The organism is Streptomyces sp. NPDC046303, from assembly GCF_055588085.1.
This window is the reverse complement of the sequence record NZ_JBVJFA010000010.1, coordinates 168,455-224,487: the sequence shown is the minus strand read 5'-3', so window position 1 is coordinate 224,487 and position 56,033 is coordinate 168,455. Positions and strand designations below refer to the sequence as shown.

Annotated in this window: 50 protein-coding genes (2 of these 50 running past the window's edge); 30 read left to right on the top strand and 20 right to left on the bottom strand. The window is 73.3% G+C overall.

Annotation, left to right across the window (positions count from 1 at the left end; translation table 11 throughout):
• Positions 1-307, bottom strand: partial view of a DUF5997 family protein gene (locus ACZ6I1_RS13695; protein ID WP_469286663.1) — the 5' portion only. 92 nt of this gene lie to the left of the window's left edge; the window shows 307 of its 399 coding nt (coding positions 1-307); the start codon lies at positions 305-307; its stop codon lies beyond the left edge, outside the window.
• A 58-nt stretch (positions 308-365) separates the two neighbouring features.
• Between ACZ6I1_RS13695 and ACZ6I1_RS13690 the strand changes: the two genes are divergently transcribed.
• From ACZ6I1_RS13690 to ACZ6I1_RS13675, 4 genes are all read left to right on the top strand, one after another.
• Positions 366-1,175 (top strand): LysR substrate-binding domain-containing protein, encoded by an 810-nt coding sequence (locus ACZ6I1_RS13690; protein ID WP_469286661.1) that lies wholly within the window; start codon positions 366-368, stop codon positions 1,173-1,175.
• A 99-nt stretch (positions 1,176-1,274) separates the two neighbouring features.
• Complete coding sequence (locus tag ACZ6I1_RS13685) at positions 1,275-2,375, top strand: PP2C family protein-serine/threonine phosphatase (protein WP_469286659.1); 1,101 nt, start codon at positions 1,275-1,277, stop codon at positions 2,373-2,375.
• Positions 2,376-2,400: 25 nt separating this feature from the next.
• A complete protein-coding gene (locus ACZ6I1_RS13680; protein ID WP_469286656.1) occupies positions 2,401-2,772 on the top strand; it encodes a VOC family protein in 372 nt (123 codons plus the stop codon).
• Positions 2,773-2,910: 138 nt separating this feature from the next.
• Complete coding sequence (locus ACZ6I1_RS13675; protein WP_469286654.1) at positions 2,911-4,443, top strand: glycoside hydrolase family 18 protein; 1,533 nt, start codon at positions 2,911-2,913, stop codon at positions 4,441-4,443.
• Here the strand turns inward: ACZ6I1_RS13675 and ACZ6I1_RS13670 are convergent.
• Positions 4,436-5,086 (bottom strand): hypothetical protein, encoded by a 651-nt coding sequence (locus ACZ6I1_RS13670; protein WP_469286652.1) that lies wholly within the window; start codon positions 5,084-5,086, stop codon positions 4,436-4,438. The genes ACZ6I1_RS13675 and ACZ6I1_RS13670 overlap by 8 nt on opposite strands.
• Positions 5,087-5,338: 252 nt before the next feature.
• On the opposite strand from ACZ6I1_RS13670, the gene ACZ6I1_RS13665 reads away from it, so the two are divergent.
• Positions 5,339-6,547, top strand: a complete 1,209-nt coding sequence (locus ACZ6I1_RS13665; RefSeq protein WP_469286650.1) for a serine hydrolase domain-containing protein — start codon at positions 5,339-5,341, stop codon at positions 6,545-6,547.
• Positions 6,548-6,646: 99 nt separating this feature from the next.
• Complete coding sequence (locus ACZ6I1_RS13660) at positions 6,647-8,296, top strand: AMP-binding protein (protein WP_469286738.1); 1,650 nt, start codon at positions 6,647-6,649, stop codon at positions 8,294-8,296.
• A 27-nt stretch (positions 8,297-8,323) separates the two neighbouring features.
• Here ACZ6I1_RS13660 and ACZ6I1_RS13655 read toward each other — a convergent pair whose 3' ends face one another.
• Together ACZ6I1_RS13655 and ACZ6I1_RS13650 are read right to left on the bottom strand one after the other, a co-directional pair.
• Positions 8,324-8,974 carry a DUF305 domain-containing protein gene (locus tag ACZ6I1_RS13655; protein ID WP_469286648.1) on the bottom strand — a complete coding sequence of 217 codons (651 nt, stop codon included), beginning with the start codon at positions 8,972-8,974 and terminating at the stop codon, positions 8,324-8,326.
• A 75-nt stretch (positions 8,975-9,049) separates the two neighbouring features.
• Positions 9,050-9,454 carry a DUF6153 family protein gene (locus ACZ6I1_RS13650; RefSeq protein WP_469286646.1) on the bottom strand — a complete coding sequence of 135 codons (405 nt, stop codon included), beginning with the start codon at positions 9,452-9,454 and terminating at the stop codon, positions 9,050-9,052.
• A 172-nt stretch (positions 9,455-9,626) separates the two neighbouring features.
• On the opposite strand from ACZ6I1_RS13650, the gene ACZ6I1_RS13645 reads away from it, so the two are divergent.
• The 4 genes from ACZ6I1_RS13645 (at position 9,627) to ACZ6I1_RS13630 (ending at position 13,513) form a co-directional block, all read left to right on the top strand.
• Positions 9,627-10,103, top strand: a complete 477-nt coding sequence (locus ACZ6I1_RS13645) for a hypothetical protein (RefSeq protein WP_469286644.1) — start codon at positions 9,627-9,629, stop codon at positions 10,101-10,103.
• A 57-nt stretch (positions 10,104-10,160) separates the two neighbouring features.
• Positions 10,161-11,264, top strand: a complete 1,104-nt coding sequence (locus ACZ6I1_RS13640; RefSeq protein ID WP_469286642.1) for a PLP-dependent cysteine synthase family protein — start codon at positions 10,161-10,163, stop codon at positions 11,262-11,264.
• Positions 11,261-12,565 carry an MDR family MFS transporter gene (locus ACZ6I1_RS13635; RefSeq protein WP_469286640.1) on the top strand — a complete coding sequence of 435 codons (1,305 nt, stop codon included), beginning with the start codon at positions 11,261-11,263 and terminating at the stop codon, positions 12,563-12,565. The genes ACZ6I1_RS13640 and ACZ6I1_RS13635 overlap by 4 nt, the downstream gene beginning before the upstream one ends.
• Before the next feature lie 204 nt (positions 12,566-12,769).
• Positions 12,770-13,513, top strand: a complete 744-nt coding sequence (locus ACZ6I1_RS13630) for a carbonic anhydrase (protein ID WP_469286638.1) — start codon at positions 12,770-12,772, stop codon at positions 13,511-13,513.
• A gap of 20 nt (positions 13,514-13,533) precedes the next feature.
• On the opposite strand, the gene ACZ6I1_RS13625 is transcribed toward ACZ6I1_RS13630, so the two are convergent.
• Positions 13,534-14,634 carry a carboxylate-amine ligase gene (locus ACZ6I1_RS13625; RefSeq protein ID WP_469286737.1) on the bottom strand — a complete coding sequence of 367 codons (1,101 nt, stop codon included), beginning with the start codon at positions 14,632-14,634 and terminating at the stop codon, positions 13,534-13,536.
• A gap of 507 nt (positions 14,635-15,141) precedes the next feature.
• Between ACZ6I1_RS13625 and ACZ6I1_RS13620 the strand changes: the two genes are divergently transcribed.
• Positions 15,142-15,324 carry a hypothetical protein gene (locus tag ACZ6I1_RS13620; RefSeq protein WP_469286636.1) on the top strand — a complete coding sequence of 61 codons (183 nt, stop codon included), beginning with the start codon at positions 15,142-15,144 and terminating at the stop codon, positions 15,322-15,324.
• A gap of 65 nt (positions 15,325-15,389) precedes the next feature.
• On the opposite strand, the gene ACZ6I1_RS13615 is transcribed toward ACZ6I1_RS13620, so the two are convergent.
• The 5 genes from ACZ6I1_RS13615 to ACZ6I1_RS13595 are packed head-to-tail and all read right to left on the bottom strand — an operon-like array spanning position 15,390 to position 22,540.
• The gene (locus tag ACZ6I1_RS13615; RefSeq protein WP_469286634.1) at positions 15,390-16,742 is read right to left on the bottom strand and encodes a lysine N(6)-hydroxylase/L-ornithine N(5)-oxygenase family protein; all 1,353 of its coding nucleotides are present in this window, start codon (positions 16,740-16,742) and stop codon (positions 15,390-15,392) included.
• Positions 16,739-17,347: a GNAT family N-acetyltransferase gene (locus ACZ6I1_RS13610; RefSeq protein WP_469286632.1), complete on the bottom strand. Its 609-nt coding sequence runs from the start codon at positions 17,345-17,347 to the stop codon at positions 16,739-16,741. The genes ACZ6I1_RS13615 and ACZ6I1_RS13610 overlap by 4 nt, the downstream gene beginning before the upstream one ends.
• Positions 17,344-19,179: an IucA/IucC family protein gene (locus ACZ6I1_RS13605; protein WP_469286630.1), complete on the bottom strand. Its 1,836-nt coding sequence runs from the start codon at positions 19,177-19,179 to the stop codon at positions 17,344-17,346. Before ACZ6I1_RS13605 ends, ACZ6I1_RS13610 begins: the two co-directional genes overlap by 4 nt.
• On the bottom strand, positions 19,176-20,717 hold the full coding sequence (locus ACZ6I1_RS13600; RefSeq protein ID WP_469286628.1) for a pyridoxal phosphate-dependent decarboxylase family protein: 1,542 nt from the start codon (positions 20,715-20,717) through the stop codon (positions 19,176-19,178). Before ACZ6I1_RS13600 ends, ACZ6I1_RS13605 begins: the two co-directional genes overlap by 4 nt.
• Positions 20,718-20,728: 11 nt before the next feature.
• Complete coding sequence (locus tag ACZ6I1_RS13595) at positions 20,729-22,540, bottom strand: IucA/IucC family protein (protein ID WP_469286626.1); 1,812 nt, start codon at positions 22,538-22,540, stop codon at positions 20,729-20,731.
• A gap of 196 nt (positions 22,541-22,736) precedes the next feature.
• Here ACZ6I1_RS13595 and ACZ6I1_RS13590 point away from each other — a divergent pair, with 196 nt between their 5' ends.
• Complete coding sequence (locus tag ACZ6I1_RS13590) at positions 22,737-24,299, top strand: MFS transporter (protein ID WP_469286624.1); 1,563 nt, start codon at positions 22,737-22,739, stop codon at positions 24,297-24,299.
• A gap of 40 nt (positions 24,300-24,339) precedes the next feature.
• Here ACZ6I1_RS13590 and ACZ6I1_RS13585 read toward each other — a convergent pair whose 3' ends face one another.
• The 3 genes from ACZ6I1_RS13585 to ACZ6I1_RS13575 are packed head-to-tail and all read right to left on the bottom strand — an operon-like array spanning position 24,340 to position 28,311.
• Positions 24,340-26,436 carry an iron ABC transporter permease gene (locus tag ACZ6I1_RS13585; RefSeq protein WP_469286622.1) on the bottom strand — a complete coding sequence of 699 codons (2,097 nt, stop codon included), beginning with the start codon at positions 26,434-26,436 and terminating at the stop codon, positions 24,340-24,342.
• Positions 26,436-27,446, bottom strand: a complete 1,011-nt coding sequence (locus tag ACZ6I1_RS13580) for an ABC transporter substrate-binding protein (protein WP_469286620.1) — start codon at positions 27,444-27,446, stop codon at positions 26,436-26,438. The genes ACZ6I1_RS13585 and ACZ6I1_RS13580 overlap by 1 nt, the downstream gene beginning before the upstream one ends.
• Positions 27,447-27,480: 34 nt before the next feature.
• The gene (locus ACZ6I1_RS13575; RefSeq protein ID WP_469286617.1) at positions 27,481-28,311 is read right to left on the bottom strand and encodes an ABC transporter ATP-binding protein; all 831 of its coding nucleotides are present in this window, start codon (positions 28,309-28,311) and stop codon (positions 27,481-27,483) included.
• A 468-nt stretch (positions 28,312-28,779) separates the two neighbouring features.
• Here ACZ6I1_RS13575 and ACZ6I1_RS13570 point away from each other — a divergent pair, with 468 nt between their 5' ends.
• The 6 genes from ACZ6I1_RS13570 to ACZ6I1_RS13545 all read left to right on the top strand — a co-directional run bounded on the left by ACZ6I1_RS13570 (position 28,780) and on the right by ACZ6I1_RS13545 (position 35,487).
• Positions 28,780-30,036, top strand: coding sequence for a Gfo/Idh/MocA family protein (locus tag ACZ6I1_RS13570; protein WP_469286615.1), 1,257 nt, complete (start codon positions 28,780-28,782; stop codon positions 30,034-30,036).
• A 241-nt stretch (positions 30,037-30,277) separates the two neighbouring features.
• Positions 30,278-32,710: a polysaccharide lyase 8 family protein gene (locus tag ACZ6I1_RS13565; protein WP_469286613.1), complete on the top strand. Its 2,433-nt coding sequence runs from the start codon at positions 30,278-30,280 to the stop codon at positions 32,708-32,710.
• Positions 32,711-32,803: 93 nt separating this feature from the next.
• Entirely contained in the window at positions 32,804-32,974 is a 171-nt protein-coding gene (gene rpmF / locus ACZ6I1_RS13560) for a 50S ribosomal protein L32 (protein WP_469286611.1), read from the top strand.
• A 5-nt stretch (positions 32,975-32,979) separates the two neighbouring features.
• On the top strand, positions 32,980-34,161 hold the full coding sequence (locus tag ACZ6I1_RS13555; protein ID WP_469286608.1) for a GTP-binding protein: 1,182 nt from the start codon (positions 32,980-32,982) through the stop codon (positions 34,159-34,161).
• A 109-nt stretch (positions 34,162-34,270) separates the two neighbouring features.
• Positions 34,271-35,005, top strand: coding sequence for an FAD-dependent oxidoreductase (locus tag ACZ6I1_RS13550; protein WP_469286606.1), 735 nt, complete (start codon positions 34,271-34,273; stop codon positions 35,003-35,005).
• A complete protein-coding gene (locus tag ACZ6I1_RS13545) occupies positions 34,909-35,487 on the top strand; it encodes a sigma-70 family RNA polymerase sigma factor family protein (protein WP_469286604.1) in 579 nt (192 codons plus the stop codon). Before ACZ6I1_RS13550 ends, ACZ6I1_RS13545 begins: the two co-directional genes overlap by 97 nt.
• Here the strand turns inward: ACZ6I1_RS13545 and ACZ6I1_RS13540 are convergent.
• A complete protein-coding gene (locus tag ACZ6I1_RS13540; RefSeq protein WP_469286601.1) occupies positions 35,429-37,414 on the bottom strand; it encodes a heavy metal translocating P-type ATPase in 1,986 nt (661 codons plus the stop codon). The two genes, ACZ6I1_RS13545 and ACZ6I1_RS13540, sit on opposite strands and share 59 nt — an antisense overlap.
• Positions 37,415-37,510: 96 nt before the next feature.
• Between ACZ6I1_RS13540 and ACZ6I1_RS13535 the strand changes: the two genes are divergently transcribed.
• Positions 37,511-37,882, top strand: a complete 372-nt coding sequence (locus ACZ6I1_RS13535; protein ID WP_469286600.1) for an ArsR/SmtB family transcription factor — start codon at positions 37,511-37,513, stop codon at positions 37,880-37,882.
• A 53-nt stretch (positions 37,883-37,935) separates the two neighbouring features.
• On the opposite strand, the gene rpsN is transcribed toward ACZ6I1_RS13535, so the two are convergent.
• Together rpsN and rpmB are read right to left on the bottom strand one after the other, a co-directional pair.
• On the bottom strand, positions 37,936-38,241 hold the full coding sequence (rpsN, locus tag ACZ6I1_RS13530; RefSeq protein WP_385670578.1) for a 30S ribosomal protein S14: 306 nt from the start codon (positions 38,239-38,241) through the stop codon (positions 37,936-37,938).
• On the bottom strand, positions 38,241-38,477 hold the full coding sequence (rpmB, locus tag ACZ6I1_RS13525) for a 50S ribosomal protein L28 (RefSeq protein ID WP_266613176.1): 237 nt from the start codon (positions 38,475-38,477) through the stop codon (positions 38,241-38,243). Before rpmB ends, rpsN begins: the two co-directional genes overlap by 1 nt.
• A 69-nt stretch (positions 38,478-38,546) precedes the next feature.
• On the opposite strand from rpmB, the gene rpmG reads away from it, so the two are divergent.
• The 8 genes from rpmG to ACZ6I1_RS13485 all read left to right on the top strand — a co-directional run bounded on the left by rpmG (position 38,547) and on the right by ACZ6I1_RS13485 (position 45,403).
• Complete coding sequence (rpmG, locus tag ACZ6I1_RS13520) at positions 38,547-38,711, top strand: 50S ribosomal protein L33 (protein ID WP_030162346.1); 165 nt, start codon at positions 38,547-38,549, stop codon at positions 38,709-38,711.
• Between the two features lie 49 nt (positions 38,712-38,760).
• Positions 38,761-39,009, top strand: coding sequence for a type B 50S ribosomal protein L31 (locus ACZ6I1_RS13515; RefSeq protein WP_362597790.1), 249 nt, complete (start codon positions 38,761-38,763; stop codon positions 39,007-39,009).
• Complete coding sequence (locus ACZ6I1_RS13510) at positions 39,006-40,148, top strand: CobW family GTP-binding protein (RefSeq protein ID WP_469286597.1); 1,143 nt, start codon at positions 39,006-39,008, stop codon at positions 40,146-40,148. The genes ACZ6I1_RS13515 and ACZ6I1_RS13510 overlap by 4 nt, the downstream gene beginning before the upstream one ends.
• A 48-nt stretch (positions 40,149-40,196) precedes the next feature.
• Positions 40,197-40,433, top strand: a complete 237-nt coding sequence (gene rpsR, locus ACZ6I1_RS13505) for a 30S ribosomal protein S18 (RefSeq protein WP_469286595.1) — start codon at positions 40,197-40,199, stop codon at positions 40,431-40,433.
• Positions 40,434-40,634: 201 nt separating this feature from the next.
• Positions 40,635-42,110 carry a type III PLP-dependent enzyme domain-containing protein gene (locus ACZ6I1_RS13500; protein WP_469286593.1) on the top strand — a complete coding sequence of 492 codons (1,476 nt, stop codon included), beginning with the start codon at positions 40,635-40,637 and terminating at the stop codon, positions 42,108-42,110.
• A complete protein-coding gene (locus tag ACZ6I1_RS13495) occupies positions 42,107-43,429 on the top strand; it encodes a pyridoxal-phosphate dependent enzyme (protein ID WP_469286592.1) in 1,323 nt (440 codons plus the stop codon). Before ACZ6I1_RS13500 ends, ACZ6I1_RS13495 begins: the two co-directional genes overlap by 4 nt.
• 1 nt (position 43,430) lies before the next feature.
• Positions 43,431-44,633 carry an aminotransferase class V-fold PLP-dependent enzyme gene (locus ACZ6I1_RS13490; RefSeq protein ID WP_469286734.1) on the top strand — a complete coding sequence of 401 codons (1,203 nt, stop codon included), beginning with the start codon at positions 43,431-43,433 and terminating at the stop codon, positions 44,631-44,633.
• A 14-nt stretch (positions 44,634-44,647) separates the two neighbouring features.
• A complete protein-coding gene (locus ACZ6I1_RS13485) occupies positions 44,648-45,403 on the top strand; it encodes a class I SAM-dependent methyltransferase (RefSeq protein WP_469286591.1) in 756 nt (251 codons plus the stop codon).
• Between the two features lie 75 nt (positions 45,404-45,478).
• On the opposite strand, the gene ACZ6I1_RS13480 is transcribed toward ACZ6I1_RS13485, so the two are convergent.
• Together ACZ6I1_RS13480 and ACZ6I1_RS13475 are read right to left on the bottom strand one after the other, a co-directional pair.
• Positions 45,479-46,993, bottom strand: coding sequence for an MFS transporter (locus ACZ6I1_RS13480; protein WP_469286589.1), 1,515 nt, complete (start codon positions 46,991-46,993; stop codon positions 45,479-45,481).
• A gap of 132 nt (positions 46,994-47,125) precedes the next feature.
• A complete protein-coding gene (locus ACZ6I1_RS13475) occupies positions 47,126-47,779 on the bottom strand; it encodes an RICIN domain-containing protein (protein ID WP_469286587.1) in 654 nt (217 codons plus the stop codon).
• Between the two features lie 263 nt (positions 47,780-48,042).
• Here ACZ6I1_RS13475 and ACZ6I1_RS13470 point away from each other — a divergent pair, with 263 nt between their 5' ends.
• A complete protein-coding gene (locus tag ACZ6I1_RS13470; RefSeq protein WP_469286585.1) occupies positions 48,043-49,728 on the top strand; it encodes an RICIN domain-containing protein in 1,686 nt (561 codons plus the stop codon).
• Positions 49,729-49,807: 79 nt separating this feature from the next.
• Here the strand turns inward: ACZ6I1_RS13470 and ACZ6I1_RS13465 are convergent, their stop codons facing one another.
• A complete protein-coding gene (locus ACZ6I1_RS13465) occupies positions 49,808-50,452 on the bottom strand; it encodes a TetR/AcrR family transcriptional regulator (RefSeq protein WP_469286583.1) in 645 nt (214 codons plus the stop codon).
• A 64-nt stretch (positions 50,453-50,516) separates the two neighbouring features.
• Here ACZ6I1_RS13465 and ACZ6I1_RS13460 point away from each other — a divergent pair, with 64 nt between their 5' ends.
• A complete protein-coding gene (locus ACZ6I1_RS13460) occupies positions 50,517-52,157 on the top strand; it encodes an FAD-binding oxidoreductase (RefSeq protein ID WP_469286581.1) in 1,641 nt (546 codons plus the stop codon).
• A 115-nt stretch (positions 52,158-52,272) separates the two neighbouring features.
• Entirely contained in the window at positions 52,273-53,913 is a 1,641-nt protein-coding gene (gene dacB / locus ACZ6I1_RS13455) for a D-alanyl-D-alanine carboxypeptidase/D-alanyl-D-alanine endopeptidase (protein WP_469286579.1), read from the top strand.
• A 40-nt stretch (positions 53,914-53,953) separates the two neighbouring features.
• Here the strand turns inward: dacB and ACZ6I1_RS13450 are convergent, their stop codons facing one another.
• On the bottom strand, positions 53,954-56,033 hold the 3' portion of the coding sequence (locus ACZ6I1_RS13450; protein ID WP_469286577.1) for a tetratricopeptide repeat protein. Its footprint extends 380 nt past the window's final position; the window shows 2,080 of its 2,460 coding nt (coding positions 381-2,460); its start codon lies off the right edge, out of view — the gene reads right to left on this strand; its stop codon occupies positions 53,954-53,956.

Sequence of the window (56,033 nt, the reverse complement as noted above, 5' to 3'; positions counted from 1 at the left end):
GCTGGAGCCACTCCGGAGATTCCTGCTTCAGCGCTTCGATCTGCTCGGTGGTCAGGGGCTCGGTGACCCCGCCGCGGGCGAGACCGGCGATGGAGACTCCGAGCTTCGCCGCGACCACGGGGCGGGGGTGCGGGCCGTTGCGCCGCAGTTCCACCAGCCACGCGGGCGGGTCGGACTGGAGGGCGTTCAGCTCGGTGCGCGAGACGACACCCTCCTGGAACTCTGCGGGGGTGGCCTCGAGGTACACACCCAGTTTCTTCGCCGCGGTCGCGGGCTTCATCGTCTGGGTGCTCTGGTGCGACGTCATGGTGTCAAGAGTATCGAGCGTGTGCGCTACCTCCGACCACGACCGGTAACCTTGCGGGGTGACAGGCTCGGAAGTACCCCATGCGTTCCGGCTCGCTTACGTCCCCGGGGTGACACCCACCAAGTGGATCCGGATCTGGAACGAGCGACTGCCCGACGTCCCGCTGACCCTGGTTCCGGTGTCTCCGGCCGAGGCGTTCGGCGTGCTGCGCGAAGGCGCCGCCGACGCCGGATTCGTACGGATGCCGGTGGACAGGGACGACCTCAGCGCGATCCCGCTCTACACCGAGACCACGGTGGTCGTGATCCCCAAGGACCACCTCGTGGCGGCGGTCGAGGAGGTCTCCGCGGCGGACCTGGCCGAGGAGATCGTGCTGCACCCGCTCGACGACACCCTCGCCTGGGAGCAGGTGCCGGGACGGCCCGCGATCGAGCGTCCCGCGACCACCGCGGACGCGATCGAGCTGGTGGCGGCCGGGGTGGGCGTCCTCGTCGTCCCGCAGTCGCTCGCGCGCCTGCACCACCGCAAGGACCTCACCTACCGGCCGGTCACCGACGCTCCCGAGTCGCGGGTGGCGCTGTCGTGGCCGCAGGAGGAGACCACCGATCTGGTGGAGCAGTTCATCGGCATCGTCCGCGGTCGGACCGTGAACAGCACCCGGGGCCGTCCGGCCGCCGCGCCTCAGCCGAAGGCCACCGCCAAGGCGAAGGCCAAGGCGAAGGCCAAGCGCCCGGAGGCGGGCGGCGGCACGCCGCGCAAGCCCGCGCCGGGCACGTCGGGCGGCCGCGGCACCAAGGGCGCGAAGGGCGGCACGGGCGGCAAAGGCGGCAAGGGCGGCACGGGCGGGAAGCCCCGCCGCCGCTCGTAGCCGCTCGCCCCGCGGCCGGAAGGATCCCGGCGCGAGAAGGGGAGCCGGTGACGGCCGGGGCTGAGGCACGGCGCTCCTTCCGCGGTGTATGCAGGGAGGATGGATCTCCAGCCGCCGCTCGCGTCCCGCCCACGGTCCCGGCAGGTGCGCCACGCACAGCTGGCGGTCCCGTTCGCGCTGATCGCCCTGGTCACGGTGGTGGACGTACTCGCCCCGCCCGATGTCCACCTCGGTCCCTTCCTGGTCGCCGCACCGGCTCTGACCGCCTCGTTCGCCGGGCCGAGGATGACGGGGTTCGTCGGGCTGGTGGCCGTGCTGGCCCAGGCAGTCGTGGCGGTGGTGCGCACGACCCTCACCGATCTGAACCACACGTTCCAGATCATCGCACTGATCATGATCTCGGTGTTCGTGACGCTCTTCGCCCACCTGCGGGAGGTGCGCGAGCGGGAGCTGGTACAGCTGCGGTCGGTGGCCGAGACCGCCCAGCAGGTGGTCCTGCGGCCGCTGCGGGACCGGATCGGTCCGCTGGGCGTGGCCTCGCTCTACCTGGCCGCCGCGGCGGAGGCCCGGATCGGCGGGGACCTGTACGCCGCCGCCCGGACGGCCACGGGGACCCGGCTGATCATCGGTGACGTCCGCGGCAAGGGGCTGGAGGCGGTCGGGGACGCCGCGCTCGTCCTCGGCGCCTTCCGGGCCGCCGCCCACCAGGAGGCCGGTCTGCCCGGCCTGGTCGCCTATCTGGAGGCGGCGGTCTCCCCCGACCTGGACGACTCCGCGGACGAGGGTGAAAGCTTCATCACCGCGGCCGTCCTGGAGATCCCGGACGACGAACCGGTCCTGCACCTCGTCAGCTGCGGCCATCCGCCGCCGCTGCTGCTGCGCGGTGGCCGGGCGGTCCCCCTCGACGCGGATCACCCCTCGCCGCCGCTGGGGCTGGCCGGGCTGGTGGCGTCCTCCGTGACGGCGCAGACGTTCGCCTTCGGAGCGGGCGACGTCCTGCTCCTGTACACGGACGGCGTCCTCGAGGCACGTAACGCGGCGGGCACCTTCTACCCCCTCGCGGAACACGCGGCCGCCTGGTCCGGCGCCCACCCGCGCGCCCTGCTGGACCGGCTGCGCGCGGACCTGCTGTCCCACGCGGCCGGCAGCACCCTCGGCGACGACGCCGCGATGGTGGCGATCGAAAGGCTCCCGCGGTGAGGAGCCGCCTTGGCAGAATCCGATCATGCTGAGCATCGGAACGATCGTGATGGGCGCCGCGGACGTGCGCAGGGCGGCGGAATTCTGGAGCCGGGCGCTGGGGTACGTCCCGCGCGACGGCGAGGTCGCGGACGGCTGGACCGTGCTGGTGCCGGCCGATGGCGCCGGGCCGGGCCTGGCCCTCGGCCGCAGCGACTCACCCGTACAGGAGCGGCCGCGGGTCCACCTCGACCTGTACGCCGCCGACGCGGCGGAGCAACGGGCGGAGGTGGCCCGCCTGGTGTCCCTGGGGGCCCGGCACGTCGACTGGGACTCCTACCCCGAGGACCCCGATTTCGTGGTGCTGGCCGACCCGGAGGGCAACCGTTTCTGCGTCATCGACACCAGCCACGGCTGAGACTTAACACCTGCCGATCGCTTCCTTAAGCGGAACCTAAGGCTCTCCACCGCCGCCCCGTAACGAACGAATGTCCGTTTCGGGGCGGCTAGCGTGCTGCCGCACCCCCAACTCCCCAGTAACAAAGGCAGGCACGCGATGAGCAGGACAGTCGGTCACCGGCGCAGGACGAGCCGTACGGCGAAGGTCACGGGCACGGTCGTCGCCGCGGCGGTGATCGGTGGCGCGGCCTTCGCGTTCACCGGAACCGCGCAGGCCGGCTCCGTCGGAGCCGTGTATACCAAGTCCAGTTCCTGGCAGGGCGGTTACACGGGCCAGTACGTCATCACGAACGACACCGGGCAGAGCCGCGCCGACTGGACGCTCCGGTTCGAGCTGCCGGCGGGCGTGCGGATCGACTCGCTGTGGAACGGGGTCCACACGGTCGACGGGCAGCGCGTGACGGTGAAGCCCGCGAGCTGGAACGGGCAGTTGGCGGCGGGTGCCTCCGTGACGGTCGGCTTCGTCACGAGCGGACCGGGCGGACCGGGCGGACCGGGCGGACCGGGCGGACCGGGCACCCTCGGCGACCCGACCGGATGCCGTATCGACGGGCTCAAGTGCTCGGTGGACCAAGGCGCCACGGCCGGCCCGAGCGGGCGCCCCACCGTCCGTCCCAGCTCCGCGCCGACGCCGGCGCCCACGTCCACGTCCACGGCCACCGCCTCCCCGACCGCGAGCTCCGGCCGGCCGACCCGGACCACCTCGCCCGCCCCCACCGGGACCGCCCCGGCCATCCCCGGCGCGCGGTTCGCCCCGTACGTGGACACCTCCCTGTACCCCGCGTACGACCTGCTCGACACGGCGGCGAAGACCGGGGTGAAGGAGTTCCACCTCGCCTTCATCACCTCCGGCGGCGGCTGCGCGCCGCGCTGGGGCGGTGTCACGGACCTCGCGAGCGACAAGGTCGCCGCCCAGATAGGCGCCCTGCGGGCCGAGGGCGGTGACGTCCGGGTGTCGTTCGGCGGGGCCGCCGGCCACGAACTGGCGCTGAACTGCGCCACCGTGGACGAGCTGGCCGCCGCCTACGGGAAGGTCGTCGACCAGTACCGGCTCACCAAGGTCGACTTCGACATCGAGGGCGCGGCCCTGCCGGACACCGCGGCCAACGCGCGCCGCGCCCAGGCCATCGCCCGGCTGCAGACGTCGCATCCGGACCTGGACGTGGCGTTCACCCTGCCCGTGATGCCGGAGGGCCTGACCCAGCCGGGCGTGGCCCTGCTGGCCGACGCGAAGAAGAACGGCGTGCGGATCGACGCCGTCAACATCATGGCGATGGACTACGGGCCCGCCTACAGCGGGGACATGGGCCGGTACGCCATCCAGGCCGCGACGGCCACGCAGGCCCAGCTCAAGGGGGTGCTCGGGCTCTCCGACGCGGCGGCGTGGAAGGCGGTCGCCGTCACCCCGATGATCGGCGTCAACGACGTCGTCAGCGAGGTCTTCACCGTCGCGGACGCCACCGAGCTGGTGGACTTCGCGGCGTCGAAGGGGATCGGCCGGCTGGCGATGTGGTCCTCGGCGCGCGACCGGCAGTGCGCGGCCGGAGCCGTCAACCACGCCGACGCCACCTGCAGTTCCATCCTCCAGCAGCCGCTGGCCTTCACCCAGGCGTTCGCCGCGTTCAGGTAGCGAGGATGCCCGCGCGCGCGGCGAGGCCGAGTGCCACATCGAGCCGCGGCGCGGGCCCGTCCACGCCACGGGCCGGTGCCAGCAGCGCCGCAACGGCGGCTTCGTCCGCCGTGCGTTCCCGCGCCGTCGCCACGAACCGCTCGACGGCTTCGGCCAGGGTCCGCCGCTGCCCGTACGGGACGTCGCGCGCGTCGACGGCCAGTTCGAGGAACTCCTCGTGCGAGCCGGCCCAGGGCGCGGCGCCGTCCAGTCCGTCCTCGCTCAGCTCGTCCGGGTACGGAATGCGGTGCCACGCGCCGTCCTGCCACCAGTAGACGAAGCCGAAGAGGTTGCCGGCGGCGTCCTCGCGCAGCAGGTCCCACGGCAGCCATGCGGGGCCGCCCGCGAGGAAGTCGATCTGCTGATCGTCGACATGGGTGTGGCTGCCGTCCGGGTCCTGGCCGCAGAACACCGCGCGTGCCCCGTCGAGCAGGGTCAGGCGCCACCATCCGCCGGCGCCGGTGGAGTGGCACCACACGCCGTCGTCGTCGATGGCGAATTCGGTGCGGTCGCCGCAGGCGGCGTCGAGCATGGCCAGGGTCGCTGCCCTGGCCCAGAGCAGATCGGGACGGTCCAGGTCTTCGGGCCGGCTCGGTGCGTGCATGGGTGGGGGTCTCCTCCCGTACGGCCGGGCCGTGCGCTGCTCCTGCGCTCCGGTCCGGCGCTGGTCCTGTGTGCCGGACAAGATTCGCACGGCTGTGCCTCCGGCTTCCCACCTGCGTCAATTCCCGCCCCACCCCGTCTCCCGGACCCGCTCGCGCCAGTTGATCGCTCGGGCGCGCACGCACGCCGACGGCCGCAGCCGCGCCGACGGCCGCGCGTCCGCCATCCACTGCCGACCGAGTCGAGGAACGACATGCTCCTGCCCCTGAACCGACGACTGGCCCTCGGTGCCGCCCTGCTGGCCGTGCTGGCCGGTGTGGCACCGGCCACCGCCGCCCACGCCGCCGAGTCGCCCGCCGACCTCCAGGCCCTGGTCCGGGCCCTGCGCCAGACGACCGACGCCGGAGCGCCCGGGGCGATGGCCCGGATCACGGGCCCCGGCGGGGTCCAGTCCAGGGCGGTGGGCGTACGCGACCGGGCCACGGGCGCGGCCATGGACACGCGCTCCCGCTTCCGCATCGGAAGCGTCACCAAGACGTTCTCCGCGGTGGTGCTGCTGCAGCTCGTGGCCGAGGGCAAGCTCCGGCTGGACACCCCGGTCAACCACTACCTGCCGGGGCTGCTGCCGGACGGCCGGATCACGGTGCGCCATCTGCTGAGCCACCGCAGCGGGCTGGCCGATTACACGGACGCCATGTTCGCCCGGACCGTGCCCGGTTTCGAGGCCGTGCGCACGAAGGTGTTCAGCTACCGGGAGCTGGTGGACCTCTCCCTGAAGGAGCCGAGGACGACCGAGCCGGGCGCGGCGTACGCGTACTCGAACACCAATTTCGTCGTCGTCGGCATGCTCATCGAGAAGGTCACCGGGCATCCGGTGGGCGAGGAGTACGAACGCCGCGTCATCAGGCCGCTGGGCCTGCGGAACACCTCGTACGTGCACCCCCGGACGCGGATCGACGGCCGGCACGCACGCGGCTACCTCCACCCGGACGAGGAGGGCGCACCGCTGGTCGACTCCACCGAGCAGACGGTGTCCTGGGCGCAGTCCGCCGGGGCGGTCATCTCCGACCCGGCCGATCTGAACACCTTCACCTCCGCGCTGCTCGGCGGCAGGCTGCTGAGCCCGCGGATGCTGGAGGCCATGCTGAAGGCGACCCCGACCGACGCCGCCCGCACCCGCTTCTACGGGCTGGGGCTGCGCCGCTACGACCTGTCGTGCGGCACCTCGGTGTACGGCCACACGGGGACCGTGCAGGGCTTCTACACCTACGCGTTCAGCACCCGTGACGGGCGGCGCAGCCTGACCGCCATGGCGAACACCTCGAACCGGGGCGCCGCGAACACCGCCCTGGGCGGCACGCTCGAAGCCGCCTTCTGCGGCAAGCGGTCCACGTCGGCCACGCCGCGCGGCTTCGCCGTCGCGCCGGCCGAGGCGGACCTGCCGGAGCGCCACGCGCGCTGAGTCCCGGCCGCCCGCGCCCCGTCCGGGGGTAGCCCGCGGACGGGGCGCCGGGGATCATGGCAGGACGCCGGTCCGCCGGCCGCGCCCTGCCACCGAGCCCTGGAGATACGTGTGTCCTCCGCGTCGAGTTATGCGTCCGGTGCCTGCGATGTGCCGCTGCTGGGCGACACCATCGGTGAGAACCTCGACCGCACCGTGCGGCGGTTCCCCGGGCACGACGCCCTGATCGACCGGGCCCCCGGGCGCCGTTGGACGTACGCGGAGCTGGCGGCCGACGTCGACGCCCTCGCGCTCGGCCTGCTCGGCCTCGGCATCGCCAAGGGGGACCGGGTGGGGATCTGGGCGCCGAACCGCGCCGAGTGGACGCTGGTGCAGTACGCCACCGCCCGGATCGGGGCGGTCCTCGTCACCGTGAACCCCGCCTATCGTTCGCACGAACTCGAGTACGTCCTGCGGCAGTCCGGGATGCGGCTGCTCGTCGCGGCGGAGCGGTTCAAGAGCTCCGACTACGCTGCGATGATCGCGGAGGTCCGGCCGAGCTGTCCGGAGCTCGAGTTCACCGTCCTGCTGGAAGGGCCCGAGTGGACCTCCCTGCTGGAGACCGGGCGGCAGGGCGACCGGGCCGACCTGGTCCGGGCGCAGGCGGCGCTCGGCGCCGACGACCCGATCAACATCCAGTACACCTCGGGGACCACGGGATTCCCCAAGGGGGCGACCCTCTCGCACCACAACATCCTCAACAACGCCTTCTTCGTGGGCGAGTTGTGTCACTACACCGAGCGCGACCGGGTGTGCATCCCGGTGCCCTTCTACCACTGCTTCGGCATGGTGATGGGCAATCTGGCGTGCACCAGCCACGGCGCGGCCATGGTGATCCCCGCGCCGTCGTTCGACCCCGCGGCCACCCTGGCCGCGGTCGAGGCGGAGTCGTGCACCTCGCTGTACGGGGTCCCCACCATGTTCATCGCCGAATTGGCGGACCCCGGGTTCGACGGGTACGACCTGTCCAGCCTGCGGACGGGGATCATGGCGGGCTCGCCCTGCCCGGTCGAGGTGATGAAGGAGGTCATGGAGCGGATGGGCATGGCCGAGGTGTCCATCTGCTACGGGATGACGGAGACCTCGCCGGTGTCGACGCAGACCCGCGCGGACGACTCCGTCGAGCGCCGGGTGTCGACCGTGGGCCGTGTCGGACCGCACCTGGAGGTGAAGGTGGTCGATCCGCAGTCCGGCCGGACGGTGCCCCGCGGGGAACCGGGCGAGCTGTGCACCCGCGGCTACTCGGTGATGCTCGGCTACTGGGGTGAGCCGGAGCGGACCGCCGAGGCCGTGGACGCGGCGCGCTGGATGCACACCGGCGACCTGGCGGTCATGGACGAGGACGGCTATCTGAGCATCACCGGCCGGATCAAGGACATGGTGATCCGCGGCGGGGAGAACCTGTATCCGCGCGAGATCGAGGAGTTCCTCCACACCCACCCGGACGTTCTGGACGTCCAGGTCATCGGCGTGCCCGACCCGAAGTACGGGGAGGAGCTGATGGCGTGGGTGCGGATGCGCGAGGGCGCCGAGCCGCTGACCGCCGCGGACGTGCGCGCGTTCTGCGACGGCCGGCTCGCCCATGTCAAGATCCCGCGTTACGTGCACGTCGTGGAGGAGTTCCCCATGACGGTCACCGGGAAGATCCGCAAGATCGAGATGCGCGAGGCGGCGGCCCGCCTGCTGGACCTTCCGTCCGGCAGGCACTGAGGGCCGCCGCCCCACTCCGGGCGTGGATCAGCCCTTGCCGAGGAGCCCGTTCATGGTGGCGATCTCGGCGCTCTGGGAGGTGATGATGGCCTCGGCCATCGTCTTCGCCTCGGGGAAGGCGCCTTCGGCCCGCTCCGTCTTCGCCATCACGACGGCGCCCTCGTGGTGCTTGATCATGAGCTCCATGAAGGCGGTGTCGAACGCCTTGCCGGAGGCCTTGCCCAGCATCCGCATCTCGTCGGCGGTCATCATGCCGCCGCCGGCGCCGTGGCCCGCGTGGTCGGCGCCGCCCGCGGCGGGCACCTGCTCGCCCCACGAGGTCAGCCACCCGGACAGGGTCCTGATCTCCGGATCCTGAGCCTTCTTGATCGCCTCGGCGAGCTTCTTCACCTCCGCGGACTCGGCCCGGGAGGGGACGAGGTCCGCCATCTCCACGGCCTGGCGGTGGTGGGGGATCATCCCCTGGGCGAAGGCGACGTCGGCGGCGTTGTGCTGCCCCTGCGCGGCGGGCGAAGAGGCCGAGGCGGACGGGGACGGGGACGAGGACGTGGCGGAGTGGCCGCCGTGCCCGGCGGCTGCGCCGTCGTCGGCCGCACCGCAGGCGGCGAGGACGAACGAGGCCGTCGCGGCGGCCGCCACGGCGGCGGTACGGCGGATCAGGGAACGGTTCTTGCTCATGGTGGTACGACTCCTTGACGCGTGAGGACAGGGCGGAGCGCGGCAGCCCGGTACAGGGGCGCCGTGCGGGCCGCTCTAGATGCGCAGGAGTTGCAGTTCCGCGAGGTCCGGCGGGGCGCGCCCGCTCTCGGCGGGCGTCGGCGCACGGGTGGCGAACAGCGCGGCCGCCGGCGCGCCCGGCAGGGCGGCCGCGAGCTCGGGCGGCGCGTACGGCGTGGCGATCCCGGTCGCGGCGCAGGTGGCGTCCGCGTGGTGGACGTGGCCTCGGCCGTCGGCGCCGTGCGAGCAGTCCTCACCCGTCTGGTGGTGGCCGGAGCCGTGCCCGGCGGCGGCGACCGCGTGCGCCCGTTCGGGCATGACGGGCGTTCCCCCGGTCCCCAGCCCGTGCATGGCCAGCACACCGGCCAGTACGGCGAGCACCAGCAGCAGGCGGCCGGGCCCGGTGGGGCGACGGCGCGACGGCTGTGGGGCGGCGATCATGCGGTCATCCTACGATCCCGTTCCCCCCGCGCCGCGGAGGGACCCCGCGGCGGCGCGTCCGCGGCGGAGCCGAGGGGCTTTCCCGGCCACGATCGGCGCCCCGCGACCGGGCCTTCTGACAATGTCCGGATCAACGCCGTCCATAACGGCCGGGGGACGCTACGATCACGGCATGATCACAGCCGGCCCGCGACGCACCTCGCGCGTGGGCTTGTTCGCCGGCATCCTGAGCGCGCTGCTCTTCGCCGTGCTGCACTGCTCGTTACCCCTTCCCGCGGACGGGCACCTGCCGTCGGGGACCGGTTCCGCGTCCGTCTCCCTCTCCCTCTCCGCCTCCATCGGCGCGGCCGCCGCCGACACGGCACCTCATCACGCGGCCCACCCGGCCCACCCGGCCCACCCGGCCCATCGCGATCACCGGAATCATCGGGACCACCCGGACCACCACGTCGACTGCCTCTCCCCCGGCCTGGCCCCGCAGGCGCAGAACCAGACCCGCCACCCGGCGGACGCGGAGCCCGCGCTCCCCCTCACGCCCGACGCCGATACCGCGTCGGCGGACCCCGCCGCATCCCGCGGCGCCGGCGCCGCACAGCCGGCGCGGACCGGCCGCACCACGCTAACCAGCGCGTGCCGATGGCGCATCTAGACCGCTCGCGTACCGCATGAGCGACGTCCTGACGCATCATCGAGCGAGAGCGAACCCATGGATTCCTCCACCACCCACGTGACACCCCCTGCCCGCACCTCCCTGTCCGGGCTGGTCGGCAACACCCCCCTGCTGCGCGTATCGGAGCCGCTGGCCCCGGCGGGCCGCGGTTTCTGGGCGAAGCTGGAAGGCTTCAACCCCGGCGGCATCAAGGACCGTCCGGCCCTGCACATGGTCGAGCGGGCCCGCGCCCGGGGCGATCTCGAGCCGGGCGCCCGGATCATCGAGTCCACCAGCGGCACCCTCGGGCTGGGCCTGGCCCTGGCCGGCATGGTCTACGGGCACCCCGTCACCCTGGTCACCGACCCCGGTCTGGAAGGGTCGATGACCCGGCTTCTGACCGCGTACGGGGCCCAGGTCAACGTCGTCGGCGAACCGCACCCCACGGGCGGCTGGCAGCAGGCCCGCCGGGAACGCGTCGCCCAGCTCATGGCGCGGCATCCCGGTTCCTGGTGCCCCGACCAGTACAACAACCCCGACAACACCACCGCGTACACGCCGCTTGCCCTGGAACTGGCCGCCGAATTGGGCCACATCGACGTCCTGGTGTGCAGCGTCGGCACCGGGGGACACTCCGCGGGGGTCTCCCGCGTCCTGCGCCGGCTCCACCCCGGTCTCTCCCTGGTCGGGGTGGACACCGTGGGCTCCACCATCTTCGGCCAGCCGGCCCGGACCCGGCTGATGCGCGGCCTCGGTTCGAGCATCTATCCGCGCAACGTCGCCTACGACCAGTTCTCCGAGGTGCACTGGGTCGCCCCGGCGGAGGCCGTGTGGGCCTGCCGCCGGCTCGCGACCTCGCACTACGCCACCGGTGGGTGGAGCGTCGGGGCGGTCGCCCTGGTGGCCGGGTGGCTCTCCCGCACGCTGCCCGAGGACACCCGGATCGCCGCCGTCTTCCCCGACGGGCCCCAGCGCTACCTCGGCACCGTGTACGACGACGACTACTGCGCGGCCCACGGCCTGCTCGACGGCCCTCCGGCCCCCGAACCCGACGTGGTCGGCCGGCTGGACGAGAAGGAGGTCACGCGGTGGACCCGCTGCGCTTCCGTCGTCGACCCGCTCACCCTCGGCGGGGACGGCCCACGGGAGCGGGCCCGGTGAAGACGACTCTCGCACAGGTCCGTTCGTACGAGGGCAGCGTCCAGCTGCTGATGGTCAACCAGTTCACCATCAACCTCGGCTTCTACATGCTCATGCCCTATCTGGCCACGCACCTGGCCGGGCCGCTGGGGCTCGCCGGGTGGACGATCGGGCTGATCCTCGGCGTGCGCAACTTCAGCCAGCAGGGCATGTTCCTCATCGGCGGGACGCTGGCCGACCGCTTCGGGTACAAGCCGATGATCATCGCCGGGCTCGTGCTGCGCGTCGTCGGATTCGCGACGTTCGGCCTGGTCGGCTCCGTGCCCGCGCTCATCGCCGCCTCCGCGGCGACCGGACTGGCCGGGGCCCTGTTCAACCCGGCCACCCGGGCGTACCTGGCCGCGGACGCGGGAGACCGCCGGGTCGAGGCCTTCGCCCTGTTCAACGTCTTCTACCAGGCGGGCATCCTGCTGGGCCCGCTGGTGGGCATGGTGCTGACCGGGGTCGGCTTCCGCCTCACCTGCCTGGTCGCGGCCGCGGTCTTCGCGGTGCTCGGCATCGTGCAGGTCCGGGCGCTGCCGGCCCGCCGCGGCAACGACGCCGCGGACCGGAAAGCGGGCCCGCGCGAGGGCGTGTTCGCCCAGTGGCGCGGCATCCTGGCCAACCGGCCGTTCCTGCTCTTCTCCGCCGCCATGGTCGGGTCCTACGTCATGACCTTCCAGGTCTACCTGGCGCTCCCGCTGGACGTCCGGCGGCTGGTGGGCGAAGGCCCCTCCGGGACGGCCGCGGTGGCCCTGCTCTTCGCCGGGTCCGGGCTGAGCACCGTGCTCTTCCAGACCCGGGTCACCGCCTGGTGCAGGTCCCGGATGGAGCCGGGGCGGGCCCTGACGCGGGGGCTGCTGGTCATGGCCGCGGGCTTCCTGCCCCTGGCGGTGGCCACGGCGCTGCCCGTACCGGAGGGCGGCCTCGGACGGTGGCTGCTGGCGGCGGTGCCCGCCGTGCTGTCCGGGCTGCTGCTCGCCCTGGGCACGATGATCGCCTACCCGTTCGAGATGGACACCATCGTCCGCCTCTCCGGCGATCGGCTGGTGGCCACGCACTACGGGCTGTACAACACGGTCTGCGGCGTCGGCATCGCCCTCGGGAACCTGCTCACGGGTGCGGCCCTGGACGCGGCCCGGGCGGCCGGGATCTCCGCGCTCCCCTGGCTGGGACTCGCCGCCCTCGGCCTGGGCTGCGCGGCCGCCCTCCACGTGCTGCACCGCTCCGGCCGGCTCGATCGCGCCGGGCAGGGGGCACGCGCCGAGGCCACGGCTGCCTGACGGACCGCCCGCAGGTCCGCAGGTCCGGCCGTCCGTACGTCCGTGAAGTGCGGGGGCGGCCACGCCGTCCCGTCCGCCCCCGCACGCGCGCCGCTGCCCGTATGCCGAGACCTTCCCGGCCCCATCCGGCCTGCGCACGCGAAGATCAAGCCATTGCATCCGCGATGCAACTTCTTTATCGAAAAGGCGGGTTACCGTCCCGCCATGAATTCGAACACGCGGAGACCCGCTGCCCACTCACCCAGTCGCCGCACCCTCCTGCGCTCCGCCGTGGCGGGCACCGCGGCCGCCGGGGCGGGTCTCGCCCTCGGACCGGCGTTCCCCGCCTCCGCCGCCACCGCGGAGGCGGAGACCACGGACCGGCCGGTCACTCCCGCCCAGGCCCTGCGCCGGCTGGCGGCCGGGAACGAGCGCTGGCGCAGGCAACTGCAGCAGCATCCCCACGAGTCCGCCGCGCTGCGCCGCCGACTGGTCCTGGGACAGCACCCGTTCGCGATCGTGCTGGGCTGCGTGGACTCACGGGTGCCTCCGGAGCTCGTGTTCGACCAGGGCCTGGGCGACCTCCTGACCGTCCGGTCCGCCGGTGAGGTGCTCGACGAGGCCGTGCTGGGCAGCATCGCCTACGGGGTCCTCGAACTGCACATACCGCTGGTGCTCGTACTGGCCCACCAGTCGTGCGGAGCCGTCGCCGCGGCGGTCCACGCCGACGAGACCGGTGAGCCGCTGCCGGCCCACGTCCAGTACCTGGCCGACCAGATACGGCCCTCCATCGACCACGACCAGCACGGCGAAGCCCGTATCGACGCCACCGTCAACGCGCACGTGCGCCGGGTCCGCGACCGCCTGGCGGCCGAGACGGACCTCGCCGGAAGGGTGGCATCCGGCGACCTCGCCGTGGTGGCGGCCCGCTACGAGCTCACCGACCAGCGCGTGCGCACCTTCTCCTAGTCCGGTTCACCGGCCCGCTACTAGGTACAGCCCAGGTCCTGCGTGGTGGTGGCCGCCAGGTGGTCCACCACCGCGCGCAGGCTGCCCCTGCGCCGGAACACCTCGCGCTGGCGTTCCGCGCCGGTGCCCCGCCGGCACAGCTCGGCGAAGAGCCGCTCGGCCTCGGCGAGGTCGCCCGTCGCGTCCAGCCCGGGCTCGGCGCGGCGCAGCAGCGCGGCGGTCAGGGTGTGGGCGGGCACCGTGTCGCCGGTCAGCGGGTCGATCCCCTCGCCGTGGTGGCCGTAGCGGGCGGCGAAACGGTGGGCCGCCCGCAGCCGCCGGGACGGGACGTCGGGCGGGGGGCCGCCGTGCTCCTCGGCCTCGGCCGCCAAGGTGGTGCACAGGCCCCTGATCAGCAGGGCCAGCAGCACGGTGGTGTCGAGGTCGGCGCTGACGTCGGCGATGCGGATCTCGAGGGTGGGGACGTGCTCGGACGGGCGGGCGAACCAGTAGATCATCCCGCGGTCGAGGATGACGCCCGAGCTGACCAGGGCGTCCGCGGTGGACTCGTAGCCGGCCGGAGTCAGCAGCGGCGGGGGGCCTGCGGTGGGCCAGCGTCCGAACTCCACTGCGCGCCAGTCGGCGAAGCCGCTCTCCAGCCCGCCGGCGAACGGGGAGTTCACCGCGAGCGCCTGGAGCGCCGGGAGGTAGGGCCGTACGCGGTTGGCCAGGTCCAGGGCCCCGGTGTGGTCGAGGGTGCCGATGTGTACGTGACAGCCGCACACCGCCCCCAGCCTGCCGTCGACCACCTCGCTGTAGACGCCGGCCATGCGCCGGTAGCGCGGGCCCTCGGTCACCGGGACGGGATCGTCCGGAGGGACCACGGCCGTGCCCGTACCCACCAGCAGGCATCCCGCGTCCCGTGCGGCCCGGCCCGCGGTGGCCCGCAGGGCGGCCAGCTGTTCGCGCAGCTCCGTGCCGGTGCGGACGGGCTGGGTGCAGACCTCGAGCTGGCAGGTGTAGAACTCGGCCTGGGCCTGGTCACCGAGCACAGGAGTCAGTGACCCGAGGACCTTCGGCGCCCGGGGTACCGGCGCCCGCGTGCGGGCGTCCACGAGGAAGAACTCTTCCTCGACTCCCATGGTGAGCACGGCAACCCGCCTCCGTCGTCAGAGGGTGCGACCGGACGGCACCCCCACCCGATTCAGGCTCCCGCGCCGTTGTCGCCCGGCCGCCGTCGTGGCAGGCGTCTGCCCCCTACAGTGTCCTCCATGCGCGGCCGAAGGGCGCTCCGGGCAGGTCACCGAGGTCGTCGCCGTGGAGAGCGGGCCGGTCACACCCGGTTGCGATCCTCGCCTTCGCGGTGAGCCGGATCGCCGGGGCCGGGGCCGGGGCCCTGGCGAGCGGGTCCGGCTTCCCCGAGGCCGCGTACCGGCTCACCGTGCCGCAGACCCTGCTGAACGGCGAGTACGAGCCGGCCCAGGACCTGTCGCAGACGGAGGGCGCGGCAGCCCTCGAGGGCACCTGCGACCCGAAGATCCGCAACCTGGAGCCGGTGGCCGCCCGTACGCCGCCGAGTCCCGGAAGGGAATCGCCGCCCTCGCATCACGGCCGCCTCCGGGGTGACCGTCTCCTGCCAGGTGCTGACCATGGCGCAGGAGGGCGCGAAGACCACCCTGCCGATGTGCGCCTGGGCGGACGAGAACACGGGCGCGTCGGTCGGCGTCGTCACCCCGGAGACCGCGCTCCAGGACCCCCGCTCCGTGGACCTGGCCAAGATCGCCGAGACCACCGTCCAGGTCCGCACGGAGACCAGGCAGCCGATCGGCTGAGGAGGAGCGGAGCGCCCCGCAGGCCGGGGCGGCCTGCGGGGCGGAGCGGCCTGCGGGGCGAGGTGTCACGAGGCGCGGCGCGGGGCTCCGAAGCTGGTGAAGGCGCTTCGTTTGGGCAGGCGGTAAACCTCCCGGCCGGTGATCGCGTTGAGGATCGCGGCGTTGCGCACCGCGCCGATGTCCAGGTTCGGTGAGGAGACGCCGTGGCTGTGGGTTTCGGCGTTGGCGACGAAGACCCGGCCGGTGATCCCTTCCGCGAGTTCGACCGAGTGGTCCAGGCGTACCCGGTGACGGCCCGCGCCGTCCCGCAGCAGCAGGTCCTCGATCGGTTTCAGGAAGGCCGGCGGGCGGTTGCGGTAGCCCGTCGCGGCCACCACCAGGTCGGTGGTGTGCTCGAAGCTCTGGCCGGTGTCCCGGTGCCGGCAGGTCAGCACCGCCCGCCCCGTGGCGTCCGTGGCCGCGGACTCCACCGTGACGCCGAACCGCAGTTCCGCCTCGGCCAGTCCGTGTTCCAGCTGGCGGCGGTAGAGCAGTTCGTGGATCTCCTCGAGGGTGTCGGTGGAGATCCCCTTGTAGAACTGCCACTGCTCGCGGGTCAGCCGGTCGCGCACCTCCTCGGGCAGGGAGTGGAAGTACTGCATGTACGCCGGAGTGGTCATCTCCAGCACCATCTTGGTGTAGTCGAGCGGGGCGAACGACGCGGTGCGGGTCAGCCAGCTCACCGCGGGCCCGCCCTCGAGGTTGCGGCCGAGCAGGTCGGCCGTCACCTCGGCCCCGGACTGGCCCGAGCCGATCACGGTGACCTTCCCGGCGGCGTCCACGTCGGAGGACCGGTAGAGGTAGTCGGCGGTGTGCAGCAGCCGCGAGGGGGGCAGCGCGGCGAGGGCGTCGGGGAGGTACGGGGCCGTGCCGATGCCCAGGACGAGGTTGCGGGCGTGCATCCGCAGCGGTGTGCCGTCGCCGCGTACGGCGTGCACGGTGAAGCGTTCGTGCGCCGCGTCCCAGTGGACCTCCTCGACACGGTGCGAGAAGTGCACCGAGGGGAGCTTCGCCGCGGCCCAGCGCAGGTATTCCTCGTACTCGCGGCGGGAGGGGAAGAAGTTCTCGCGCACGGTGAAGGTGTACAGCCGGTCCATGTCGTGGAGGTAGGTGAGGAACGACAGCGGATGGCCGGGCGCGACGAGGGTGACGAGGTCGGCGAGGAAGTTCACCTGCATGGAAGCGTTGCCGAACATCATCCCGCGGTGCCAGGTGAACTCGGGCTGCTCCTCCAGTACGACGAGGTCGAGGCCGTCCACGGTGGAGGCGAGGGCGGCCAGTCCGAGGTTGAAGGGGCCGCAGCCGACGGCCACCACGTCGTGTTCGCCGACGGATTCGCCGACGGGTTCGCCGACGGGTTCGCTGACGGGTTCGTTCATCGGGGCAGGTCCTCCTCGCGGCGCGGGTGGATGAGCAGGGCGGCGGTCTTGTCCGGGAAGACGACCTCGCCGGCCGGCTGGAATCCGGCGGCGGCGAACGCCCTGAGGGAGGCCGCGTTCTTGACGTCCGGCTCGGCGGCCACCCGGGTGCACAGGGGGTCGGCGGCCAGCAGGCCCTCGGCGAGGGCGCGCAGCAGGGTCCGGCCCAGGCCCTTGCCGGTGCGGCCCTCTTCGCCGATGGCGATGTGCAGGCCGAGGTCGCGGGGCAGGTGCGGGTAGTGACCGGCGAGGCGGTCGCGCATCACCCGGTAGACCTCGATGTACGCGAACGGCCTGCCGTCGAGGCCGATCAGGGCGGGCAGGACGGCGTCCCCGGCGAGGTGTCCCGCGATCTCCTCGGCCCAGCGCTCCCGGGGCCATGCCTGGTGCCAGAAGGCATCGATGTGCGGAGACTGCATCCACCCGTGCACGAGGTCCAGGTCGGGCCCTTCGGCCCGGGCGACGCGCGCCGACCAGGGACCGCTCAGCCGGGGCAGCGGGGGGCCCGGGACGGTGGTGGCGGCGCGCTGGGACGCGTCGTCGCGCAGCGGCTGCGCCGGGCTCATGCGGCGGCCTCCTGGAGGGGGTTGGGGGCGTCGAGGTAGACGGACTGGGCGTCGAGGGGGGCGAGGACCTCGTCGATCCCGTGCAGCCGGGTGAGCAGGTTGCCCTTGCAGGGCAGGGTGTCCGCCTCGAGCCAGCGGCGGGCGAGCCGGTCGCCGTCGGGGCCGGCCGCGGCGAGGGCGGGCAGGGCGGCGCGCAGCCGGGCCGCGAGTACGGCGAGCAGGTCGCGCTCGTCCGCGAGGCCGTCGACGGCGAGCCGGCCGACCACCGACAGGGCCTGGTTGCGCAGCAGGTAGTACGAGAGCCGGTCGTCGACGAGGGCGTCGTCGACCACGGCCAGCGTGGAGGAGCCGGAGCCGAGCCGCCCCAGCAGGCCGGGGAGGTACGAGGAGGCCAGGTAGTAGCCCTGGTTGTCGCGGAAGGTCCCGCCGGTGACCCGGCCCCGCTCGTCCAGCCGGACCAGGGTGTTCTGCTGGTGGGCTTCGAGGCCGATGCCGGTGGCGGCGTACAGGTGCAGCATCGGGACCAGCACCTTGTCGGTGTAGTCGGCCGTCCACTGCTCGGCGGCTCCGGCGCCGAGGCCCGCCACGAGGTCGCCGAGCGCGCTGCGGCCGAGGCCGGGGCGGGGGGCCACCAGACCCACCAGGCAGCGCAGGTCGGCGATGCCGGGAGGCACTTCGCGTACGGCGACGTCGAGGCCGGTGACCTCCGGGCCTTGGGGACGCCCGGGCTCGTCCACCGCGAGCCAGGCGGGATCGCGGGTGATGGCGAAGCCGGGGTGGGCCCGGAAGGTGGTGTCCGCGTACCCGGCGTCGAGGAGCCGGTTGATCTCCAGGCCGCGGCGCAGTTCCGTACGGGTGGACTCGCGGCGGGAGTTGGTCAGCCGCAGGCCGAGCGAGAGTTTCAGCATGACGTCGGCGTCCGGCCGGTACACGGTGCGCACGCTGGAGGTCGGCCACCACTCGGGGCCGAGCTCGCCGAGCGGTTCGAGTGCGCCGGAGTCGATCAGGGCGGCGATGCGCGGGCGGTGCAGCAGGTCGCGGGCCTGCCAGGGGTGTGCGGGGACGAGGACGCGGCCGTCGTGCAGCCGGCGTCCGGCGAGTTCGGCGAGCAGGGCGACGGTGTCCTGTCCGGCGAGGGACGGGGCCTTGTCCACGGCGTCGTGCGAGACCACCGACTCGTCGGCGGCGAACCAGTGCAGCCGGAAGGAGCCGCGCAGTTCGGGTGAGAAGGCGGCCGCGTCGTTCTCCGAGATGCCGTCGCGGCTCTTGGGCGCGGGGTGGTTCAAGTGGCCGAGGATCAGAGCTTGTTCGGCGTCGAGGAAGCCGTCCACCTCGGGCGGTGGCTGCGGGCGGGTCCGGCGGTCGGCGATGAAGGTGGCGACGCGGCGTACGGACTCGGCGGTGCGTTCCACCAGGTCGGCCACCTCGCCCGCCGGAACGCCGCCGGGGCGGCTGCCGCCGCGCACGGCGGCCTCGGTGGCGAGCAGAGCGACGGCGGTCACGGGGTCGGCGCTCGCGCCGAGCGGGCCGCCGGGCCCCTCCAGGCGGGCGGGGGCGAACCGGTGCAGGCCGGTCGGCGAGCGGTGGGTCACCTCGGTGACCAGGGCCAGGCCGGCGGTGGGGAGTTCGATCCGCAGCGGGCCGGGCGCGACGGGGGTGCCGGTCTCGAGCAGCCAGCAGCGCAACAGCGCCTCGATGTGGGCGTGTTCGGCGGCGCTGCGGGCGTCCGGTGCGTGCAGGGCGTCGTCGCCGGCGGCCGGACGGCCCGCGGCGGGGCCGGGGGCGGGCCTGGGTGCGGGCGTGGGGGCGGAAGCGGCGGCGGTGGTGCTCATGCGGCGCTCTCCTCTACGAGTCGTTCACAGGTGCGGCCGGCGTCGAGGACGAGGTCCACGAGGCCGTCGATGTCTTCCGGTGTGGCCGTCGGGTTGAGCAGGGTGAACTTCAGGCACACCCGTGCGGGGGAGCCGGCTCCGGCGGTGCGGACCTCCGTACGTCCGATGAGTGCGGTGCCCGACTCCAGGAGCTGCCTGCGCAGGGCGCCGTTGAGGCGGTCGGCGGTGCCCGGGTCGGCGCCGCGGTAGCGGAAGACCACGGTGGTCAGTGCGGCCGGGGAGACGAGTTCGAGTTCCGGTTCGGCGAGGATGCGGCGCTCGGCGTACCGGGCCAGGCGGTGGCAGGTGTCGACCATCCGGCCCATTCCGGTGTGGCCGTACGTCAGCAGGGTGGCGGCGGCCTTCACGGCGTCGGGGCGGCGGGTGGTCTGCAGGCTGCGGCCGAGCAGGCCGTCGTAGCCGGCTTCGGAGTCGTCGGCCGGGTTGAGGTAGGCGACCTCCCGGTCGAGCGCGGTGAAGGCGGTGGTGTCGGACACCAGGAGCACACTGGTGGCGGCGGGCTGCCAGCCGATCTTGTGCAGGTCGAGGGTGATGGAGTCGGCCAGTTCCAGCCCGGCGAGCCGGCCGGCGAGCTGCTCGGAGAACAGGGCGCCGAAGCCGTACGCGGCGTCCACGTGCATCCAGATGCCGTGCCCGGCTGCGATCTCGGCGATCTGCGGGAGCGGGTCGATGGAGCCGAAGTCGGTGGTTCCGGCGGTGGCGACGACGGCGAGCGGGGTCCGCCCGGGGCCGAGGCCGTCCAGGGCGGCGGTCAGGGCCTCCGGCCGCATCCGCCACCGCTCGTCGGTGGGCAGGAGGTGGACGGCCGACTCGCCCAGTCCGAGGGCGGCGCAGGCCCGTTGCACCGAGAAGTGGGCGAGTTCCGAGCAGAACACGACCGGTCCGGGCAGGGCGGCCACCCCGTCCTGGCGGGCGTCCACCCCGCGTCGCAGGGCCGCGGCGTCCCGGGCGAGCAGCAGGCCGAGCAGGTTGGACAGCGAGCCGCCGGGGGTCAGGACGCCGTCGGCGCGCTCTCCCAGTCCGGCCAGGCGGGTCAGTACGCCGATGAGCCAGCGTTCGACGGCCATGGCCGCGGGGCCGGAGTCGTAGGTGTCCAGCGAGGCGTTGGTCACGCTCGCCAGGGTGTCCGCGGCGACGGCGACGGCCAGGGGCGGGGGCTGGAGGTGGGCGGCGGCCCGGGGGTGGGACAGGTCGATGCCGTGTTCGATCAGCAGGGTGGCGAGCAGCTGGAGCGCGGCCTTGGCGCCGAGCCCCTCGACGGGGAGCCGGGCCGGTCCCAGGGCCTGGGCGGCCGACGCGAGGACGGTGGAGGGGGCGCCCGCCGGTAAGGGTCCCGCCGGGCGGCGGGCGTTCAGGGCGGCGTCGATGGCCTCGCCCACGGCGGCGGAGACCTCGGTGAGTCCCTCGGGGGACCCGGCCAGCGCGTTCGGCGGGAGGAGCGGCAATTCGGTGAGCGGTGCCTCGGTGAGTGGTGTCACGCCCTGCCTCCTCAGGCTTCTGCCAGCGGGTTGGGGTGAGTGCCGTTCGGATACAGCGCGTGCCGCAGGGCGCGGTCGCCGTACCGGGTGACGACGATCCGGTCGCGGTTCAGGCCGTAGCGGGGGATCTGGGGGGTGAGCAGGTCGTACTCGGCGAACCGTTCGGACAGTTCGGGGAAGCGGCGCTGGAAGTCGAGGATGGTCTGGCGGACCATGCGCCAGAACGTCTCCTCCGGGACGCCGAGCTGCTGCGCGCACAGCGGGGCGAGGTAGCGGAAGTGGCCGACGAAGACCTGGTCCATGACGTGCTGCTTGATGATCGAGGGGTGCTTGCGGGGCAGGACGTGGTCGTGGCCGTCGGGCTCCGGCCCGCGCTCGGGCACGTCCGTGAAGGACACGCACACGTCGTCGACGAAGTCCTTGAGGTACAGGCGGGCCGGTACGTCGTTCTCGTCGTAGCCGATCAGGGTGTTCTGGCCGTGCGGGTTGAAGGTGACCCCGTACCGGTACAGCACGTGCAGGATCGGGACGAGCAGCGTGTCGAAGAGCCGCCGCAGCCATTCCTGGGGCTCGAGGCCGGAGGCGCGGACGAGTTCGGCCGCGAACGCGGTGCCGGTGTGGTCGACGTGGAGCAGCGAGGCGAAGGTGCGCACCCGCTCGCCGGGGTCCTTGCGGGCGGTGACGGAGTCCCGCCAGATGCAGCCCAGGGTTTCCAGGTGCTGGTAGGGCGCGTCCTCCAGCTTGGAGAGGTAGGGGTGGCGGACGGTGACGGAGGCGACCTCGCCGAGGAACACGGTGCGGCACTCGTCGGTCAGGAAGGCGTCGCGCTCCACCAGTCCGCGCAGCCATTGGGTGACGACGGGCGCGCCCATGGTGCAGTGCGGCGGTATGCCCCTCCAGACGAGGGTGTTGAGGATCTTCAGGGGGAGTTTGACGTCGTAGCGGTCGGGGACGGTGACATTGGCCATCGTGCGGATGGACTGCCCGGGCAGGTACGCGTCCGGGCTGTCGCCCAGCGGGATGATGCGGCGCTGCGCCACGTCGGCGGCGTGCAGGGTCTGTACGGCGTGGTCCCACTGCCAGGGGTGCACGGGCATCCACACGTAGCCCTGCGGGTCGACTCCGGCCGCTTCCAGTACCTGGGTGAAGCGGTTGCGGGTGGACTCGTCCAACTCGCGTGCCAGGAGGTTCTGTTCGGACAGTTCCGAGGTGCCGCGGAATTCGGCGAGGCCGCGGTGCACGGCCACCCACTGGAGCCGGAGCGACTGGGCCGACTCGGGGGCGTAGTGCCGTACGTCGGTGGCCGAGAAGCCGATGCGGCCCTTGTTGGCGACGAGGAGGTTGTGCCCCGTCATCCGGCATTCCAGCTCCGTGTGGCCGAGGGCGCGCAGCTCGGCCACCGTCTCGCCGCCGTGCGTGATGCGTGCCGCGTCGACGGCGACGGTGGCGGACAGCTCGGTGAAGTAGGTGGCGATCGTCGACGCGTCGCTGCCTAAGGTCGTGGCCGCTTCGAGGAGGAACTGCTGGGCGTCCCAGGCGGGTTCGGCCACCGAGTTGCCGAGCATGCTGGTGGCGGTGCGGGTGATGGACCGCGGGTCGACCCGCAGCCATCCGAAGGCGCCGGGTTCGGCGTCGAAGGCGTAGGTGGTACCGCTGTCGAGGTCGACGCGGTAGCCGCCTTGGCCGGTTTCCGCCGCCTTGAGCATGTCCTCGAAGCACCACTCGCCCAACGCCTTGGCGAGAAGCCGGCGGTTGGCCTCGCGCCAGGCCGCAGGGGCCACTTCGGGGAGGGTGGGGACGGGATGGTCGGGGGGGATGGACATCAAACGGCTCCGTGGTCTCTGGATCGGCTCACCTGGGCAAGAGCGGCTCAGGCACAGGTCAGATTAGGTAAGGCTCACCTAAGCGGCAAGGCCACCTTCCGGCCATAGCGTCGATGTGACACACCATCAAGAGTTCTCTTAGGTTAGGCTAACCAAACCGTTATTCTTCCGGGATTCTTCTTCGAGGTGATCAGCGGTGCCCTCCTGCCGTCGCACTCCCCGATGGACCTTCGCCCTGGTCAGCGCCGGTGGCGTGGTGATGACCCTGGACGTGACCGTGGTCAATGTCGCCCTCTCGGACATCGCCCGGGACCTGGACGCCGGGCTCAGCCGGGTGCAGTGGACGGTGTCCGCGTACTCGCTGGCCTTCGGCGCCCTGCTCCTGACCGCGGGGGCGCTCTCCGACCGAGTGGGGCGGCGGACGGTGTTCACCGCCGGGATGGCGCTGTTCACCCTGGCATCCGCCGGCTGCGGACTGGCCCCCGACGCCGGCACCCTGATCGCGGCCCGTGCGGCCCAGGGGCTGGGTGGCGCCATGGTGTTCGCGCCGACGCTCGCCCTGCTGGCCGCCGCGTACGAGGGCGCCCGCCGTCAGGCGGCGATCGCCGCCTTCGCGGCCATCGCCTCCGCCGCCGGGGCGCTGGGGCCGGTGGTCGGCGGCGTCTTCGTCCAGGGACTCGGCTGGCGCTGGATCTTCCTCGTCAACGTGCCGATCGGCGTACTGGTCGTGGCCGGCGCCCTGGCCCGTATGCCGGAATCCGCCGCGCCGGCCGAAGGCCGCCGCCGCATCGATCCGCTGGGCGCGGCACTCGGCGTGGCCACCCTGCTGGCCCTGCACTATCCGCTGGTCACCGGCCCGGAGGCCGGCTGGACAGCGCCGGAGGTACTGGGCTCCGCCGTGCTCGGCATCCTGTTCGCGGTGGCCCTGGTGGTCAGCCAGCGGCGCGGCGGCGGTCTGATCGACATGGCTCTGCTGCGGATCCGCACCTTCTCCGGAGCCGCCGTCCTGGGGTTCTTGGCCCGGATGTCGAGCCTGGGCGTCCTCGCCTTCACCACGCTGTGGCTGCAGAGCACCCACGGGTTGTCGGCGCTCGACGTCGGCCTGTACCTGCTGCCGCTGACGGGCAGCCTGCTGGTGGCCGGCCTGTTCGTCGCGCGGCTGCAGCGGCTCTTCACCCCTGACGTCCTGGTCGCCGCGGGCTTCGCCCTCCAGGGGCTGGGCCTCCTCGCGCTCGCCGCGGCCGCGGGGGCGGACGCCGGGCAAGCCGCCACGGTCGCCGGGCTCGTGCTCCTCGGAGCGGGTGGCGCCGTCATCTTCCCCCCGTTGATGGGCGTGGCGGTGGGGGCGGTGCCCGCCGACCGGGCCGGGATGGCGTCGGGGCTGACGAACTCCTGCTACCCGCTCGGCACCGCGGCGGGCGTCGCCGTCTTCGGGGCGCTGTTCTCCGCCCGGATGGAGACGGGGCTGGGCAAGGGGCTGGGGAAGGGCCTGGAGTCCGGCCCGGAGGGCCTCGCGGCGACGCGGACGGCCGTGGAGACCGGGCGGCTCGAGCTCCTCGAGCCGGCGCTGCGGCCCCTCGCCCGGTCGGCCTTCTCGGGGGCCTTCAGCGCCGTCTGCCTGGCCTCGGCCCTCGTCTGCCTGCTGGGCGTGTTCGCCGCCCGCACGCTGAGGGCCGAGGCGCAGACCGCCGGCGGCGCCGCCGCGAAGCGCCGCCGCCGATCGTCGGTCGCGCAGACCTCTTTGAACCGGACCTCCTGACAAGATGTCCCGAGCAGACGTCCCGACCGGACGTCCCGCATCAGACCTCCTGGGTCCGGCGCAGCAGCCACACCAGGTACGGGGCACCGACCAGGGCGGTCACGATGCCCACCGGGATCTCGGTCGGGGCGAGCAGCCAGCGGCCCAGCGCGTCCGAGGCGACCACCAGCACCGCACCCAGCACCGCGGCCATGGGCACCATCCGCGCCGTGCCGTTGCCGACGATGCGCCGGGCCAGGTGCGGGGCGACCAGTCCGACGAAACCCACCGCTCCCACCGCCGCGGCCGTACCGGACGCCAGCACCGCGCCCGCGCCCAGGACGAGCAGCCGGGCCCGGCCCAGGTCCAGGCCGAGCGCGCGCGGAAGTTCGTCGCCCAGGGCGAGCAGGTTCACCGGACGCGCCGCGATCACCAGCCCCGTCGCGACCAGTGCGGGCAGCACGAGCCAGCCCAGTGCGGTGAGGTCCCGGGCGTAGGTACTGCCGGACAGCCAGCCCAGTGCGGCCGAGATGTTCATCTGCGCGCCGACCACCATGATGTTGACCAGGGCCATGGAGGTGGCGGCCGCGCCGAGGCCGACCAGCACCACCCGGGTCGGATCCAGCCCGGTACGACCGCCCTCCTTGCTCCCCCGGGCCACGAAGACCACGAGGGCGAGCATCAGCACGCCTCCGATGCCCGCGGCGGCCGGGAGCGCGGCGAGCGGCGCCGAGGGCACGAGGAGGATGACGAAGACGGCGCCGAGGGAGGCCCCGCCGGTCACGCCGACCAGCCCCGGTTCCGCGAGGGGGTTGCGGACGACCGCCTGCACGGCGGCGCCCGCCACGGCCAGGCAGGCCCCGGCCAGGGCGGCCACGAGGATCCGCGGCAGCCGGTACGACACCACCGCCTCGGTGATCTGCTCGGCCGACCCGAAGAGCGCCGCACCCAGCTGGCTCCAGCCGATGTGCACGTCGCCGACCCGCAGGGAGAGCACCATGGCGACGGCCAGTGCGAGGAGCCCGCCGCCGATGGCGAGGGTGTACGCGGGGGTCCGGCGGCCGTCCGAGACCGCGACCGCCGCACCCGTGTCGGCGTCGCCCGTGCTCACCCGGCGGGCGAGCAGCATGAAGACCGGGCCGCCGATCAGCGCGGTCACCACGCCGACCGGGATCTCGGAGGTGTACACGGCGGAGGGCGGCACGGCCAGCTGCGCGGCGGCGTCGGCCGCCAGCAGCACGGTGGCGGCCAGCACGGCCGCCATCGGGATGAGCAGCGCATGCTTGCGGATGCCCAACTGCCGGACCATGACGGGTGCGATGAGCCCGACGAAGCCGATCGGGCCGGCCAGCGACACCGCCGCGGCGGACAGCAGGACGGCGATCAGGAAGGCGGCGGGACGGATCCGCTCCACGCGGACGCCCATCGCCTCGGCCGTCTCGTCTCCGAGGGCCAGCAGGTCCAGCGGCCGCGCCAGCAGCGGCGCGGCCAGCGCGCCGAGCGCGACGACCGCACCGAGCGTGAGGGGGCGTTCCAGCCCGGACTGCATCAGGGTGCCGTTGCCCCAGAAGAACAGTCCCCGGGTGGCCTGGAGGTCGAGCATCTGCAGGAACTCGGCGGCCGCGGTGCCCGCGAGGGCGACGGTCGCCCCGGCGAGCAGGACCCGGCCGGGGGTGAGGACGCCCCTGCTGCTGAGCAGGTAGACGAGGGCGATGGCGAGCACGCCGCCGAGGAAGGCCGCGCCCCCGGCGGGCAGCGGCCCCAGGCTCACGCCGGTGAACGCCACCAGCACCACGGCGAAGTAGGCGCCGGCGTTGACGCCCAGGGTGTCGGGGGCGGCCAGCGGGTTGCGGGTGGCGCCCTGGACGAGGACGCCGGAGACACCGAGGGCGACGCCGACGACCAGGCCGGTCAGGGTGCGCGGCAGCCGGCTGCCGACCAGGACGTCCCGGGTGTGCGGATCCCCGTGTCCGGCGAGCATCGCCGCGAAGTCGCCGATGTCCACGCCGGAGGCGCCGAGGCCGAGGTGGACCACGGTGACCAGGCACAGGGTGAGGGCGAGGGCGCCGCCCACGAGCAGGGCTCGTCGGCGGTCGCCGGACAGCCGGCCGGGTAAACGGCCGGACTGCCGGGCGGGCAGGAGGGCGGAGAGCGTCATCAGACCTTCAGGGCCTTGCCGGTCTCGTCGAGGATGTGCAGCGCCGACAGCGGGCCGCCGAAGAGCCAGGTGCCGGGGTCGAGCGGGACGACCCGGTCGTTCTTCACGAACTCCAGCCCCTTCCACACCGCGTTGGAGGCGAGGTCGCCGGTGAACGGGTTGTCCTTCGCGCTGGCGACGTAGAGGAAGGTCGCGTCCGGCTCGGTCTTGGTCAGGCCCTCGACGCCGACCGTGGTCATGCCCCAGGCGTCGGGTTCGCCCTTCCAGCCGTTCTTCAGCCCCGCGAGGTTCAGCACCTGGGGGGCGATGGCGTCGTCGGTCAGCATCCGTACCGACGCGGTGCCGTTGGCGGTGAAGCCCTGTGCGACGGCGTACTTCAGGCCGCTCTTGCCCGCTTTGTCGAGGCGCCCCTTGAGGTCGGCGGCCCTGGTGTCGATCTGCCGGTTGACCTCGATCGCCTTGTCCTGCTTGCCGACCGCCTTCGCGAGCTCGGTGAAGTTCTTCTTCATCGTCTCGAGTTGGGGCTTGGTGGTGTACTTGAACGACACGACGGGGGCGATGCCCTGAAGCGCCTTGAGGTTGGCCTTCGACCGGTCGTCGTCGATCACGATGAGGTCGGGCTGCAGGGCGCGGATCTTCTCCAGGCTCGGCTCGTTGCGGCTGCCGACGTCCGTGGTGCCTTCCGCGAGAGCGGCGCCCTTCGCGGTGATCCAGGTGCCGTACCCCTTGTTGTCGGCGTTGCCCACCGGGGTGACGCCGAGCGCGACCAGTTCCTCGGTGTACGTCCACTCCAGCGTCACCACCTTGACCGCGGGCTTGTCCAGGGTGATCTGCCCCTGTGCGGTGTCCACGGTGATCTTGCCGGTCGCGCCCTTGTCCGCGGCCGGCTTGTCGGCGGCGGGCTTGCCGCCCGCCGCGTCCCCGGCGGTTCCGGAACCGCAGCCTACGACGGACAGGGCGAGGGCCGCGGCGGTACCGGTCGTCGCGAGGGCGCGCAGAATCCTCTGCATGGCGAACTCTCCTTGTGTGCGGGGTGGTTCCGGTTCAGGAAGTGGCGGAGGACTCGGCGGCCGCGGCGGCCTCGTCCGAGCGCCGGGGGAAACAGGCGAGGTATCCGCTGAGCGGATCGCGTACGACGGTGACCTGCAGGCCGAAGGCGTCGTGGATGACGTCCGGGGACAGCACCTCGTCGGGTGCCCCGGAGGCCGCGACGGCGCCGTCGGCCACGACGACCACCTCATCGGCGTACGCGGCCGCCTGCATCAGGTCGTGCAGCACCACGCCGCAGGCGATGCCGTGCTCGCGGGCCAGCCGGCGCACGACGTCGAGGACCTCGAACTGGTGGCGCATGTCGAGGTAGGTGGTGGGCTCGTCCAGCAGCAGGACACCGGCCCGCTGTGCCAGGACCATGGCCAGCCAGGCCCGTTGGCGTTCGCCGCCGGACAGCTCGTCGAGGCGGCGGTCCACCAGCGGAGCCGCGTCGGTGACCTCGAGGGCCCACTCGATGGATTCGGTGTCCTCACCGGTGTGCCGGGCGAGCGCGCCCCGATGGGCGTACCGGCCGTGCCGTACGAGCTCGCGTACCGTCACCCCGGCGGGGGCGTGCGAGGTCTGGGGAAGGAACGCCAGACGCTGGGACAGCGCACGACGGGCCAGCGAACGGAGCGGCACGCCGTCGATGCGCACCTCACCGCCGAGGGGCGGGAGGAGACCTGCCACGGTCCGCAACAGGGTGGACTTGCCACAGCCGTTGGGACCGACCAATACGGTGATCGCGCCGGCCCGCAGCGACAGATCCACCTGTTTCAGCACCGGGCGACCCGCATGCCCGACGTCGAGAGCGTCCGCCACCAGACGGACGTCACCTAAGGACACCAGTTGCCTCCCCATCGCCGGCTTGTCGGCGTCACCCTACAACTTAGGTAAGGCACACCTAAAGCATCGTCCAGGGTTCGTGCGCCTTGTGATCAGGTCGAGATGGTTCACACCACCGCGCGCCCCCCGTTTCACATACGCTCCCCCTTGTGAAGCCGGACCTGATGATCCGTCAACTGCTGGAGCGGGTCCGGCGGGTCAGCGGAAGGGTGCCGTGGGGCCGGGGGCCTAGGCGTCTTGTGCCCGGCGATCCGCGCTCGCCAGTGCCGCGTCGGGCCATGTTTGCCCGTCAAGGAGCGGCGTCCGGTGCGTGCTCTCGGTGCGCCGGCCGGAAGCCTGCGTACTGGAGTACTTGGCTTTCGGCCGGTGCGGCGAGAGTGCGTGCCGGGCGTCGCGACGGGGCAGACATTGCCTGACGCGGCGCCGGCCTCGCGCCCCAGACCTCCTCTACGCAGGGAAAGCGGACGGATGCCCTCCCGAGTCACTCTTGCCGTCGTCGGTGCCGGGGACCGCGGAACCCGGCACGCCGCCTGGGCCCTCGCCCATCCGGAGCGGGCCCGGGTCGTCGCGGCGGCCGAGCCGCTCGAGCTCCGGCGCAACCGGCTCGCGTCCGCTCACGGCCTGGACGCCGGTGCGGCGGTGGCGGACTGGAGGGCGCTGGCCGCCCGCGGCCGCGTCGCGGACGCGGTACTGGTGTGCACGCTGGACCGCGACCACCTGGAGCCGGTCCTGGCGTTCGCCGCACTCGGCTACCACATCCTGCTCGAGAAGCCGATGGCGCTGACCGAGGAGGAATGCCGGCGCATCGTGGCCGCCGTCGAGGGGGCCGGGGTGATCCTCTCCGTCGGCCACGTCCTGCGGTACACGCCCTATACGCGGGCCCTGAAACGCGTCCTCGACTCCGGCCGGATCGGAGACGTCGTCAGCGTCCAGCACCTCGAGCCGGTCGGCTTCTGGCACCAGGCCCACTCCTTCGTGCGGGGCAACTGGCGCCGCGAGGACGAGGCCACCACCATGCTGATGGCGAAGTCCTGCCACGACCTGGACTGGCTGCAGTACGTGCTCGGCCGGCCGCCCGTACGCGTCTCCAGCTTCGGACGCCTCTCCCACTTCCGGCGCGAGGCCAGGCCCGCGGGCGCCGCCGACCGGTGTCTGGACTGCTCCGTGGAGAACACCTGCCCCTACTCCGCGATCCGCGACTACGGCGACCGGCTCGCCGGAGGCCGGCACGGCTGGCCTCTGAGCGTGGTGATCGACGAGTTCACCCCGCACGCCCTGGAGACCGCGCTGCGCGAAGGACCGTACGGCCGCTGCGTGTACGCCTGCGACAACGACGTGGTCGACCACCAGGTGGTCGCCATGGAGTTCGACTCGGGGGCCACGGCCACCTTCACCATGACCGCCTTCACCGAGCACGCGGACCGCCAGACCCGGATCTTCGGGACGCGCGGCGAGCTGAGGGGCGACGGCAGGCAGCTGCGGCTCTACGACTTCCTGACCCGCAGGGAGGAAGTCATCGACTTCGTCCCCGCAGGAGCGGTGGACGCCGCCGGCGGTCACGGGGGCGGCGACGCGGGCCTGATGGACGCCTTCGTCTCCGCCGTCGCGACCGGCGACCCCGGCCTGGTGAAGTCCGGCCCGTACGAGTCCCTCACCAGCCATCTGACCGTGCTGGCCGCCGAACGCGCCCGGCGGGACGGCACCGTCGTGGACATCCGGATCTGAGCGTTGAGATCGATCGATCCATACGATCGCCCAGTCGCGTGAACGACCCATCTTTGCGCACCTCTTGAACGCTATTTCGCGCGCGTGCTACAAACCGGTCAGCGGGCGCCCCCTCCCACCCCGCTCCCCCGCGCGTCACCGCCTCACCGCCGAGCGGTCGCCTCCTGCTGCGCGCAGACGTGCGCACGGCGCGGCCGCCCGCCCTCCCGCGAGCCGGCCGCGCTCCACCTCTGGAGGCTCCATGTCCACCCCATGGTCCCGCCGTTCCTTCCTCCTCGCCGGCATCTCCTCGGCCGGCGTCCTCGCGTCGACCGGGACCCCGGCCGCGTACGAGGCCTCCGCCGCATCCACCGCATCCGCCGCGTACGACGCATCCGACGCGTCCGACGAGTACGACGCCCTGCGCCTCACGTGGCGCGGGCTGCTGCTGGGCGGCGGATTCGACCCGGCGGCCGAGCCCTTCGCCGGGAAACTGGCCCTGCTCGGCTCGCAGGCCGCCGAACACCGCTCGACCATGGCCGCCGTCAGCGGCTCGCTCTGGCCGGACCTCCCGCTGACCGTCTCGAGCTCCATCACCGGCAGTTACGCCCGGCTGGCCACCATGGCCCAGGCCTACTCCCAGCCGGGCACCGGCCTGACCGGCAGCGCCGCGCTCCTCGACCGGATCACGACCGGTCTCGACCACCTCTACCAGCAGGCCTACAACCCGGCGAAGAGCCCGTTCGGCAACTGGTGGGACTTTCAGATCGGCTCCCCCCAGCTCCTGCTGGACATCAGCGTGCTCCTGCACGACCGGCTCGGCCCGGGCCGGCTCGCCGACCACCTCGCGGCCGTCGACCGGTTCGTCCCCGACTCCTCGGTGGGCAGTTACACCGGCACCAGCACCGGCGCCAACCGGGTGGACCTGTGCCGCTCGCTGGCCCTGCGCGGCATCCTCGGCAGGAACGCGGCCAAGATCGCGCTGGCCCGCGACGCCCTCTCCCCCGTGTTCCCCCTCGTCAGGACCGGAGACGGCTTCTACGCCGACGGCTCCTTCGTCCAGCACACCCACCTCTCCTACACCGGCTCCTACGGTGCGGTGCTGCTCGGCGGCCTGGCCGGTCTCTTCTCCCTGCTCAGCGGCTCGACATGGGCGGTCACCGACCCGCAGCGGCAGCTGGTCCTGGACTCGGTGGAGAAGTCCTACGCGCCGTTCCTCTACAACGGCCTGATGATGGACGCGGTGTCCGGGCGGTCCACCAGCCGGGGCAACCCGAGGGTCACCTCGTACGGTGTCCAGGGCGGCGATCACGGCCGCGGCCACGGTGTGCTCGCCTCGATCGCCCTGCTGGGCAGCGCCGCGAGCAGCGCGGAGAACCAGCGCTGGCGCGGACTGGTGAAGGGCTGGATGCAGCGGGACTACTACAGCCCCGTGCTCGGCGACACCGATCTGAGCGTCGCGGCGCTGGCCCGGCTGAAGGCCGTGCAGGACGACAACGCCGTCACCGCCCTGGCCGAGCCCACCGGGCACCGGCTGTTCCCGAGCATGGACCGGGCCGTCCACCGCCGGCCCGGCTGGGCCGCTTCGATCAGCATGGCCTCGAAGCGGATGGGCCTGTACGAGACGGGCAACGGGGAGAACCTGCGCGGCTGGCACGCCGGGGCCGGGATGCTCCAGTGGTGGGGGGACACGTACGGCAACGGCCAGTACACCGACGCCTTCTGGCCGACGGTGGACCCGTACCGGCTGCCGGGGACCACCGTCTCCCGGAAGGTGCTCGCCGATGCCGAGGGCGGCGCCTGGGGACTGCCGAGGCCGGACGTCCACTGGGTCGGCGGGGCCACGGACGGGGAGTTCGCCTCGCTGGGCCAGTTCGTCCGCGGCCTGTCCAGCACGCTGTACGCCAAGAAGTCCTGGTTCTGCCTGGCCGATTCGATCGTCTGCCTGGCGGGCGCCGTGCGGAGCACCGACGGCGCCGCGGTCGAGACCGTGGTCGAGAACCGCAACCTCGGGGCCACCGGTACGCAGGCCCTCACGGTGAACGGCGCCGCCCAGTCCACCGCCCTGGGCTGGTCGGCCACGTTCGCCGGCGCCGGCTGGGCGCACATAGCGGGACACGGCGGGTACCTGTTCCCCGGTGGGGCCACGGTCAGGGCGCGGCGCGAGGCCCGTACCGGTTCGTGGCGCGACATCAACACCGGTGGCACCACGGACCCGATCACCCGCCGGTACGTGACCCTCTGGTTCGACCACGGCGTCGACCCGTCGGGCGCCGCCTGCTCCTACGTCCTGATGCCCGGCGCGGGTACGGCCGCCACCGCCGCCCGGGCCGCGGATCCCGGCTGGCTGGCGGTCCTGGCCAACGACAACGACCAGCAGGGCGTCAGGATCGCCCCGCTCGGCATCACCGCCGTCAACTTCTGGTTCGCCGGGACGGTCGGCCCGCTCAGCGCGGACAAACCCGCCTGCGTCCTGGTACGGGAGCTCGGCGACGGCACGGCCACCGTCTGCGTCTCGGACCCGATGCGCATGCAGACGGGCCTCACCGTCAGGTGGAACCGTCCGGTGGCGTCCGTGCTCTCCAAGCCGGCCACGGTCACCTCGGCCACCACCGGCTCCTCGCTCGTCCTCACCTTCGCGGACCTCACCGGCCAGGCGGGAGCCACCCAGAAGACCACCGTCCGGCTCGGCTGAGAAGGCCCGTGACGGGGACCCCTGGCTTGATAATGGGATCCATTTTCATATAGCGTCCGACGGAGTCGCTCTCCCTCACCCCCGGAGGTCCCCATGGCCGTTCCCAAGCGGAAGATGTCCCGCAGCAACACCCGCCACCGCCGCGCCCAGTGGAAGGCCACCACCCCGCAGCTGGCTCCCGTCACCATCGACGGCACCGTCCACCTCGTGCCGCAGCGCCTGGCGCAGGCCTACCGGCGCGGCCTGCTGCGCCCCGAGGGGTGACCGCCGTGGCGCACGACCGGCTGCCCGTCACCGTCCTGTCCGGCTTCCTCGGCGCGGGCAAGACCACCCTGCTCCATCACGTCCTGGGCAACCGCGAGGGCCTGCGCGTCGCGGTCATCGTCAACGACATGAGCGAGGTCAACATCGACGCCGCCCTCGTGCGGGGCGGCGGGGCCGCCCTGTCCCGCACCGAGGAACGCCTGGTCGAGATGACCAACGGGTGCATCTGCTGCACCCTGCGCGACGACCTGCTGGAGGAGGTCGGCCGGCTCGCCCGCGAGGGCCGCTTCGACTACCTGCTCATCGAGTCCAGCGGCATCTCGGAGCCGATGCCCGTGGCGGCCACGTTCGCCTTCCCCGGGGACGACGGCACCACCCTCGGCGACCTCGCCCGGCTCGACACCATGGTGACCGTCGTCGACGCGGCGAACTTCCTGCCGGAACTCGCCGGCGGCGACGGCCTCGCCGAGCGCGGACTCGCCCCGTACGAGGACGACGAGCGCACCGTCAGCGATCTGCTGGTGGACCAGATCGAGTTCGCCGACGTGATCGTGCTCAACAAGCTCGACCTCGTGGACGCACGGAGCGCCGACCGCCTCCGGGCCGCCCTCACCCGCCTCAACCCCGTCGCCGCGATCGTGCCCGCCACCCGCGGCCGAGTGGAGCTCCGCGAGGTCCTCGGGACCGGCCTGTTCGACCTGGAGCGCGCCGAGCAGGCCCCGGGCTGGGTGCGGGAGCTCAATGGCGACCACGTGCCGGAGACCGAGGAGTACGGCATCTCCTCGACCGTCTTCCGCTCCGCGCTGCCCTTCCACCCCGGGCGGCTGTGGAACTTCGTCACCAAGGGGCTCGACAGCGGAACGTACGGGCGGATCCTGCGCTCCAAGGGCTTCTTCTGGCTGGCCAGCCGCCCGCACGTGACCGGCCTGTGGTCGCAGGCCGGCTCGGTGGCCCGTTTCGAACCCTCCGGCGCCCGCGACGCGGACACCGCCCAGGGCCAGGAACTGGTCTTCATCGGAACCGGATTGCGCCCCGAGGCCCTGCAAGCCGCCCTGGCCGGCTGCCTGATGGCCGACGGCGAACCCCTCCCGCCGGGCGACCCGTTCCCGGCCTGGGACACTCACGCGATCGACGACGCCTGCGAGCACGAGCACGAGCACCTGCAACCGATGCCGCAGCAGGCCTAGGGTCTGCCGCGAACGCGCAGTGACGCACGTCACCTCGCATCGTGTCACGTCTCCGCGGGCACGCGGTGTCCTGAGGGCATGAGCGAACACAGCAACCACAGCGGTCACCGTGGCAGGCGGCGGATTGACCGGCATCGAGACGGCCGCCGAGCTGGGCGGGCAAGGGCGCAGGGTCACGCTGGTGTGCGGGCGCGCCCTGGCGCCGACGTTCAGCGCGCCGGGGCGCCGGTACATCGCCACATGGCTGTCCCGGCACGGTGTTGCCGTACTCGAGGCCGCCTCGGCGCGCGAGGTCCGGCAGTACGCGGTCGTCCTTGACGACGGTGGGGTGCGTCCGAGCGCGCTGACGATCTGGACGGCGGGTTTCGGCGTGCCGCAACTGGCGGCCGCGAGCGGTCTGCGCACCGACCCGATGGGCCGGTTGCTCACCGACGAGACGCTGACCAGCATTGACGACGAGCGTCTCGTCGCGGCCGGCGACGCGGCCGCACCCTCGGGACAGCCCTTGCGGATGAGCGGCTACGCCGCCGGGCCGCTCGGGGCGCAGGCGGCCGACGCCGTGCTGAGCCGTATCGCGGGCACCGAACCAGCCGTGATCGATGTGGCCTTCGCCGGGGCGTGCGTCAGCCTCGGCCGGCGTGCCGGCATCCGACAGCTCGCCGAGGCCGGCCCCGCGGGACGCCGGCCGCCCTTCGGCCAGCCCATTGCCACAGCGGTGGAACCAAGCCCGTGGCGACGGTCCGTCAGGTGGCGCACCGTGCCCGTGGACACGTACGGGCGCGGCGCAAGCGCTTCGAGCCCGTCGACGCCGTCACGGCCGCGCGGATCACCGAGCGGTTCCTGACCGCGGCCGCCACCGGCGACCTGGACGGGCTGCTCTCGCTGCCGGCGCCGGACGTCGCCCGGACCGCCGACAGCGGCGGCAAGGCCACCGCAGCGCGCCGGCCGGTGGTGGGCGCGCAGAGGGTGGCCGCGGTCCTCATGAGCCCGTTCCGCCCGGAGCGGCTGGCGGATCTGCGGATCGACAGGGTCAACTGCAACGGCACGCCCGCCCTCGTCCTCAGCGGCGAGTGCCTGGAGGGCGTCTTCCTGATCGAGATCGGCGACGGGAGGATCACCCATTTCCATGCCATCCGCAACCCGGAGAAGCTTCTCGGCTGGCGGTCCCGCGTCAGATCAGCCGGTAGGAGCCTCCCGGACACCACGCCGAGGTCCGTGCGATGGCTCCACCGCCCGGCCCCGCGCCGCCCGGACCCGTACCGGGTCGTCACGCCGGCGCGGCGGCCCGGGTCCAGGCGGCCTCGCGCAGCAGGCGCAGGCCGTTGAGGCCGACGATGACGGTCGATCCCTCGTGGCCCAGGACGCCCAGCGGCAGGGGCAGGTGTCCGGCCAGGTCCCAGACGACCAGGACGGAGATGAACGTCCCGGCGACGACCAGGTTCTGCACCACCAGGCGGCGCGCGGCACGGGAGAGTGCGATCACGGCCGGTACGGCGGCCAGTTCGTCGCGGACGACCACCGCGTCGGCGGTTTCCAGGGCGAGGTCGGATCCGGCGCGGCCCATGGCGATGCCCGTGTGGGCGGCGGCCAGCGCGGGGGCGTCGTTGACTCCGTCGCCGACGACGAGCACCCGGCGTCCGGCCGCTTCCTGTTCGCGGACCGCGCTGACCTTGTCCTGCGGCAGCAGCCCGGCGCGGACATCGGTGATGCCGAGTTCCGCGGCGAGGCGGCCCGCGGCGTGCGGGTTGTCGCCGGTCAGCAGGGTCGGCGGGGTGCCGGTGAGGGTGTGCAGGGCCGTGACGGCGGCTGCCGCGTCGGGGCGCGGCCGGTCGGCGAGCCCCAGCACGCCGACGGGGGTCCCGTCCCGCTGGACGAGGACGGCGGTACGGCCGCCGCCCTCCAGTTCGTCCGCCACCTCGGCGGCGTGGGCCGTGGCGGCGCTGTGCGGAGAGCCGCTCAGCAGCCGGGCCGGTGCTCCGGCGGTGATGACGTGGCCGTTGACGGTGGCCGTCACGCCCGATCCGGGGACGGAGCCGAAGTCCGTGGCGGCGGCCACGTGCAGGCGGCGTTCGCGGGCGGCGGCGGTCACGGCGCGGGCGAGGGGGTGTTCGCTGGGGCGCTCGGCGGCGGCCGCCAGGGCGAGCAGGGCGTCCTCGGTCAGGCCGGAGCCCGCCAGCGGCCGGATGTCGGTGACGCGGGGGGTGCCTTCCGTGAGGGTGCCGGTCTTGTCGAGTGCGACGGCGTCGACCTGTCCGAGGCGTTCCATCACGACGGCGGACTTCACCAGGACACCGTGGCGCCCGGCAGTGGCGATGGCCGACAGCAGCGGGGGCATGGTGGCCAGCACCACGGCGCACGGCGAGGCGACGATCATGAAGGTCATGGCGCGCAGCAGGGAGCCGGCGAGGTCCGCGCCGAACGCGAGCGGGACGAGGAAGACGGCCGGTGTGACGACGACCATGCCGAGGGAGTAGCGCTGTTCGACCTTCTCGATGAACAACTGGGTCGGGGCCTTGGTTGCGGAGGCTTCCTCGACCATCGCGACGATCCGGGCGATGACCGAATCGGAGGCGTCCCGCTCGACGGCCACGCGCAGGGCCCCGGTGGCGTTGAGGGTGCCGGCGAAGACCTCGTCCCCCGTCTGCTTCAGTACCGGCAGCGGCTCGCCGGTGATGGTGGCCTGGTCGACCTCGCCGGAGCCTTCCAGGACCCGTCCGTCGGCACCGATCCGCTCGCCGGGGCGGATCAGGAGGACGTCGCCGACCACGAGGTCCTCGACGGCGACCGTCTCCTCACGGCCGTCGCCGGTCAGCCGGGTCGCGGTGGCCGGGGCGAGGTCGAGCAGGGCGCGCACCGCGTCCTGGGTGCGGGCGGTCGCCAGCGCCTCCAGGGCGCCGGAGGTGGCGAAGATGACGATCAGCAGCGCGCCGTCCCTGACCTGTCCGATCGATGCCGCACCGAGCGCGGCGACGATCATCAGCAGGTCCACGTCCAGGGTCTTGTCCCACAGCGCCCGGAGCCCGGCCCAGGCCGGTTCCCAGCCGCCGGTGGCGTAGGCGGCGGCGTACAGCGGGCCCCACACCCACGCCGGGGCTCCGGCCGACTGGAGCGGCAGCGCGGCCAGGAAGAGCAGCAGGGCGGCCGCGGCCCAGCGGGCCTCCGCCAGGGCGAACACCCGCGTACGGCGCCGCGGAGCCGCCGGGGAGGCGGCCGACGGCGCGCGGTGCGGACGCTGGAGCAGGACTGGGGGCATGACGGAACAACCCTTCGCGGGCCAGGGGACGGCTACGTCTCCACCGTACAGGAACATCTGAAGAGGTCTTCATATGTCGCCGGTAAGATGGCCGCCATGGGCCACGGAACCGACGCCAAGAACACCGCCACGACGCGCGAACGCCTGGACGCCGTGGGGACCTCGGACGTGGCGGCGACCCTCCAGGCCCTGGCGACCCCCTCGCGGCTGTACATCCTCGCCCGCCTCCAGGAAGGCCCCTGCTCGGTCGGCGATCTGGCCGAGGCGGTCGACATGGAGCCGTCGGCCTGCTCCCACCAGTTGCGCCTGCTGCGCAACCTCGGCCTGGTGGCCGGTGAGCGGCGGGGCCGCTCCATCGTCTACTCCCTCTACGACCACCACGTCGCGGAACTCCTCGACCAGGCCCTCTTTCACGTGGAACACCTGCGTCTGGGCCTGCACGACAGGGTGGCCCCGGAAGCACACTGAGGCCCCGGGGGGGGTGGCGCCGCCGCCGCGCCGCCACCCCCGCACAGCGGTGACTACCAGGAGGACTTGGTGACCCCGGGCAGGAATCCGGCGTGCGCCTGCTCACGCATCCGGACCCGGGAGAGCCCGAACTTGCGCAAGTGGCCGCGGGGGCGGCCGTCCACACTGTCGCGGTTGCGCACCCGGGTCGCACTCGCGTTGCGCGGCTGCTTGCGCAACTCGGCCAGCGCGGCCCGGCGTTCGGCCTCCGTCGAGGAGGGCCGGCGCAGGACCTCCTTCAGCTCGGCGCGCCGGGCGGCGTAGCGCTCGACGACCGCCTTGCGCTTCTCGTTCTGCGCGATCTTGCTCTTCTTCGCCATCAGACCTTCACCCCCCGGGCCCGGATCCGGGCCACGGCCGCCTCGACGCCGATCACGTCGACGGTCTTGATCGCCTTCGCACTGAGGGTGAGGCGGACGTACCGGCCTTCGCTCGGCAGCCAGTAGCGCTTGCGCTGGATGTTGGGGTCGAAGCGGCGCGAAGTGCGCCGGTGCGAGTGGGAGATGGTGTTGCCGAAGCCCGGCTGGGCTCCGGTCAGCTGGCAGTGGGCGGACACAGTGTCACCTGGCCCTCTCGAAGTCGGATGAGTTATTGGAAACGATTTCCATTCCCGTATAGTAGCGGCATGGCACGCAACGAAGTACGCCCGATCGTCAAGCTCCGCTCCACCGCGGGCACCGGCTACACCTACGTCACCCGCAAGAACCGGCGGAACGACCCGGACCGCATGGTGCTGCGCAAGTTCGACCCGGTGGTCCGCCGCCACGTCGACTTCCGCGAAGAGCGCTGACCCGCCCCGCCCCCACCCCACCCCACCCACCCCTCCCAAGGACATCGCCATGAAGCCCGGCATCCACCCCGCCTACGGCCCCGTCGTCTTCCGCGACAAGGCCGCCGACTTCGCCTTCCTCACCCGCTCCACCGCCACCAGCGAGAAGACGGTGGAGTGGGAGGACGGCAACACCTACCCCGTCATCGACGTCGAGATCTCCTCGCAGAGCCACCCCTTCTACACCGGCACCGCCCGGGTGCTGGACACCGCCGGCCGCGTCGAGCGCTTCCAGCGGCGGTACGGGAGCTCCGCGTGAGCCTGGCCGTCGTCATCGTCGGCGGGCTGCACTCCGATGCCCGCCACACCACCGTGGAACGGCTGCTCGCCACCGTCCCCGGCAGCGTGGCCCTGCACCACGACCTCTCCACGGCCGCGGAGGGCACCGTACGGCGCACCGTGCGCGACGCCTCCGGAATACTCAGCTCCGGTGAGGCGCCGCTCGTCAACGACTGTGCCTGCTGCGCCCTGCGCGAGGACCTGGTCCCCGAGCTGTGGCGGCTCGCCGACGGCGGGTCGACCCGGCTCGCCGTCGTCGAGCTGTGGGACTCCGTGGAGCCGCGGGCGATGGCCGAGGTCGTCGCGGCGCACGGGGGCGAGCGGCTGGACCTCAGCAACGTGATCACCGCCGTCGACCCGGCCCTCGTCCTGCCCTACCTGTCCAACGGGGACGACCTCGCGGAGGCGGGGCTCGCGTCGGCGGCCTCCGACCGGCGGACGGTCGGGGACACCTGGGCCCGGCAGCTCGAATACGCGCCCGTCCTGGCCCTCGTCGACAGCGCCGACGCGGACGACGAGGACCGGGCCCTGCTGGCGCAGCTCCACCCGACCGCCCGCCGGGTGGAGACCGGATCCCTCGAACTGGCGCGGCTGGCCTTCGCCGGATTCGACACCGAGGCCGCTGCCGCCGCGCAGCACCCGGCGTGTGCGCTGCTGCCGCAGGAGGCCGACGAAGCCGGGGTCGCCACCCTGGTCTGGCACCGCCACCGGCCGTTCCACCCGGAGCGGTTGTACGAGGCGCTGGAGGACCTGGCCTGCGCGGCCGCCCGCAGCCGCGGCCGGTTCTGGCTCGCCGACCGGCCCGACACCCTGCTCGCCTGGGACGCCGCGGGCGGCGCGCTCTGCGTGGAGGACAGCGGCCCCTGGCTGGCCTCGCTCCCGGACGCCGCCTGGGAGATGGTGCCGCCGGTGCGCCGGGCGGCCGCCGCGCTGGGCTGGCACCCGGACCACGGCGACTGCTGCCAGTACCTGGTGTTCACCTCCCCCGGGCTCGACCGCGACGGGCTGGAGCGGCTCCTCGACTCCTGCCTGCTGACCGACGCCGAGTACACCGCCGGCCGCGAGGGGTGGAAGCGCCTGCCCGCGGCGTTCGACGCCCTCCTCGCCCCCGTCCCGTAAGACCCGTACGACGTACGACCCTTCCACTTCCCGTTCCAAGGACTCCCCATGACCCGACGCGCCATCCCGCGCAAGCCCGTGAAGTCCCGCCCCAACCCGCTGGACGCCGCGGAGATCACCTACATCGACTACAAGGACACCGACCTGCTGCGGAAGTTCATCTCCGATCGCGGGAAGATCCGCAGCCGCCGCGTCACCCGCGTCACGGCCCAGCAGCAGCGACGGCTCGCCGCGGCGATCAAGAACGCCCGCGAGATGGCCCTGCTGCCCTACGCCGGCAGGTAGGCGGACACCCGTCGGGCCCGTGGCAGACCCGAGGCCGTCCACGGGCCCGAAGTCCGCCCCGACCGTACCGATTCGGCCGTCGGGCGTCGTGAAGCAGTCCCTCCCCCGCCGGACCGGGCCCAAAGGAGCTCGCGCGGGTTACGGTCGTATGACCGTTTGCCGAAACCGGTACGTATTCCTCGTCGGGGAGGAACAGCTGGGATGAGCAACGCACCTCTGTACCTGGAACCGCGGCTGGCACCGCGGCTGATGTCCTTGCTGGATGCGGGCTCCTTCCTGCACTCGCTCGCGGACGGGCTCGGATCACCCCTGAACCTCGTACTGCCCCAGCAGTTCGCGGAGAACGTGGCGCGATTCGGCTCCGTCCTGCGCCGGCACCGCCTCGGCGGCCGGGTCTGCTTCGCGCACAAGGCCAGCCGCTCCCGCGCCCTGGTCCGGCACCTCGCCACGACCGGCGCCGCCCTAGACGCCGCCTCCCTCGGCGAGTTGAGGCACGCGCTGGGCGCGGGGTTCACCGGGGACCGGATCGTGGTGACCGGCCCCAAGGATCCGGAGACGCTCTGGCTCGCCGCGCGCTCCGGGGCCGTCGTCAACGCCGACGGGGCCCTGGAACTGGAGGACGCGGCCCGGATCGTCGGTGCGTTCGGCCTGCCCCGCCTGCGCGTGATCCTGCGGCTGTCCGAGTTCGAGACCTCCGGCACCCGGGTGCTTTCCCGCCGCAGCCGGTTCGGTACGGCCGTGAAGTCGCTCAGCGACCTGCTCGACGTACTGGAACGGCACCAGGACGCGCTGGAGCCGATCGGAGTGGGCTACCACCTCGACACCACCAGCCTGGACGAGAAGGCCACGGCCCTCGAAGGGTGCCTGCGGGCGATGGAGGAGCTGCAGATCCGTGGGTTCCAGCCGCGCGTCGTCGACGTGGGCGGCGGCTTCGGCGTGAACTACCTCGCGCACGCCGCACAGTGGGACCGCTACACCACCGAGCTCACCCAGGCCGTCATGGGCCGGCGCCCGCCGCTGACCTGGGGCGGCCACGGCTACGGCCTGCGCGTCGAGAACGGCACCCTGCGGGGTTCCCTCGGCCTCTATCCGGCCCACCGGCCCGTCGCCGGCTCCGCCTACCTCGACGAGCTGCTGTCCCGTCCCGCGCCCGGACTCGGCCGCCCGTTCGGCACCCTGCTCCTGGAGAGCATGTACGACCTGTACGCCGAGCCCGGCCGGGCGCTGGCGGACCAGTGCGGGCTGACCCTCGGGAGGGTGCAGGAGGTACGGGCCGGCGGGGCCGGGGAGCACCTCGTACGGCTCGCCCTGAACGCGGGGGACGTGGGCCTGGAGGACCACGGCGTCCTCATGGACCCGGTCCTGCTCCCCCGCGACGACGACGCCGGTCGGGAGACCGGACCGGTGGGCGTGTACCTGATGGGGAACCTGTGCCTCGAGGCGGACCTGATCACCCGCCGGATGGTGTTCCTGCCCCGGCTGCCGCGGCCCGGCGATCTCCTCGCCTTCGCCAACACGGCGGGCTACTGCATGGACTTCACGGCCACCCGGGCCCAACAGCAGCCCGTGGCGCGCAAGGTCGCCGTCCGGAAGGACGCCGAAGGGGTCGGAGGCTGGAGTTGGTGCCTCGACGAGCAGTACTGGCCGGTCACAGCCACGGGGGGACGGCGGACATGAGGTACGACAGCATCACCGAGGCCATCGGCGACACGCCGCTGGTCCGCATCGACCCGGCCGTGCACGGCCTGCGGCACATCGACCTCTACGCGAAGCTGGAGATGCTCAACCCCTTCGGCTCGCTGAAGGACCGGGCGGCCTGGCACATGGTCCGCTCCGCGCTGGGGGACGCCCGGCTGGACTCCGCCACGGTCGTCGAGCTGTCCAGCGGGAACACCGCCAAGGCCCTGGCCCTGATCGCGGGTCTGCACGGGCTGCCGTTCAAGAGCGTCACCAACCGCATGCGCATCCCGGAGGTCAAGGATCTGCTCCTGCTGCTGGGCGCCGAGATCGAGGAGCTTCCCGGGCAGAGCGAATGCCTCGACCCGACCGACACCGAGGACCCGCTGACGCGTTTCCACCAGCGGCTCAGCCACCCGGACAGCGCGCTCCTCCACACCGACCAGTACTTCAACCCCTTGAACGCCGACGCCCACGCGCAGGGCACCGGGCCGGAGATCATCGCCGATCTCGACGGCCGGGCCCCGGACTGGTTCGTCGCGTGCGTGGGCACGGCCGGTTCCTCCACCGGGGTGGCCCGCGCCCTGCGCGCCCACGACCCGGCCGTGCGGGTCGTCGGGCTGGTCGGTGAGAAGGCCGACTTCATCCCCGGCATCCGCACCCTCGACGAGGTCCAGGGGGTCGGCCTCTTCGATCCCGCCACCTACGACACCATCGAGGCGGTGAGCTCCGACGACGCCATCGACGGCATGGTGACGCTGATGCGCCGCTGCGGCCTGCTGGCCGGTCCGACCGGCGGGGCCGCGTACCTCGGGGCCGTGCGCCATCTCCGGCCGCTGGACACCCCGTCGGGCGACGGGCGCAGGACGGCCGTGTTCATCGTCTGCGACCGGGCGGAGAGTTACCTCGGCTACGTGCGGCAGCGCCGTCCGGAGCTGCTCGGCAGGCCTCCGGTGAAGAATTCGGTGGCCTCGCTGACCGGGGCCGAGGTGCGCTCGGCCGCCGTCATCGAGGTCGCCGAGGCACAGAAGTGGATCGAGGACCGGCGTCCGCTGGTGATCGACCTGCGCGGGCCGTTCGCGTACGCCGCGCTGCACATCGACGGCGCGGTCAACATCGTCGACGAGCTCTTCGACGAACTCCTGCGCGGCGGGCTGCCGTTCGGCACCCGCCAGCCGGTGCTGCTCACCTGCCCGGTCGGCGAGAAGTCCGCCCGGTACGCGGCCCTGCTGACGCGCATGGGCCACCCGGACGTCCGCAGTCTCGCCGGCGGCATCGTGGCCTGGCGGGACGCCGGAGCGCCTCTGGTGCGTGACTGACGTGGCGGCCGACCCCGCCGGGGAGATCGGGGAACTGGCCGCGTGGCAGCGCGGACTGCGCGCCCAGTTCCCGATCATCGTCGGACATCCCCACCTGGCCTACCTGGACAGCGCGGCCACCGCGCAGAAGCCGCAGGCCGTCCTGGACGCGGTCCACACCTACCTCACCACCTCCAACGCCAACGCGGGCCGTGGCTCCTACCCCTGGGCGAACACGACCACCGCCCTGGTGGAGCGCGCCCGGGACCGGGTCGGGGAGTTCCTCGGCGATCCGCGGCCGGAGCGGTCCTCGGTGCACTTCACCACCGGGGCCACGGACGGGCTGCGCACGGTCGCACGGGAGTGGCTGCCCGAACTGCTGGCGGACGGCGACGAGATCGTCGTGCCGTTCGCCGACCACGAGGCGAACCTGTCGCCGTGGCTGGAGGCGCGGGAGCTGCTGGCCCGCCAGGGGGTACGGATCCTCGTGCGGGAACTGCCCTGCCAGGCGGGCTCCGGGGACTACGATCCGGCGGCCCTCGCGGGGATCGTCGGACCGCGCACCCGGTTCGTGGCCGCGACCCACGTGCACCACGTGTACGGGGCGGACATGAACGTGCACCGCATCCGGGAGGTGGTCGGGCCCGATGTGCCCATCTGTCTGGACGCCGCCCAGAGCATCGGCCACGTCCCGGTCTCCGTGGCGGAGCTCGACGTGGACTTCGTGGTCTTCTCCGGGCACAAGGCCCTCGCCCTGCCCGGGACCGGCGCGGTCTGGGCGCGGGGCCGGCGCGGGCCCGCCTTCCGGCCGGGCGGATGGAGCGGCACCCCGAACACGGTCGGCATCGCCTCCCTGGCGGCGGCCCTGGACTGGCTGGATTCCGCCGGCATCGACCGCATCGAACGCTGGACCGTGGCCCTGACCGCCCTGCTGACCGAGGGGCTCGGGCGACTGCCCGCGTACGAGGTCCTCGGCTGCCGCTCGAGCCTGGCGGCCGCCTCCGAGGTGCAGCGGCGCCGGAGCATCGTCACCTTCCGGCACCGCGGGATCACCGCCCAGGACCTCGGGTTCATCCTGTTCAGCCACGGCTTCATGGTGCGCTCCGACGGCCACTGCCAGGCGGGCGGCGACGCCCGGGCGTCCTCGGTACGGGTGAGCCTGCATATACACAACACACCTGAAGAGGTCAAGCAGTTGCTCGCCACGCTCGCTACTCTGCAATGATTTCCATTATGGAGATGAGCATGATGACGGCCCTGACGGCGGCGCGCTGGGTGGAGCGCTGGGAGAGTCAGCAGCAGCGGTACGCCGTCGACCGCGAGGAGAGGTTCACGGTCATCACCGACGTCGTCGAGCAGGTGACGGCCGGACGCCCCGCTCCCCTGGTCCTCGACCTGGGCAGCGGCCCGGGAGCCCTGGCCTCGCGGCTGGCCGCCCGGCTGCCCGGCGCCGAGGTGCTGGCCGTCGACGCCGACCCGCTGCTCCTCGAACTCGGCAGCTCCCACTACGGCCCTGCGCTGCGCTACGTAGAGGCCGTGATCGGGACACCCGGCTGGCTGGACGCGCTCGCCCTGGACCGCCCGGTGGACGCGGTGGTCTCGGCGACGGCCCTGCACTACCTCGGGGAATCCACCCTGCGGCGGGTCTACCGGGAACTCGCCGAACGGCTGCGCCCCGGCGGCGTCCTCGTCAACGGCGACCACATCGGCCCGGACGCGCCGCGCATCGCCGAACTGGCCCTCCATGTCGGGGAACGCCACTCCGAGCGGTACCTCGACACCACCGAGGACTGGGAGTCCTGGTGGTCGGAGGCGGCCGCCGACCCCGAGCTGGCACCGCGGATCGAGGGGTGCGGCCCGGACCGGCATCCGCACTGCGAGGGGAACGACCTGACGCTCTCCGGCCACGTCGCCCTGCTGCGCGAGGCGGGATTCACGCAGATCGGGACCGTATGGCAGTTCGGCCACAGCCACGTACTGGTCGCGGTCCGCTGAAGGGCTGCGCCCCCGGGTCACCGAGGTCGATGGCGCTGGGCCAAGACCGCCCGCCGGCCGGCCGCCGGCCGTGGTTCAGCGCCGGAGGTCGCCGGCACGCTCGCTACGGCGCTCTTCCTCCACCCGTTCCTCCACCCGTTCCCCGCTGCGTTCCGCCGACGTGTCGGCACGCCGCGCCGCGAGCGCGGTGGCCACCGCGACGGCGAGCGCGATGACGATGAGGACCGCCGCGACGGCGAAGGTGATCCGCATACCGGTGGCGACGGCCTCGGGGGCCGCGGTGGTCACGTCGGTCGTCGCCGACGCGAGGGCGAACACGGCGCCCATGACGGATGCCCCGGTGACGAGGCCCAGGTTCCGCGACAGGTTGAGCATGCCGGAGACGACACCGCGCCGGTCAGCGGGGACATCGGCCATGACCGCGGTGTTGTTGGCCGTCTGGAACACCGCGTAGCCGGCCGTGACGACGACCATGGGGGCCAGGTAGCCGACGACGCCGTACCGCGCCGGAAGCGCGGCGAGGACGGCGGCTCCGGCGGCCATGGCGCCGAGGCCGGCCACGGTCGTGCGCGGCCCGCCGAAGCGGTCCGCCAGGCGGCCGGCCGGTACGCCGGTGAGGGCGGCGACGAGCGGACCGGCCGAGAGCACGAGTCCGACGAGTGCCGCAGGGAGCCCGAGGGCGCGCGAGAGGTAGAACGGCCCGACCACGAGCGTCGTCATCATCACCGTCGAGACGAGGGCGCTCGTGGCGAGGCCCCCGCTCAGCCTCGGATCGCGGAGCGTCCCCAGCCGGATCAGCGGGGCCGCCGCTCTCGCCTCGGCTCGCGCGAAGAGGACGGCTCCGCAGGCGGCGGCCACCAGCAGTGCCCCGTTGAGCGCACCGATACCGCCGCTCCCCAGGGTCATGGCGAGTGCGTACGCCGCGAGGGCCGACGCGAGCAGCAGCGTGCCGGCCCGGTCGAAGCGGGCCCTGCCGGCCGGGGGACGGTGCTGGTCGGCGGGCAGGTGGCGGTGGGCGAGCAGCAGGGTCAGGATGCCGAGCGGGGCGTGGACGAGGAAGAGCGCCCGCCAGCCGAAACCGGACATCAGGGCTCCGCCCAGCGAAGGACCGAGCGCGGTGCCGATGGCGGACATCGTGCCGAGCAGCCCCATGGCCCTGCCGGTCCTCGCCTTCGGGACGGTCTCCCCGACGAACGCCATGGTGAGGGCCATCATGACGGCCGCGCCGAGGCCCTGCGCCGCGCGGGCTGCGATCAGCAGCCAGAGCGCGGGCGCCGCACCGCACAGCACGGAAGCCGCCGTGAACAGGGCGATTCCCGCCAGGAGGAGCCGCCTGCGGCCGACGATGTCACCGAGCCGTCCGACGCTGACGATCAGAGTGGTGAGGGCGAGGAGGTAGGCGAGGACGATCCACTGGACCTCCTGGAAGGAGGCGCCGAAGGCCTGTGCCAGCGTCGGCAGGCCGACGTTCGCGATGCTGGTGCCGAGCGAGGACAGCAGTGCGGACAGCGAGAGGGCGGCGAGCGCCCAGAAGGCGGCGGGTGACGGGGCCGCCTGGGCCGAGGGAACGGAAACACGGTGTGGGCTCATGCGCAGGAGCGTGCGCGCCCCGTACGGCATCGGCAAAGATTTTTGCCGATGCCGCAAAAAACAGCCGTGCGGTGCGGTCCGGTCCCCCGGATCCGCACCGCACCGCACAGCATGTCGTGCCCTCGGGTCCTCTCAGTAGGTGTCGAGCCGGAACCGCTGGAAGGTGGCGTACGGGCCGCTCTGGTCCTGGCAGCCGAAGTGCCGCAGGCCCTGGTTGCTGTCATCGATGCACAGACCGGTGGCCCAGTTCTTCAGGACGAAACTGCCGTCCGAGGTCGAGAACAGCTCGAACCGCTGGTAGTTGGCGTACGGGCCGTTCTGGTCCTGGCAGCCGAAGTGGCGCAGGCCGAGGTTGCTGTCGTCCACGCACAGGCCCGTCGCCCAGTTCTTGAGGACGTACGTGGCGCCGCCGAGGTGGATGAGGTCGAACTTCTGGAAGGTGGCGTACTGCCCGTACCGGTCCTGGCAGCCGAAGTGCCGCAGGCCCAGGTTGCTGTCGTCCACGCACAGACCGGTGGCCACGCTCCTCAGGCGCCGCGTGTACACAGCTTGGGTGCCCGAGGCGCGCGCGGTGCCGGACTCGGCGACCAGGTCGGCGGTGGGGGACGAGGCCGAGGACGCCGGCACCGACTCGGAACCGGACGATGAGACGGACGGAGAGGCGGACGCGGGCGGCGACGTGTCGGCCGTCGAGGAGCCCGCTCCCGCGAGGGTCAGCGCGGATGCCGCGAAGACGGCGGCGGCGATCCGGAACACCCGTCCCGCCCATGTGCTCGTGCTGTTCAACGTACCTCCTGTGGTGAGTTGGGTCGTTCTCGCGCCGCGTGCCCGGTGGATTCGAGCCAACGGCGCGCCATGCGGTGGACGGCTCCGTCGAACCGGTGTTCCCTGGTGCCGTTCCACGGCCCGACACTGGCGGGCAGCGGAGTTGGCCGCACGGCCCGGATCCGACCGCGCAGGTCAGCCGGGGGGAAGCTGCCGGACAACCGGGGTTGTCCGCGGACAACCGGGGGGACCGCATGGGCAGGACGGGCCGGCCGCAAGGTGCCTTGAAGGGCGCGACACCGGCGGCCGACGACCTGGCCCGGTTCCTGGTGGAACTCACCGCCGCGCTCACGGTCCGGGAGCTCGCGCAGCGCTTCGGCGGCGGCAAGACGATGTGGAGCGAGTACCGCAGTGGTGCGCGGGTCATCCCCCTGGGCAGGCTGAACGCGGTCGTGCGGGACCGGGTGCGCGACGGCCGCGGATGCCAGGCGATGCTCCAGCGGGCGCGCCGGTTGCACGAGGCGGCGTTGGTCGCCGAGGCGGAGGCGGGCCCCCGGCCGAGGCTCGACGAGGCCTTGCAGCGCGCCGAGGCCGATCTCGCCGCGTCCGAAGGGCTCGTACGGAGCCTGCTCGCGCTCCTCGGCACGCTGCTCGGCGAGAAGGCCGGTACCCGCACCGCGGAGCCGGAGCCGGAGCCGGAGCGGGAGCCGGAGCGGGATCAGCGGCCGGGAACGGAGGCGGAAGCGGAGCCGGAAGCCACGGCCACAGCGGCGGACGGCCTCGTGGACCGGGCGTTCCGTGAGCTGGAGACGGTCCGGTCCGTCCGCCGGGCCGCGCGCCTCGTGCTGGAACGGGCACGGGCGCAGCACCGGGCCGCCTTGTCCGCCGGGTCCGGGACGTCCTCCACGGCCGGCGGGGACCTGTCGCTGGCGCTGGCGCGCACGGCCGACGCGCTGGCCCACAGTACGGACGAAGTGCGGGGCATGTGGCGGGAGTCGCAGGACGTCCCGGGTGGTCGCCGAGCTCCCCTGGAGGGCGTCGTCCTGGAGCGGACGGACCGGCCCTCCGCAGCGCGGGTCCACATGCGGACGGCGCCGCCGCCCCGACCGCACGCCGCCCCGCCCATGCTGCCGGTACCGGTCGGCCCGGCCGCCGCCGCCCCGCACCACCACGGCCTGTCCCGGGGCTCGTTGGCCGCCCTCACGGTGGCCGTCGTCCTGGCGGTCCTGGCGGTCGCCGCGTCGGCCGCGACCGCCGTGGTCGTCATCAACGGACAACGGCCCGCGTGGACCCAGCCTCCGGCACCCGGCCCCGTGCAGCCGTACGCACAGGCCCCCGGTGCCGACGTACGGTCCCCGACCCCGACTCCGACGCCGACCCCCACTCCCCGCCCCACTCCGACCCCCACGGCGCTCGGCCCCTCCCCCTCCAGCCCGGCCCCGGACACGAGGGCACCCGCCCCCGGTCCCGCCCCCACGCCCGCGGGCCCGCAGTCCTCCCCCAGCAGCCTTCCGGACCCGGTGGAACCGCCCGTCGGCCTGTTCCGGCTGACGAACGCGGGCAGCAGGCTGTGCCTGGCCGTTCCGCTCGGGAGCAGCACCCCCTCGCACACCGCGGTCCAGACCGGCTGCGACGCGATCGCGGAGCAGGAGTGGTACCTCACCCGGGAGACGACCGGCCCGGCCGGCGTCGTCTACTCGGTACGCAACCGGTTCAGCGGCCTGTGCCTGTCCATCGACGCGGGCCGGATCACCAACGACGCCGCCGTCACCCACTTCCTGTGCGGCGACCGGGACGGCCTCTTCTCCGACCAGTTCTGGATGCTGCGCTACCAGAGCACCGCACGCGCCTGGCAGCTGGTCAACGTCAACAGCGGCAAGTGCGCCGGGTCGGCACCGGGCGCAGGGGACGGCGCGACGGTGCTCCAGCAGGACTGCCGCGACAATCCCTGGCTCATGTGGCAGGCCTGACGGAGCGGTTCGCGGCGGCCCCGATCACGGTGCTGGACGCCGGGCAGCCGCTGCTCGACGGGGCCTGAGGCAGGCCGCGTTACGGTCCGTCGGCGGTGAGGGTGGCGGCGGCCGCGAAGAGGCGTGCGCAGCGCTGCGTCATGGCAGCCGGGGTCTGCTCCGGGTGCTTGACCCACCAGCGGACGAGGGTGGCGACCAGGTCGCGCCAGACGTACGTGAGCGCGTCGGCGTCCAGCGGGTCGGTGGATCCGGCCGCGCGCAACAGTTCGGCGGTGCCGCCGGCGGCGAGCCGGTCGATGGCCGACCAGTACGCGGCGGCGCGGCGCGCGGCCTCGCCCCCGGGCGGCAGTGAGGTGTCGTACAGCACGAACCAGGCCTCCCGCTGCCCCTCCAGCGCCGTGAAGATGCTCTCGAGTACGCGCAAGGGCGTGTGCGGGGTGGTCCCGTCCGGGCCCATCGCCGTACGGATGGCGTCCAGGAGCCGGTCCCCGACGGGGGCCAGGCAGGCGAGGTACAGGTCCTCCTTGGTTCCCATGTACTGGTGCAGCAGCGTCTTGGTGACGCCGACGCGGGCGGCGATCGCGGGGAGCGACGCGGCCGCGTAGCCGCGGGTGCCGAACTCCACCGTGGCGGCGTCCAGCATCTGCTGCCGGCGGTGGTGCCGCGGCACTCCCTTGGTGCCGGCCTTCGAAGGAGGGGTCGGGGCGGTCGGGGGGGTTGCCATGAACGGATATTATCAGTAGGTAATTTACCGCAAGGTAAATTACCTCGACCCCTGGAGCGCCTCCATGGCCGGCACCACCCCGCAGCCGACGCCCCGCACCCGCTCCTGGTGGGGGTGGGGCTGGACCGACGCGCACCCCGGCGATGCGGAATGCACCGCGATGGGCGCCCTGCTGCCCGGCACCCTCAGCCGCCCCCTGCCCGTGCCCCGCGTCCGCGACCTGCGCATCGGGCGCCCCGCCGTCGAACCCCCGCGGAGCCTCGCCGGCCTGGTCACGGCCGATCCCGGGGACCGCGCCGCCCATGCCATGGGGAAGGCGTACCGCGACGTCGTACGGGCGCTGCGCGGGCGCCCCGGCCGCATCCCCGACCTCGTCGCCCGGCCGGCGGACGAACAGGCCGTGGCCGACCTGCTGGACTGGGCCGGTGACCGGCAGGTCGCCGTCGTCCCGTACGGCGGGGGTTCCTCGGTCACCGGCGGCGTGGAGTACCGCGGGGACGCCCACCCGGCGGTGCTGTCCCTCGACCTGACCGCGATGGGCCGTGTCCTGGAGGTCGACGCCGGGGGCCGGGCCGCCCGCATCCAGGCCGGCACCCTCGGGCCGGACCTGGAGGACCAGTTGCGGCCCCACGGGCTCACCCTGCGGCACTTCCCGCAGAGCTTCGAGTTCTCCACCCTGGGAGGCTGGCTCGCCACCCGGGCCGGCGGCCACTACGCCACCGGCCGCACGCACATCGACGACTTCGTGCAGGCGATGCGCGTGGTCACCCCGGCCGGTACGAGCAGCTCCTGGCGGCTGCCCGCGTCCGGCGCCGGCCCCTCCCCCGACCGCCTGTTCCTGGGCTCCGAAGGGGCCCTCGGCGTCATCACCGAGGCCTGGGTCCGGCTGCAGGAACGCCCCCTGCACAAGGCATCCGCCGCGGTCGCCTTCGCCGACTTCCACGACGGGCTGCGGGCGGTGCGCGCGCTGGCCCAGTCCGACCTGTCCCCCGCCAACTGCCGCCTGCTGGACTCCGGCGAGGCCGCGCTGTCGGGCGCGGCCCGGGACGGCTGCGCCGTGCTGGTGCTGGGGTTCGAGTCGGCGGACGAGCCGGTGACCGCCCGGCTGGAACGGGCCGTCGACATGGCCCGTTCGTACGGCGGCCGGTACGGCGGGACCGCCGCCCCGGCGGGGACCGCGGCCGGCGCCCCTGCCGGTGACACGGCCGGTGATGCTGCCGGTGACGCGGCCGTGGGCGCCTGGCGTTCGGCCTTTCTGCGGATGCCCTACCTCCGCGACGGCCTGGCCAGGATGGGCGCCGTCGCGGAGACCTTCGAGACGGCCGCCACGTGGGACCGCATCCCCGGCCTGATCGAAGCGGTGCGCACCGAGGTCGGCGGGGCGGCGCTCCAGGCCACCGGATACCCCGCGACCGTCAACTGCCGTCTGACACACGTGTATCCGGACGGCGCGGCGCCCTACTTCACCGTTCTCGCCGCCGGACGTCCGGGGGACGAACTCGCCCTCTGGGACGACCTCAAGGCCGTCGCGGGCGAGGTCCTGCACCGCCACCGGGCCACCATCACCCACCACCACGCCGTCGGCCGCGACCACCGTCCGGGCTACGACCGCCAGCGCCCCGAGCCCTTCGCCCTCGCGCTGCGGGCCGCGAAGGGTGCTCTCGATCCGCAGGGCATCCTCAACCCGGGCGTACTGGTGGACTGACCGCCGCCACGGACGACGTGCGGGCCGGAGGACACCGTGCCACGCTGGTCGGAGGCCGGGGGGGACGCCGGCCGGGCGGCGCTGCCCGAGACCGCAGAGCCGAACGGGGCATGCCATGGTCCGAGGAACGAACACCCGAGCGCGGCGGCGGCGTGCGGGCGCCGGTTGCACGGCCCTGTTGCTCGTCACCCTGATGTCGGGGACGGCGGCCGGAGCGGCACCGACACCCACACCTTCACCCACACCTTCACCCACGCCCACACCGTCCGGCGGCGACGGTTCCGCCCCGCTCGACCCGCGCATCACGGAGATCATGCGGAAGCCGGAGTACCGCCACGCACAGTGGGGCCTGCTCCAGAAGGACCCGGACTCCGGGCGGGTGATCCGCAGCATGTTCCCCGGACAGTTCTTCATCCCCGGTTCCACGGCCAAACTGTTCAGCGTGTCCGGGCCGTGGAAGACGCTCGGCGCCGGCCACCGCTTCGAGACACCGGTCTACGCGCTCGGCGAGCGGCGCGGCGCGACCCTCACCGGCGATCTGGCGCTGGTGGCGCAGGGCGATCTCACCATGGGCGGCAGAACCGACCGCGACGGCTCGGTCGCGTTCACGGACCTCGACCACACCTACGCCAACGACATCCCCGGCGCCACCCTCACTCCCCAGAACCCGCTCGCCGGCATCGACCTCCTCGCCCAGCAGGTACGCCGCTCCGGCATCACCCGCGTGAACGGGAACGTCATCGTGGACGACCGGCTGTTCGCCCGGGCTCCGGTGCTCGATCCGACCCCCACTCCGCTGATCATCAACGACAACCTCATCGACCTGACGACCACGCCCGGGGACCGCCCCGACGCACCCGCGCGCGTGGACTGGCGGCCCAAGGTCGCCCCGTACCAGGTCACTTCGACGGTGAAGACGGTGGCGGCGGGCAAGCCGGCCGGCCTCACGGTGACGACCTCCGGGAACGGCACCCGGATCCAGGTGTCCGGCACGATCGCGGCGGGCGCCCGGCCGGTGCTGCGGGTGGCTCCCGTCACCGACCCGTCGGCCTTCGGACGGACCGCGCTCATCGAAGCGCTCGAACGGGCCGGCGTGGAGGTCACCGCCGCCCCGACGGGCCCCAACCCGGTGGCCGAGCTGCCCCGCACGTACGAGGGCCGGCCGCGCGTGGCCGTGTACACCTCGCCTCCCTACGCGCAGTACGCCAGGCTCATCCTCAAGGTCAGCCACAATCTGGGTGCCAACCTGGGCATCTGCCTGATGGCCGTCACGACCGGCAGCAAGGACTGCATGGACGGGTTCCCCGTACTGGCCGCCTTCCTGGACCGGGCGGGCGTCGACCGCAAGCAGGTGCAGCTCCTGGACGGACGCGGCGGCAACCCCGTCGACCGGTCGACGCCGGAGGCGCAGGCGCAGTTGCTGTCGTACTGGCTGCACGACCCGGAGGCGAAGCTGTTCCGGGAGGCGCTGCCCGTCCTGGGCGTCGACGGCCTGCTGGCGGAGAACTGCCGGGACTGCCCCGCGCGCGGCAAGGTGTTCGCGAAGACCGGCGCTGCCGTGGGGGAGGACGCCCTCAACGACCGCCTGGGTGTCGGAGCCATCACGATCGCCGGCTACCTGGACAAGGGCGGCGGCCGCTACGAGGTCTTCTACGCGGGCGTGACCGGTGCCTCCACGCCGACGACCGACCCGAGCGGCATCGTGGGCATCGCCAACGACCTCGCCATGGTCGCCGCCTACCTCCAGGAGGAGTGAACAGGCGGCCCGGAACCCGGTCCGCGGCTGCCCGCTCCCCTCAGTGGACCCCGGGGTCGAGCTCACGCCGGACGGCCCGGCCGGCCGCGCGGTGCTCGGCCGCCGTGGTCGGATCCGTCTCGTCCAGCACGAGCGCGATCCCCTCGTGGGCGAGCGCCTCCTCGTACCGGTATCCCAGCGCCGGGGCCAGCTCCAGCGCCTGCCGGTGCAGGCGCAGGGCCTCCTCGGTCAGGCCGGCGAGCCGGCAGGTCTCGGCGTAGCCGTTGAGGAATCGGATCTTCCAATGGTCCTCGAACAGCTCGTCCAGCAGCGCGAACGCCTCGCGATGACTGGCCAGTGCCTCCTCGTACCGGCCCGTCCGCCGCAGCGCGACGCCCAGGCAGTTGAGGGCCCACGCCTCGTTGTTCACGTGCCCGTCCGCGCGGGCCAGTGCCAGCGCCCGGTGCAGGTGCTCCACCGCCTCGCCGGGCGCCTCGTCGGCGACGGCCACGCCGAGGGTGATCCGCGCCGTCAGCGCCGGCGGCCACGCGGGGTCCGCGTGGGGAATGGACAAGATCTCACGGGCCCGCAGCGCCGCCTGATCGCGCTGTCCCAGCTGGAGCATCGCCCAGGCCTCCGAGGCGGCCGCGTGGGCCGCGCCCGCCGGGCAGTCGGCCTGCTCGTACAGCTTCCGTGCCAGGGCGAAGAATTCGAGCGGTTCCTCGGCACTGCCCTGGTCCCACCGCAGATAGCCGCGGCGCATCGCCAGTTCGGCTTCCGCGCGGACGTCCCCGGCCTCGGAAACCCGCAGTCCGGCCGTCTCGTACGCGGCCGCGGCCTCCGCCGTCCGGCCCGCGTTGTAGCGGGCGAAGCCCAGGTCGCTGTAGGCCTCGGCCAGTCGCCGGGGATCGCCCAGGCGCTCCGCGGCGGCCAGGGAGCGCTCGAAGAGGTGGTTGAGGTGCGTCGTCCCGCAGCGCCGCGCGAAGTACGCCCGCAGGAAGCGCGGCAGCTCGCACACGTGCACATCGGCCCCGACCGCGGCGGCCGTCTCGAAGGCGGCGATCATCGCTTCGTACTCCGCGACGAGCCAGGCGAGGGCGGTGTGCTTGTCCGTGAACCGGGGCAGTGCGGCCGGGGGCCGGCCCGCGGACGGCGGGCGGCCGGGTGACAGGACCGGCATCGCGGCGTCCGCCGCGGCCGCCGCGTGCACGTAGTAGTCGAGGAAGCGGCCCAGCGCCCGTTCCCGCTCGGCGGGCGGGTCCTGTTCGGCGCAGGCCCGGCGTGCGTGCTGGTGCACGAGGTCGTGCAGCCGGTAGCGGCCTGCCGTGGGCTGCTGGACCAGGTGCGCGTCGACCAGGTCCTCGAGCATCTCCTGGGCCCTGTACAGCGGTACGTCCGCCAGGGCGGCCGTCAGGTACGCGTCGAAGGCGCCGCCGGGCAGCAGGCCCAGCATGCGGAACAGGCGGGCGTGGGCCCGGTCCAGCTGCTTGACGGACATGGCGAACGCGGTGTCGAACTCGCTCCCGCCCTGCCCCAGCCGCTCGACGAGGATGCCGACGGTCCAGCCGGGCCGGTGCCGCAGCCGGGCCGCGGCCAGCCGCAGGGCCAGCGGCAGGTGCCCGCACAGCCGCAGCACCTCGGCGGCGGATTCCGGTTCGCGGGCCAGCCGGCCTTCGGGGCCGCGCGGGTCGCCGCTGGCACGGGCCAGCAGCTCCGCGCTCTCCTGCGGGCTCAGCACGTCCAGCGACACCGGGGGCACCTCGTCCAGGCCCAGCAGCCGGTTGCGGCTCGTGATCAGGACGACGGAGGGGCCCGCGCCGGGCAGCAGGGGGCGGACCTGATCGGCGTCGGCGGCGTTGTCGAGGACCACGACGGCCCGCCGGCCGGCCAGTTCCGCCCGCCAGCAGGCGGCCAGTTGCTCGACGCCCTCCTGCGGGACCTTCTCCGACGGGACGTCGAGCGCGCCGAGCAGCATCCGCAGCGCTGAGTCCGGATCGAGCGGTTCCCGGCCCTCGGTGAAGCCGTGCAGGTCCACGTAGAGCTGGGCGTCCGGGTAGTCGGCGGCGAGCCCGTGCGCGGCGTGCACCGCCAGACAGGTCTTGCCGACGCCCGCCATCCCGTCGACGGCGACCGCCCGGTGG

Bases quoted from the DNA above. Each gene is read 5' to 3' on its own strand.
- ACZ6I1_RS13685 (WP_469286659.1), top strand. From the start codon at position 1,275: ATGGATCTCCAGCCGCCGCTCGCGTCCCGCCCACGGTCCCGGCAGGTG.
- ACZ6I1_RS13680 (WP_469286656.1), top strand. From the start codon at position 2,401: ATGCTGAGCATCGGAACGATCGTGATGGGCGCCGCGGACGTGCGCAGG.
- ACZ6I1_RS13675 (WP_469286654.1), top strand. From the start codon at position 2,911: ATGAGCAGGACAGTCGGTCACCGGCGCAGGACGAGCCGTACGGCGAAG.
- ACZ6I1_RS13670 (WP_469286652.1), bottom strand. From the start codon at position 5,086: ATGCACGCACCGAGCCGGCCCGAAGACCTGGACCGTCCCGATCTGCTC.
- ACZ6I1_RS13665 (WP_469286650.1), top strand. From the start codon at position 5,339: ATGCTCCTGCCCCTGAACCGACGACTGGCCCTCGGTGCCGCCCTGCTG.
- ACZ6I1_RS13655 (WP_469286648.1), bottom strand. From the start codon at position 8,974: ATGAGCAAGAACCGTTCCCTGATCCGCCGTACCGCCGCCGTGGCGGCC.
- ACZ6I1_RS13650 (WP_469286646.1), bottom strand. From the start codon at position 9,454: ATGATCGCCGCCCCACAGCCGTCGCGCCGTCGCCCCACCGGGCCCGGC.
- ACZ6I1_RS13645 (WP_469286644.1), top strand. From the start codon at position 9,627: ATGATCACAGCCGGCCCGCGACGCACCTCGCGCGTGGGCTTGTTCGCC.
- ACZ6I1_RS13640 (WP_469286642.1), top strand. From the start codon at position 10,161: ATGGATTCCTCCACCACCCACGTGACACCCCCTGCCCGCACCTCCCTG.
- ACZ6I1_RS13630 (WP_469286638.1), top strand. From the start codon at position 12,770: ATGAATTCGAACACGCGGAGACCCGCTGCCCACTCACCCAGTCGCCGC.
- ACZ6I1_RS13625 (WP_469286737.1), bottom strand. From the start codon at position 14,634: ATGGGAGTCGAGGAAGAGTTCTTCCTCGTGGACGCCCGCACGCGGGCG.
- ACZ6I1_RS13620 (WP_469286636.1), top strand. From the start codon at position 15,142: ATGGCGCAGGAGGGCGCGAAGACCACCCTGCCGATGTGCGCCTGGGCG.
- ACZ6I1_RS13615 (WP_469286634.1), bottom strand. From the start codon at position 16,742: ATGAACGAACCCGTCAGCGAACCCGTCGGCGAACCCGTCGGCGAATCC.
- ACZ6I1_RS13610 (WP_469286632.1), bottom strand. From the start codon at position 17,347: ATGAGCCCGGCGCAGCCGCTGCGCGACGACGCGTCCCAGCGCGCCGCC.
- ACZ6I1_RS13605 (WP_469286630.1), bottom strand. From the start codon at position 19,179: ATGAGCACCACCGCCGCCGCTTCCGCCCCCACGCCCGCACCCAGGCCC.
- ACZ6I1_RS13595 (WP_469286626.1), bottom strand. From the start codon at position 22,540: ATGTCCATCCCCCCCGACCATCCCGTCCCCACCCTCCCCGAAGTGGCC.
- ACZ6I1_RS13585 (WP_469286622.1), bottom strand. From the start codon at position 26,436: ATGACGCTCTCCGCCCTCCTGCCCGCCCGGCAGTCCGGCCGTTTACCC.
- ACZ6I1_RS13580 (WP_469286620.1), bottom strand. From the start codon at position 27,446: ATGCAGAGGATTCTGCGCGCCCTCGCGACGACCGGTACCGCCGCGGCC.
- ACZ6I1_RS13570 (WP_469286615.1), top strand. From the start codon at position 28,780: ATGCCCTCCCGAGTCACTCTTGCCGTCGTCGGTGCCGGGGACCGCGGA.
- ACZ6I1_RS13565 (WP_469286613.1), top strand. From the start codon at position 30,278: ATGTCCACCCCATGGTCCCGCCGTTCCTTCCTCCTCGCCGGCATCTCC.
- rpmF (WP_469286611.1), top strand. From the start codon at position 32,804: ATGGCCGTTCCCAAGCGGAAGATGTCCCGCAGCAACACCCGCCACCGC.
- ACZ6I1_RS13540 (WP_469286601.1), bottom strand. From the start codon at position 37,414: ATGCCCCCAGTCCTGCTCCAGCGTCCGCACCGCGCGCCGTCGGCCGCC.
- ACZ6I1_RS13535 (WP_469286600.1), top strand. From the start codon at position 37,511: ATGGGCCACGGAACCGACGCCAAGAACACCGCCACGACGCGCGAACGC.
- rpsN (WP_385670578.1), bottom strand. From the start codon at position 38,241: ATGGCGAAGAAGAGCAAGATCGCGCAGAACGAGAAGCGCAAGGCGGTC.
- rpmG (WP_030162346.1), top strand. From the start codon at position 38,547: ATGGCACGCAACGAAGTACGCCCGATCGTCAAGCTCCGCTCCACCGCG.
- ACZ6I1_RS13515 (WP_362597790.1), top strand. From the start codon at position 38,761: ATGAAGCCCGGCATCCACCCCGCCTACGGCCCCGTCGTCTTCCGCGAC.
- rpsR (WP_469286595.1), top strand. From the start codon at position 40,197: ATGACCCGACGCGCCATCCCGCGCAAGCCCGTGAAGTCCCGCCCCAAC.
- ACZ6I1_RS13500 (WP_469286593.1), top strand. From the start codon at position 40,635: ATGAGCAACGCACCTCTGTACCTGGAACCGCGGCTGGCACCGCGGCTG.
- ACZ6I1_RS13495 (WP_469286592.1), top strand. From the start codon at position 42,107: ATGAGGTACGACAGCATCACCGAGGCCATCGGCGACACGCCGCTGGTC.
- ACZ6I1_RS13485 (WP_469286591.1), top strand. From the start codon at position 44,648: ATGAGCATGATGACGGCCCTGACGGCGGCGCGCTGGGTGGAGCGCTGG.
- ACZ6I1_RS13480 (WP_469286589.1), bottom strand. From the start codon at position 46,993: ATGAGCCCACACCGTGTTTCCGTTCCCTCGGCCCAGGCGGCCCCGTCA.
- ACZ6I1_RS13465 (WP_469286583.1), bottom strand. From the start codon at position 50,452: ATGGCAACCCCCCCGACCGCCCCGACCCCTCCTTCGAAGGCCGGCACC.
- ACZ6I1_RS13460 (WP_469286581.1), top strand. From the start codon at position 50,517: ATGGCCGGCACCACCCCGCAGCCGACGCCCCGCACCCGCTCCTGGTGG.
- dacB (WP_469286579.1), top strand. From the start codon at position 52,273: ATGGTCCGAGGAACGAACACCCGAGCGCGGCGGCGGCGTGCGGGCGCC.